At 34.9% G+C, this 57,671-nt stretch carries 64 protein-coding genes and 1 pseudogene (1 of these 65 running past the window's edge); 34 read left to right on the top strand and 31 right to left on the bottom strand.

Annotated features, from left to right (window positions below):
* Positions 1-495 precede the first annotated feature (495 nt).
* Together H2672_RS15645 and H2672_RS15650 are read left to right on the top strand one after the other, a co-directional pair.
* On the top strand, positions 496-1,230 hold the full coding sequence (locus H2672_RS15645) for a hypothetical protein (RefSeq protein ID WP_186672898.1): 735 nt from the start codon (positions 496-498) through the stop codon (positions 1,228-1,230).
* Between the two features lie 609 nt (positions 1,231-1,839).
* A complete protein-coding gene (locus H2672_RS15650) occupies positions 1,840-2,220 on the top strand; it encodes a hypothetical protein (protein ID WP_186672900.1) in 381 nt (126 codons plus the stop codon).
* A gap of 232 nt (positions 2,221-2,452) precedes the next feature.
* Here the strand turns inward: H2672_RS15650 and H2672_RS15655 are convergent, their stop codons facing one another.
* The 8 genes from H2672_RS15655 to H2672_RS15690 all read right to left on the bottom strand — a co-directional run bounded on the left by H2672_RS15655 (position 2,453) and on the right by H2672_RS15690 (position 9,980).
* Positions 2,453-2,653 (bottom strand): hypothetical protein, encoded by a 201-nt coding sequence (locus H2672_RS15655; protein WP_186672902.1) that lies wholly within the window; start codon positions 2,651-2,653, stop codon positions 2,453-2,455.
* A complete protein-coding gene (gene istB, locus H2672_RS15660; protein WP_186672904.1) occupies positions 2,650-3,405 on the bottom strand; it encodes an IS21-like element helper ATPase IstB in 756 nt (251 codons plus the stop codon). The genes H2672_RS15655 and istB (H2672_RS15660) overlap by 4 nt, the downstream gene beginning before the upstream one ends.
* Positions 3,402-4,952: an IS21 family transposase gene (gene istA, locus H2672_RS15665; protein WP_186672906.1), complete on the bottom strand. Its 1,551-nt coding sequence runs from the start codon at positions 4,950-4,952 to the stop codon at positions 3,402-3,404. The genes istB (H2672_RS15660) and istA (H2672_RS15665) overlap by 4 nt, the downstream gene beginning before the upstream one ends.
* A gap of 402 nt (positions 4,953-5,354) precedes the next feature.
* On the bottom strand, positions 5,355-6,638 hold the full coding sequence (murJ, locus tag H2672_RS15670) for a murein biosynthesis integral membrane protein MurJ (protein WP_186672908.1): 1,284 nt from the start codon (positions 6,636-6,638) through the stop codon (positions 5,355-5,357).
* 551 nt (positions 6,639-7,189) lie between these two features.
* Positions 7,190-7,669 (bottom strand): hypothetical protein, encoded by a 480-nt coding sequence (locus tag H2672_RS15675; protein ID WP_186672910.1) that lies wholly within the window; start codon positions 7,667-7,669, stop codon positions 7,190-7,192.
* Positions 7,670-7,860: 191 nt separating this feature from the next.
* Complete coding sequence (locus H2672_RS15680; protein ID WP_186672912.1) at positions 7,861-8,583, bottom strand: permease prefix domain 1-containing protein; 723 nt, start codon at positions 8,581-8,583, stop codon at positions 7,861-7,863.
* 223 nt (positions 8,584-8,806) lie between these two features.
* Positions 8,807-9,643: a permease prefix domain 1-containing protein gene (locus tag H2672_RS15685; protein WP_186672914.1), complete on the bottom strand. Its 837-nt coding sequence runs from the start codon at positions 9,641-9,643 to the stop codon at positions 8,807-8,809.
* The gene (locus H2672_RS15690) at positions 9,630-9,980 is read right to left on the bottom strand and encodes a PadR family transcriptional regulator (protein ID WP_186672916.1); all 351 of its coding nucleotides are present in this window, start codon (positions 9,978-9,980) and stop codon (positions 9,630-9,632) included. Before H2672_RS15690 ends, H2672_RS15685 begins: the two co-directional genes overlap by 14 nt.
* Before the next feature lie 572 nt (positions 9,981-10,552).
* Here H2672_RS15690 and H2672_RS15695 point away from each other — a divergent pair.
* From H2672_RS15695 to H2672_RS15755, 13 genes are all read left to right on the top strand, one after another.
* Entirely contained in the window at positions 10,553-11,158 is a 606-nt protein-coding gene (locus tag H2672_RS15695) for a recombinase family protein (protein WP_186672918.1), read from the top strand.
* 10 nt (positions 11,159-11,168) lie between these two features.
* Complete coding sequence (locus H2672_RS15700; protein WP_186672920.1) at positions 11,169-11,663, top strand: hypothetical protein; 495 nt, start codon at positions 11,169-11,171, stop codon at positions 11,661-11,663.
* A 3-nt stretch (positions 11,664-11,666) separates the two neighbouring features.
* Positions 11,667-13,844, top strand: a complete 2,178-nt coding sequence (gene topB, locus H2672_RS15705; RefSeq protein WP_186672923.1) for a DNA topoisomerase III — start codon at positions 11,667-11,669, stop codon at positions 13,842-13,844.
* 107 nt (positions 13,845-13,951) lie between these two features.
* The gene (locus H2672_RS15710) at positions 13,952-14,131 is read left to right on the top strand and encodes a hypothetical protein (RefSeq protein ID WP_186672924.1); all 180 of its coding nucleotides are present in this window, start codon (positions 13,952-13,954) and stop codon (positions 14,129-14,131) included.
* 118 nt (positions 14,132-14,249) lie between these two features.
* On the top strand, positions 14,250-14,447 hold the full coding sequence (locus H2672_RS15715) for a hypothetical protein (protein WP_186672926.1): 198 nt from the start codon (positions 14,250-14,252) through the stop codon (positions 14,445-14,447).
* A 15-nt stretch (positions 14,448-14,462) separates the two neighbouring features.
* Positions 14,463-14,891, top strand: coding sequence for a DUF2538 family protein (locus H2672_RS15720; protein WP_186672928.1), 429 nt, complete (start codon positions 14,463-14,465; stop codon positions 14,889-14,891).
* A 980-nt stretch (positions 14,892-15,871) separates the two neighbouring features.
* Positions 15,872-16,105 (top strand): hypothetical protein, encoded by a 234-nt coding sequence (locus tag H2672_RS15725; RefSeq protein ID WP_186672930.1) that lies wholly within the window; start codon positions 15,872-15,874, stop codon positions 16,103-16,105.
* Between the two features lie 20 nt (positions 16,106-16,125).
* Positions 16,126-16,398, top strand: coding sequence for a hypothetical protein (locus tag H2672_RS15730; protein WP_186672932.1), 273 nt, complete (start codon positions 16,126-16,128; stop codon positions 16,396-16,398).
* Positions 16,399-16,521: 123 nt separating this feature from the next.
* Entirely contained in the window at positions 16,522-16,884 is a 363-nt protein-coding gene (locus H2672_RS15735; protein ID WP_186672934.1) for a single-stranded DNA-binding protein, read from the top strand.
* A gap of 15 nt (positions 16,885-16,899) precedes the next feature.
* Positions 16,900-17,856 (top strand): toprim domain-containing protein, encoded by a 957-nt coding sequence (locus H2672_RS15740; RefSeq protein WP_186672937.1) that lies wholly within the window; start codon positions 16,900-16,902, stop codon positions 17,854-17,856.
* 8 nt (positions 17,857-17,864) lie between these two features.
* Positions 17,865-18,509 carry a ParA family protein gene (locus H2672_RS15745; protein WP_370569679.1) on the top strand — a complete coding sequence of 215 codons (645 nt, stop codon included), beginning with the start codon at positions 17,865-17,867 and terminating at the stop codon, positions 18,507-18,509.
* 172 nt (positions 18,510-18,681) lie between these two features.
* A complete protein-coding gene (locus tag H2672_RS15750) occupies positions 18,682-18,924 on the top strand; it encodes a hypothetical protein (protein ID WP_186672939.1) in 243 nt (80 codons plus the stop codon).
* Between the two features lie 130 nt (positions 18,925-19,054).
* On the top strand, positions 19,055-19,309 hold the full coding sequence (locus H2672_RS15755; protein ID WP_186672941.1) for a hypothetical protein: 255 nt from the start codon (positions 19,055-19,057) through the stop codon (positions 19,307-19,309).
* A 63-nt stretch (positions 19,310-19,372) separates the two neighbouring features.
* Here H2672_RS15755 and H2672_RS15760 read toward each other — a convergent pair whose 3' ends face one another.
* The 16 genes and pseudogenes from H2672_RS15760 to H2672_RS15835 form a co-directional block, all read right to left on the bottom strand.
* A complete protein-coding gene (locus H2672_RS15760; RefSeq protein ID WP_186672942.1) occupies positions 19,373-19,696 on the bottom strand; it encodes a coiled-coil domain-containing protein in 324 nt (107 codons plus the stop codon).
* 52 nt (positions 19,697-19,748) lie between these two features.
* Positions 19,749-20,495 (bottom strand): IS21-like element helper ATPase IstB, encoded by a 747-nt coding sequence (gene istB, locus H2672_RS15765; protein ID WP_186672944.1) that lies wholly within the window; start codon positions 20,493-20,495, stop codon positions 19,749-19,751.
* Entirely contained in the window at positions 20,492-22,057 is a 1,566-nt protein-coding gene (gene istA / locus H2672_RS15770) for an IS21 family transposase (RefSeq protein ID WP_370569680.1), read from the bottom strand. The genes istB (H2672_RS15765) and istA (H2672_RS15770) overlap by 4 nt, the downstream gene beginning before the upstream one ends.
* Before the next feature lie 485 nt (positions 22,058-22,542).
* Positions 22,543-24,285 (bottom strand): annotated as a pseudogene (locus tag H2672_RS15775) (VirD4-like conjugal transfer protein, CD1115 family); the annotation flags it as partial.
* A gap of 73 nt (positions 24,286-24,358) precedes the next feature.
* Positions 24,359-24,574 (bottom strand): Maff2 family mobile element protein, encoded by a 216-nt coding sequence (locus tag H2672_RS15780; RefSeq protein WP_186672948.1) that lies wholly within the window; start codon positions 24,572-24,574, stop codon positions 24,359-24,361.
* The gene (locus tag H2672_RS15785; RefSeq protein WP_186672949.1) at positions 24,574-24,732 is read right to left on the bottom strand and encodes a hypothetical protein; all 159 of its coding nucleotides are present in this window, start codon (positions 24,730-24,732) and stop codon (positions 24,574-24,576) included. Before H2672_RS15785 ends, H2672_RS15780 begins: the two co-directional genes overlap by 1 nt.
* Positions 24,725-26,299 (bottom strand): InlB B-repeat-containing protein, encoded by a 1,575-nt coding sequence (locus H2672_RS15790; protein ID WP_255485854.1) that lies wholly within the window; start codon positions 26,297-26,299, stop codon positions 24,725-24,727. Before H2672_RS15790 ends, H2672_RS15785 begins: the two co-directional genes overlap by 8 nt.
* 4 nt (positions 26,300-26,303) lie before the next feature.
* A complete protein-coding gene (locus H2672_RS15795; RefSeq protein ID WP_186672950.1) occupies positions 26,304-26,816 on the bottom strand; it encodes a hypothetical protein in 513 nt (170 codons plus the stop codon).
* Positions 26,816-27,511, bottom strand: coding sequence for a CD1107 family mobile element protein (locus H2672_RS15800; protein WP_186672951.1), 696 nt, complete (start codon positions 27,509-27,511; stop codon positions 26,816-26,818). Before H2672_RS15800 ends, H2672_RS15795 begins: the two co-directional genes overlap by 1 nt.
* Before the next feature lie 14 nt (positions 27,512-27,525).
* A complete protein-coding gene (locus tag H2672_RS15805; protein ID WP_186672952.1) occupies positions 27,526-27,786 on the bottom strand; it encodes a hypothetical protein in 261 nt (86 codons plus the stop codon).
* A gap of 5 nt (positions 27,787-27,791) precedes the next feature.
* Complete coding sequence (locus H2672_RS19995) at positions 27,792-30,548, bottom strand: lysozyme family protein (RefSeq protein WP_186672953.1); 2,757 nt, start codon at positions 30,546-30,548, stop codon at positions 27,792-27,794.
* Position 30,549: 1 nt separating this feature from the next.
* Positions 30,550-32,961 (bottom strand): VirB4-like conjugal transfer ATPase, CD1110 family, encoded by a 2,412-nt coding sequence (locus H2672_RS15815; RefSeq protein ID WP_186672955.1) that lies wholly within the window; start codon positions 32,959-32,961, stop codon positions 30,550-30,552.
* The gene (locus tag H2672_RS15820; RefSeq protein WP_186672957.1) at positions 32,906-33,304 is read right to left on the bottom strand and encodes a PrgI family protein; all 399 of its coding nucleotides are present in this window, start codon (positions 33,302-33,304) and stop codon (positions 32,906-32,908) included. Before H2672_RS15820 ends, H2672_RS15815 begins: the two co-directional genes overlap by 56 nt.
* Entirely contained in the window at positions 33,301-33,660 is a 360-nt protein-coding gene (locus tag H2672_RS15825) for a hypothetical protein (protein ID WP_186672960.1), read from the bottom strand. The genes H2672_RS15820 and H2672_RS15825 overlap by 4 nt, the downstream gene beginning before the upstream one ends.
* A gap of 1 nt (position 33,661) precedes the next feature.
* A complete protein-coding gene (locus H2672_RS15830; protein WP_186672962.1) occupies positions 33,662-34,534 on the bottom strand; it encodes a VirB6/TrbL-like conjugal transfer protein, CD1112 family in 873 nt (290 codons plus the stop codon).
* A 30-nt stretch (positions 34,535-34,564) separates the two neighbouring features.
* The gene (locus H2672_RS15835; RefSeq protein WP_255485855.1) at positions 34,565-35,209 is read right to left on the bottom strand and encodes a hypothetical protein; all 645 of its coding nucleotides are present in this window, start codon (positions 35,207-35,209) and stop codon (positions 34,565-34,567) included.
* Between the two features lie 235 nt (positions 35,210-35,444).
* On the opposite strand from H2672_RS15835, the gene H2672_RS15840 reads away from it, so the two are divergent.
* Positions 35,445-35,582 carry a hypothetical protein gene (locus tag H2672_RS15840; RefSeq protein WP_186672964.1) on the top strand — a complete coding sequence of 46 codons (138 nt, stop codon included), beginning with the start codon at positions 35,445-35,447 and terminating at the stop codon, positions 35,580-35,582.
* A gap of 239 nt (positions 35,583-35,821) precedes the next feature.
* Here H2672_RS15840 and H2672_RS15845 read toward each other — a convergent pair whose 3' ends face one another.
* A complete protein-coding gene (locus tag H2672_RS15845) occupies positions 35,822-36,832 on the bottom strand; it encodes a replication initiation protein (RefSeq protein WP_186672966.1) in 1,011 nt (336 codons plus the stop codon).
* Positions 36,833-37,680: 848 nt separating this feature from the next.
* Here H2672_RS15845 and H2672_RS15850 point away from each other — a divergent pair.
* Positions 37,681-38,307, top strand: a complete 627-nt coding sequence (locus tag H2672_RS15850; RefSeq protein ID WP_186672968.1) for a hypothetical protein — start codon at positions 37,681-37,683, stop codon at positions 38,305-38,307.
* A 588-nt stretch (positions 38,308-38,895) separates the two neighbouring features.
* A complete protein-coding gene (locus H2672_RS15855; protein ID WP_186672970.1) occupies positions 38,896-40,050 on the top strand; it encodes a replication initiation protein in 1,155 nt (384 codons plus the stop codon).
* 477 nt (positions 40,051-40,527) lie between these two features.
* On the opposite strand, the gene H2672_RS15860 is transcribed toward H2672_RS15855, so the two are convergent.
* Positions 40,528-41,091, bottom strand: a complete 564-nt coding sequence (locus tag H2672_RS15860) for a hypothetical protein (RefSeq protein WP_186672972.1) — start codon at positions 41,089-41,091, stop codon at positions 40,528-40,530.
* A gap of 77 nt (positions 41,092-41,168) precedes the next feature.
* Entirely contained in the window at positions 41,169-42,611 is a 1,443-nt protein-coding gene (locus H2672_RS15865) for a DUF3801 domain-containing protein (RefSeq protein ID WP_186672974.1), read from the bottom strand.
* Between the two features lie 269 nt (positions 42,612-42,880).
* On the opposite strand from H2672_RS15865, the gene H2672_RS15870 reads away from it, so the two are divergent.
* The 9 genes from H2672_RS15870 (at position 42,881) to H2672_RS15910 (ending at position 50,122) form a co-directional block, all read left to right on the top strand.
* A complete protein-coding gene (locus tag H2672_RS15870; RefSeq protein ID WP_186672977.1) occupies positions 42,881-43,588 on the top strand; it encodes a hypothetical protein in 708 nt (235 codons plus the stop codon).
* A 23-nt stretch (positions 43,589-43,611) separates the two neighbouring features.
* The gene (locus tag H2672_RS15875) at positions 43,612-44,940 is read left to right on the top strand and encodes a relaxase/mobilization nuclease domain-containing protein (protein ID WP_186672979.1); all 1,329 of its coding nucleotides are present in this window, start codon (positions 43,612-43,614) and stop codon (positions 44,938-44,940) included.
* A 64-nt stretch (positions 44,941-45,004) separates the two neighbouring features.
* Positions 45,005-45,292: a hypothetical protein gene (locus H2672_RS19430; RefSeq protein ID WP_222439428.1), complete on the top strand. Its 288-nt coding sequence runs from the start codon at positions 45,005-45,007 to the stop codon at positions 45,290-45,292.
* Between the two features lie 457 nt (positions 45,293-45,749).
* Entirely contained in the window at positions 45,750-46,952 is a 1,203-nt protein-coding gene (locus H2672_RS15885; RefSeq protein ID WP_186672981.1) for a ParM/StbA family protein, read from the top strand.
* 22 nt (positions 46,953-46,974) lie between these two features.
* A complete protein-coding gene (locus H2672_RS15890) occupies positions 46,975-47,421 on the top strand; it encodes a hypothetical protein (protein ID WP_186672983.1) in 447 nt (148 codons plus the stop codon).
* Positions 47,422-47,900: 479 nt separating this feature from the next.
* Positions 47,901-48,083: a hypothetical protein gene (locus tag H2672_RS15895; protein ID WP_186672985.1), complete on the top strand. Its 183-nt coding sequence runs from the start codon at positions 47,901-47,903 to the stop codon at positions 48,081-48,083.
* Between the two features lie 679 nt (positions 48,084-48,762).
* Positions 48,763-49,200: a RadC family protein gene (radC, locus tag H2672_RS15900; RefSeq protein ID WP_186672987.1), complete on the top strand. Its 438-nt coding sequence runs from the start codon at positions 48,763-48,765 to the stop codon at positions 49,198-49,200.
* 129 nt (positions 49,201-49,329) lie between these two features.
* Complete coding sequence (locus tag H2672_RS15905; protein WP_186672989.1) at positions 49,330-49,842, top strand: hypothetical protein; 513 nt, start codon at positions 49,330-49,332, stop codon at positions 49,840-49,842.
* 61 nt (positions 49,843-49,903) lie between these two features.
* Complete coding sequence (locus H2672_RS15910) at positions 49,904-50,122, top strand: hypothetical protein (protein ID WP_186672991.1); 219 nt, start codon at positions 49,904-49,906, stop codon at positions 50,120-50,122.
* A 134-nt stretch (positions 50,123-50,256) separates the two neighbouring features.
* Here the strand turns inward: H2672_RS15910 and H2672_RS15915 are convergent, their stop codons facing one another.
* Both H2672_RS15915 and H2672_RS15920 read right to left on the bottom strand, forming a co-directional pair.
* Positions 50,257-50,508 (bottom strand): hypothetical protein, encoded by a 252-nt coding sequence (locus H2672_RS15915; protein WP_186672993.1) that lies wholly within the window; start codon positions 50,506-50,508, stop codon positions 50,257-50,259.
* Entirely contained in the window at positions 50,505-51,359 is an 855-nt protein-coding gene (locus H2672_RS15920) for a ParM/StbA family protein (protein WP_186672994.1), read from the bottom strand. The genes H2672_RS15915 and H2672_RS15920 overlap by 4 nt, the downstream gene beginning before the upstream one ends.
* A 383-nt stretch (positions 51,360-51,742) precedes the next feature.
* On the opposite strand from H2672_RS15920, the gene H2672_RS15925 reads away from it, so the two are divergent.
* The 5 genes from H2672_RS15925 (at position 51,743) to H2672_RS15945 (ending at position 54,943) form a co-directional block, all read left to right on the top strand.
* Complete coding sequence (locus H2672_RS15925; protein WP_186672995.1) at positions 51,743-52,372, top strand: hypothetical protein; 630 nt, start codon at positions 51,743-51,745, stop codon at positions 52,370-52,372.
* A gap of 821 nt (positions 52,373-53,193) precedes the next feature.
* Positions 53,194-53,472 carry a hypothetical protein gene (locus tag H2672_RS15930; protein WP_186672996.1) on the top strand — a complete coding sequence of 93 codons (279 nt, stop codon included), beginning with the start codon at positions 53,194-53,196 and terminating at the stop codon, positions 53,470-53,472.
* 97 nt (positions 53,473-53,569) lie between these two features.
* Positions 53,570-53,833, top strand: a complete 264-nt coding sequence (locus H2672_RS15935; RefSeq protein WP_186672998.1) for a hypothetical protein — start codon at positions 53,570-53,572, stop codon at positions 53,831-53,833.
* 94 nt (positions 53,834-53,927) lie between these two features.
* Positions 53,928-54,752 carry an ArdC family protein gene (locus H2672_RS15940; RefSeq protein WP_186673000.1) on the top strand — a complete coding sequence of 275 codons (825 nt, stop codon included), beginning with the start codon at positions 53,928-53,930 and terminating at the stop codon, positions 54,750-54,752.
* 23 nt (positions 54,753-54,775) lie between these two features.
* Positions 54,776-54,943, top strand: a complete 168-nt coding sequence (locus H2672_RS15945; protein ID WP_186673002.1) for a hypothetical protein — start codon at positions 54,776-54,778, stop codon at positions 54,941-54,943.
* A gap of 213 nt (positions 54,944-55,156) precedes the next feature.
* Here H2672_RS15945 and H2672_RS15950 read toward each other — a convergent pair whose 3' ends face one another.
* On the bottom strand, positions 55,157-55,357 hold the full coding sequence (locus H2672_RS15950; protein ID WP_186673004.1) for a hypothetical protein: 201 nt from the start codon (positions 55,355-55,357) through the stop codon (positions 55,157-55,159).
* A gap of 218 nt (positions 55,358-55,575) precedes the next feature.
* Between H2672_RS15950 and H2672_RS15955 the strand changes: the two genes are divergently transcribed.
* A complete protein-coding gene (locus H2672_RS15955; RefSeq protein WP_186673006.1) occupies positions 55,576-56,169 on the top strand; it encodes a hypothetical protein in 594 nt (197 codons plus the stop codon).
* Between the two features lie 725 nt (positions 56,170-56,894).
* Positions 56,895-57,296 (top strand): hypothetical protein, encoded by a 402-nt coding sequence (locus H2672_RS15960; protein WP_186673008.1) that lies wholly within the window; start codon positions 56,895-56,897, stop codon positions 57,294-57,296.
* A 217-nt stretch (positions 57,297-57,513) separates the two neighbouring features.
* On the opposite strand, the gene H2672_RS15965 is transcribed toward H2672_RS15960, so the two are convergent.
* Positions 57,514-57,671 carry the 3' portion of a hypothetical protein gene (locus tag H2672_RS15965; protein WP_186673010.1) on the bottom strand. The gene runs 460 nt beyond the window's last position, so the window shows 158 of its 618 coding nt (coding positions 461-618); its start codon lies beyond the right edge, outside the window — the gene reads right to left on this strand; its stop codon occupies positions 57,514-57,516.

The following is a 57,671-nucleotide window of genomic DNA, read 5'->3' on the forward strand; positions in this document are numbered from 1 at the left end:
GAATAAGAAACGTCATATAAAGTTAACTGGTCTATAATTGGAATATGAGAGGGTGATTATAATAAATAAACGAAAGGAAGCTACGCCTAAATTCATAGTAGTGATATCCATTATTTTCGGCTTATTTGTAATTATTCAAAGCGTTCAAGTTATTTACACGCCCCATACATTTGTAAGAGTTGTGAACTTAATATCTACAATCTTTGTATCTGGAGCAATCGGGGCCTTTATTAGAGAAATATTTATTTTAAAGAAAAAATAAATATTAATTTCCTAAATATTAATTTATAGCTTCAACTAACGGGGCAATTTAGTGGAAGAAAAGGTCTTTGTAAAAATGATGTCGAATAGGTTAATATATGTAAATTTTCGAACGAAGAGAAGGTGTTTAAGGGGTACTTTACTTAAAGTTGGGATTTGTACTTTTTATTGAATTAACGGGTTATCCGAATGGATAATGAAAAATTATGAGTAGTTGAAACTGGGAGGGTATATATGAAATATTTATATACGATTATCATACTTTCAATATTGATCATGGGTGGATGTTCTAATAATGGGTCTGAGAATAATTTAAAACAAGAAAATGAACAGTTAAAGCAAGAAAATGCAAAGTTATCAGTAGTTAAAGAGGAATTAGAATTAGATTTGAAAATAGTTAGCTCTGAATCATCTAGGGAAAATGAACAATTAACTAGTGAAATAAGTTCATTACAAGTCGAAAGTGAAGCGCAAAAGGAAACAATTAATCGTTATCAGAAGGCTTTTGAATTTTTAACTACCAATACGAATACTATTGCCGATACTTTAAGTATCTTTTCAGCAGAAGAAGTTAAAAAAGGAAGCCATATTGCTGGATTAATCGTTTCTGATGCAGGAAAGGAGACGGCTAATGAGTCAACAAGTTATTATGTGAAATTTACAGGTGAATTTGAAGTCAGAGGCTCAATAATACACAATGTAATTGGAGGAAGTCAGTATTCTTTTTTAATTAAAGAAAATTTCGAGAGAATACCACACACGTTAGAACAGTTTGAAAGAGGTAGCGTTTATTTTGATATTGAAAATGATGAGGAACTAAAAAAAATATTGGGCGACAAATTAGAAGAATTACCCGAAGATGGTGAATTAGAAATAGAGGGCGTTTTTAAAAATTATTCTTTTAACTATGTTCCTGAAACGGATTTTCCAAGTTTTTCTGAATTTGTAGGATTGAAATCAGAGAACTAATTTTTGAATAGTGGATGGGTGTTTTCTTGTTAAGCTAACGTGGTGCTTTACTTCAATTTTGGGGTAAGCACCCTTTTCTTATTGCGTAATGGAGTTAACTACTTCCGCGAACTGGCGTTATGTCACCCTAAGGTGCATGCAGCATACACACTTAAAAAGGTCTATTTCTCTTACAACTCAGCTTTCGTACGTTAGAATTCTACTTACTCGATTTTGTAAAACCTATTTTTGAAAAATAGGTTTTCGGAAAAACAGCATCCATCATTTGTTCTTCTTTTAGGAGATGAAAGCGGGTCTCAGCAGTGGTTTGTCCTTTATATATTTTTAGTACCCCCAGCGATGGAAACGTTGTCTCATCCAACTTGTTGGTGATTAAAATGAAGGTGCTGAGGAGTTGTCGTTTCGTTTCCAACACGTCATGGGCAGGTTCGGATAAGTCTTGGTGAATGCGATACACGGTCTCTATTTCAATCTGCTCATCCTTTTTGAGATAGCCTCGTTTGAGGTTTTTTTAATAATAGACCCACGCACTTATGTCATGAAATAAACATCCTATTTTCAGAAAAGTTAATCATAATATGATATTATAGTATTAATTGGGGGGGTATTATGAAAAAAATACTTTTAATTCTATTTATTCCACTTTTTCTTATAAGTTTAGCTGCGTGTAACGAGAAGGGAAAAGTAATCACCTATCAAGGAGAAGGGGAAAATTGGAGAGCTAGTTATGTAATAACTGAGTCTAACCTTTCACATACTATCTTTTACATCGGTAATGAAAAAGTTCCTGAAACGATAGATTATACTATTTCCCATAACTACCGAGGTAGAAACTTAGCTGTGAAAAACTATCCCCTAAATAAAGATGGCTTAATTGAATCAACAAAGCCAGATTCTACCGAAGATTCATTACATCAAGTGGATGAAAGTATTGCCGTGAAGATAAGTTGGGAAGGTAAAGAAGAAGTACTTAATTTAAAGCGTAAATAGACTTACACAGAATTGAATGGGTTTACAGTATTTGTTCTTAAATCTATGACTGATTACAGCCACGTGAATGTACCACTGCTGCCATACTTTTTACCAGCGATTGCCACGTATTGTACCACTCATTGCCAACGAGTTTACCATTGAACGAAAAGGTGAGTATTGCGGACTGATCAAGCCAGTAAGTGCGGGGAAGAGAGCCATCGGAATGTTACCGTTCCAATGGCTCTCTATTTTATCTAAACCTTTTATTTTCTAATTGCTTGTCAATAATATCAATGGCCCAACGAACGAGTTCATCATGATCTATTGCCTCATCCTCAATCGATATGCAGGAAGGTAATAGTCTATCTTCTACCTTCATCATCACTTCATCAGGTAGATACATGTGTAAAAAGTACCTAGCTATACGATTTTCAATTTCTGATGGAATCATTTAGACTCCCCCAATCCGTGACGCTCCCGCATGGAAACTTCTCCGTCTATCAATATTTGATAGGAATCATGGATAATTCTATCTAGGATAGCTTCCGCAATTGTTTCATTACCCAATTTTAAATGCCATCCACTAGGATCAATTTGTGAACAGTAAATAGTTGAAGCCGCTTTATGGCGGGATTCAGTAATCTCCAGCAGAGTTGTTGCTTCCTCCGTTGATAAATCTGTCAATAGCCATTCATCAAGAATCAAGAGATCAACCTTTGTATACTTTTTGATGCATTTACGATAGCTTCCATCTGCTGCTAGTTTTGCGAGTAGCAGTTCATCAAGTAATTCTGGTAAGCGAATATATTTCACTTGATAAGATTGTCGACAAGCAGAAATGCCGAGTGCCGTAGCTAAAAATGATTTTCCTGAACCAGTAGGTCCCTTCAATATAATGTTGTGACTGTCTTGGATATAGAGGCCGCTAGCTAGTGTCAAAATCATTTTTTTGTCTAGTCGACGGTCCTCATAGTACTCGATATCCTCAATACAAGCCTTTGAATTTAGAAAAGTAGCTGCTTTGATTAACCGTTGAAGCTTATTGCTCTTGCGACGAGAATATTCCAAATCAACGAGTAAAGAAAAACGATCTTCAAAACTCATCTTTTGGAATTCTTTATTTGATGCTTGTTCCTTGTAAGCTTCCGACATACCAATCAATTTTAGCTCGTGTAATTTTGTTAATGTTTGTTCATTCATCATTTTTCTACACCTCCATAATAGGATGCGCCCCGCGTGAAGGCATGGTTATCCTTGCCGATTTCTGTTTCACGTATTATTTCTTGCTCGGCATCATCCTTTTTATTGGTCTTTAAAATCGTTTGAATATTTTTAACCGTAGGTCTTTTTGTAATAGAAAACACATTTTTACAAGCGCGCTCAATTTCATATTTTGTGTAACGATGCTCTGATTTTTTTAGTGAAAAGATAGATTGTAGCGCCTGTTTCTCAGTCTGATAAGTATCTAGAATATAACGAATGACTTTCAAGGTTGATGGACCGATAGCTCCAGCCCACTCTATTGCCGCTTCTGACGTTTGGTCTACGTATAATTTATGATTGTCTGGCATATGGTCACGAACCGTGGATAGTTGACCGAACCTACCATACAACCGTTTATGAGAAGCCACTCTCATGTGATTGAAAAGGATCTCAACGAAATCATCTGACAGTTTAATTTCGACTTGCTGATTGATATACTCGTATGGAACAGAGTAAAACATGCTTTCAACAGAGATGTGATAATCTGGTCGTACTTTCGCTGTTTTCCATTCAGACATTTTGTAAGGTGTTAATGGAAGAGGGGAAAGCGCAAATTTCTCCTCTTCTTCAAACGCCGACAAACGACACCCCTCTTTACGGGTAAAAGGTCGCTGATTGAATTCATCCAACTTCACCCAAACTTCTTTATTCAATTCATCAAGGCTGAAGCAGTGTGAATTTCTTAATGCCGCAATAATCCATGTAGAAATCACACCTACTGCACCTTCTACGCTGGCCTTATCTTTCGGTGTCCGAACACGTGCAGGCATGACAATCGTGCCGTAGTGGTCTGCCATTTCCTTGTAAGTAGGATTCAAGACTAATTCGCGCGATGTATGCTTTGTCACGCCTGTTTTAAGATTGTCTGGGACTACAATCTGTGTAACGCCTCCAAAATACTTATACGCATGATTATGAGCTGTAATCCATGAATGTAAGTCCATAGATAAGGTAGCTTCTGCATATGCAAACTGACTGCACGGCAGTGTCGCAACGTAAACATATGCCTTTATCTTTTCACCGGTATCCCTATCAATGATAAAAGATGTGGACCCTGCCCAATCGACTTCCATAATCTCGCCTGGTTTTCTACGTATACGCAGGGTAGCTTTGTACTTATCTGCATACTTACTGTAATGCCGCACAAAACTGCGATACGAGTAGGGAATCTTATGATTCGTTCGGCACTCAACCTCATATTCGTGATGGAGAAGCGATAGTGTTACATTCGGCTTCGCTAATTCCTTATGAATATAGTCAAATTTCAGTGGCTGTCGACCCGAAGACTCTAACGTTTTTTCTGGAAATAGAAACTCTTCGATCCATTGGCTCGTCATTACCTCCTCTAAAGGACAGACTAATCCTTTCATTTCAGCGAGATTGATGACCTCTGTTACTTTTTGACGAGAGTGTCCTGTACTTGCGGTAATGCCCCTCAAACTGATCCCTTCAGCGTGTAGTTCCAATATCTTTCGATAATGAATCATACAAAAAAACCTCCTGTATAAGCAATGTCACACCAGTAGGTGTGCTCATTAATTATACAAAAGGTATGATGTGGTAAAGGCTTTGTCACTCACTGGTACAATCCCTGTCACTTGGTGGTAAAAAACATGTCACGAGTGGTACATTTCATTGGCTGTAATCATATGACACCAGAAAATAGAAAAGCCTCGCACTATTTTCTGGATTTTTTATGCATAACTTTAAAATCGAAAGTGACCAATCTAACACAATGGAAATATGTAAGATTTGCGAAAAGTCCCTCTTTCATTTAGAAAGGGAGACTTTTTTCTATTGCATGTGTCATAACTTATTGAGTAATGAAGTTAACTACTTCCATGAACTTTTGATTTATCTATTAAAAAGCATAAAAGAATTAGCTACATTTAAAATTTCCATTTCACCCTCGCATAAATAACAAGCATCATGAAGTTCGCCACGGCACTAATAACCGTCCCGTAAGCAATCGCCGAAGCACCAAATGAGCCCATCATCAAATAAATAACCGCTACATTAATGCCTAAGACGCTAATCACACTAAATATTACCGGCACCATTGAATTGGCTTTTGCATAGTAGAATCGAGTGATATAAGTATTCGCAGCGAGGAAAAACATTGATAACGAAAATGCGCGAAATATCGGTATCGTTAGCAAGACCGATTCCCTTGTAAATTCCCCACGTTCGAAAACAAGACTGATAAGCGGTTCTGCAAAAAAGTAAGCGACAGCCATCGTTGGAACGAGTAGTACGACTAGATAGAGCAATCCCTTTTTATAGAGCGCACGGATAGTCTCCATGTCGCCCTCTCCCTCTTTTCTACTGAGGAGAGGATAAATGACGGTCGTCACTGCGGTCATCAAGATTGCCTGCGGAAGGCCAGTCGATTTCGAGGCAATGTTAACCGCAGTAACCACCCCTTCTCCAAACCGCTCAGATACAATCCTATGAATGAGAATATAGAACTGTAACGAAGCTCCACCGAACAATATCGGCAAAGCGATAACCCATAACCTCTTAACATCTTCAGACGTGCCAAAAGATAGTTTCAACGAATAGAGTTTCGATTTCCGAAGTCCTGAATAAAGAAATCCACCCATTAACAGTGCACCAAACAATGCACCAATCCCATATGATTCAGGTCCGAAATAACTGGTTAACAAGACAGCTATTCCGACAAAGGCTGCATTATATAGAAGAACCGCAATACTAGACAGGTTGTATTTACCGTTTACATTAAGCACTCCGCTCATCCATGTCGATAGGACAAGAATGATTGAAGATGGCATCATCCAAAGGTATAGATTACGTACCAATGCATACTCTTCAGCACTCTGATTCTTGAAGAATAGTCTCAAAGTTGGATCTGTAAAGATGATTAACGTAACTGTTATGGAAACTGCAGTGACAAGAACAGTCGTAAGCGACTTTCGAACGTACAAAACCTTATCTAATTTCGTCGAATGATAGACGGATATAAATGCTGTCGTTAATCCACCACCAACAACGAGGTAAATAAAATTCGGAATTGTATACGCTTTTGCAATTGCATCAGCTGTAGTCGACATACCATACTGATTCGTTATCGCTATTTCCCTAATAAAACCAAGTAACCTGGCCAGTATATTAATGATCGCAACTGCCCCAACAATTTTCATCATTTTATTCATTAATACAACCTGACCTTTCTCGGCAGAACGTTAAATCAACGACAAGTTCCCTAAAGTATTGTCATACCAATACTTAGTAATTTCCATTTGCTTAGCTGTTTCATCAATTCTATCAGAACTATCATTCAAGCACACTTACCCCAAGCATTTCACTGAAACCTGAGGATAAAAGGAAACTTGAATACTATGTCTTATCTATCAAGTCGTTTACATCGATCATGATAGTTTAAAGAAAGATCCAGATGTATTTTAGTTCACTCGAAAAAATACGAATCTAATACAATGCAACTATGTTAAATTCAGAAAGGGAGACTTTTATATATATTGTAAGTGTCATAACCTTTGAGTTTTGACACCTTAACTTAAAAGTTGTTAGAGTAGGTGTCACTTTTGGAGTTAATTTGCACCTATTTCAAGTGCTATTTTGCACCAAAAATAAATAATAAAGCCTAATTTCCCTTTTAAATGATAGGGAAATTAGGCTTTTGATGTTCAACAAACGCACCCGAATGTTGAATACCATTCCAATCTTCGAATGATTATCATAACAATTATTCTTTTACACAGATTAAATTTAAGGGCGTGCTGTTGCTGGAAGTTTTATCTGTTTTAAATTCGGTGTCTTCTCTTTTAATCTGAAAGGAACCATATAACTTTTCATTTTCACTTGATGAAACACTACCAAACCAATAAATATAGTTTTGAATACTTTCTCCTTTACAAAATAGAATAAGCACACGATCTTCTCGATATGCTACTGAAAAGTCGCTGATTCGATTTGCATCAATTCCATATTTCTTCTTTATTTCAGCTTTGTCCGTGTACGGAGTAACTAGTATTATATTGTCCCAATCACCATCTACTATTTCGCTAAAATCAACATACTCGTTCTGTTGAACTTCTGATTTAATATTTGAAAGAATTGTATCACTTTCGTTTATTTTGTAAGTATTATACAATACGACTGTTAATATAGTTAAAACCAAAAAAAACATTACATAAGTCAAGAGATTCCGAGACTTTAAATTCATTTTTTCAGCTCCTTTACTTCAATTGGATTAATCTATTCCTTTACTTTATTACGTTTAAAGGCAATATAAGTTCCAATTAAATTGAAAGTAAAGTTTTTCGTTATCCAAGATAATGGCCCGTTAGTTGAATAAGGAACATTTCCTTAAAAACTAATTTTCATCTAACTCATTCACTACTTCCATGTTAAATACTAACCAAAAGCTTTTAAGCGATTCCGATTGTAAAAACGAACTGCACCCCAAAGAATAAATAAAACACCTGAAATAGCAAAGAAAATATAATAGAGAAACTCATATTTCAGATAACTATAGGTTTTATATTGCCATTCCGCACGCCATTCAGTTCCGACATTACCGTTGTAATCTACTCTCATCATACCTGATTCACCCGTATTTTCTTGCCCGTGAGTAAATACCTTTTCAACCGTACTTTTACCATCAACCTCTGAAACCTTTAAGAGTGCAAAGTAACTAATGTTTTCAAACCATTTTGAATTCCGTTCAATCATTTCTTCTAAGGCAAGTTTAGCTTCGGAAGTGAATTCAACCTTCGTTTGAAATGATTGTGTCACATTATCCATCATATCTAGGGTTTCACTGTATTTTTTATCCCCCATAAATAACGTAACTGAAACAACTAAACCTACCAATAAAAATATCATTGCTGAACGTAATAGCCTTTTTGCAAACTTTTTTTGAGATTGAAACATTGTTAATAACCCTATTGCAATTTGTTTTTCATCTCCAAATCTATCTAAAGCAATAGAAACTGCTTCTTGCTCTGATTTTCCTTCTGCTTTTAACTCTTCAACAGTTTCTAATAAATGTGAACGCATTTCTTGTTTCAACTCTTTTGCTTCTTTCCCACTTAAATGGGCATATATCGAGTTGACAAATTGATCAATTTGTTTCAATACCGTTCTCCTCCCTCTGAAAAACAAATCAATAATCTTCTTAACAAATCTCCATTCCTTACGTTTTTTTTAAATCCTTCTTCATCAAGTCTTGTAAGTTTATAAAATTTCCTCCTGGCCCTTGTTCATCACCCCAACAAGATTCGATCCATTTATTCTTTTCTAATCGCTTAGGGACAAAATAGAAAAGCACTATTGTTGTTACAATAAAGCACACGTTTGTTTAATAAGGAAGTCTACTATTTGTCTTTGATAATTGTCTATTTCCAACCAATCGGTAATAAAAATAACCTAAAATATTTAATGTAGCAAATACAATAATCCATCCAACATTTAATCGTCTATGATGATAAGCGTTAATAGTTGCCCATATAGTAAACAATGTCCAATAAACACCGATACCTACTAAAAGAAAAATAATAGCCGCTCCTTCATAACTTTCTGATTCAATATTGACATGCCAGGTATTGTTACTTTCGCTATATCCATTGATAATTGGGAACCCCGTACTATTCCAAACGTTGAGTAAGAATTCTTCTCGATAACTATATATTGGTTCAACGTATGCATTAGTAGAAATTAGTTTTTCATGATCATATATGCTAATTCCAATAATTCTTCCACTACTTTGTACAATTTCCTGAATATCAGTTTCAAGTTTTGATGGTATTCGTTCATTATCGCCTAATTTCTTAAGAATTTGAGAAGCTATCTGATTACTTTGATCCAATTTACTTTTTTCGATAGGCTTTACAATACTAAAAATGAGAATGGAAATTAAAAGACTTGCAATCGCTGTATAAAGCACCCATTTCGCAAATGTTTTTTGTGCTTTAGATAATTGTCCTACAACCGAACGCATTTCTTTTTCTCCGCCAAATCTTCCAATTGCAATTTCGATTGCTTCTTGTTCAGACTTTCCTTCTTTTTTCAATTCGTGAACTGCCTCTAGTAAATGGCTTTTCATTTCTGCTTTTAATTCATTTAATTCTTGTATTTCTTTTTTATTTCCTCCGACATTTTGATAAACCGAATCAACAAATGCTTCAATTTGCTTCATTTTTTTTTCCACCCTCCAAAAACGAATCCATCAATTTTTTTACAAATTCCCACTCCTTACGTTTTTCTTCAAATGCTTCTTCACCAAGTGGTGTGAGTTTATAATATTTTCTTCTTCCTCCTGGTCCTTGTTCATCACCCCAGTAGGATTCAATCCATTCATTTTTCTCTAATCTCTTTAAAGATAAATACAGGGTACCTTCTTTTAGTTCAAACTTTTCATTGCTTCTTTCTCGCACTAATTTAGCTAGCTCATAGCCATACATATCTCTTGTATGTACAAGAGATAGAATTAACGTATCAATATGACCTTTTAAAACTTCTTTATTCACTTCCAAATTTGACCACCTCCTAAATTAGTTATAATACAGATTACTATATAATGCAAGGTATTCATTCAAAAAAATAAGTTCTTGTTCAACTAAATGGCCCGTTTGCTGAACAATCAAAAAAAATCTTCGTCAACTTTATTATAGCTTAATCTAATAGAAGTTGTCGTTTGTTCCAAAACTCGTCCTTTTCTGAACACGCACAGATTCCCGTTGAAATGAATGCTTTTTATGGCTATAGACGTTACAAAACCCTGTTCATTATTCTACGTTCAATAACCTAATAAAATCTATCTTATGTTGCAATGCAGAAACCCAGCTAATCTTCTCATGTGAAGGTGGCCGGGTTTTTAAAGTTTGAAGTGCAAAATAACACTTAAAGCAAGCGCAAATTGAATTCCAAAGTGACAGTTTATAGCCGCTGCTTATAATGACAACAGAGTATACTCTGTTGTCATTATGGTAAATCGTGGTATGATAGGGATATAAAAGTGACAACAGAGTTGCGCACTAAAGGAGGCAATTTGTGATAAATACTACTGAACAAAAAATAAATAGATTTTTAGGAAGTGCATAAAGATATGGCAAAAGTAGGTTATGCGAGAGTAAGCACCAAAGACCAAAATTTAGACCGTCAATTGGAATCTTTAAAAGACGTTTCAAAAATATTTGCCGATAAATTAAGTGGACAATCAACCGAACGACCACAATTAAAAGCCATGCTTGAATATATCCGTGAGGGTGACATTGTTGTCGTTACAGAGCTTGACCGTTTAGGGCGAATCAACATAGATATAACTGATATTATGAACGCCATTCAAGAGAAGGGAGCGACACTAGAAGTCCTTAATCTTCCTTCTTTGAAGGGTATCCAGGACGTTAATTTAAGGCGATTAATCAATACTCTAATGATTGAGATATATAAATATCAGGCCGAGAGTGACCGACAGCGTATTAAAGAACTACAAGCCCAGGGCATTGCTATCGCTAAAAAGAAGGGCAAGTTTAAAGGTGGGAAACTGAAATATAAAGAAAATGATCCTAAGCTGCTGTACGCTTTCAAGTTATATCTTGAAGGAGAAACCGAAAAGGATATTGAACGAATTACTGGTATTAACCGAAGAACTTTCAGAAGGTACAGAGAAAAATATGAAATATATACAGATGAAGATAAAAATAAAAAGTGAGGTTGAAACTATGCAAGAAAACTTACATGTTGAATTAACTCATGTTGATCCAATTAATTTTAACAACGTACCACACATGCACAATTTCATGAATTATTTATTTAGAACGGGTCAGAATCAAAAATGGACGAACGAATTAACCAAAAATAACTTGTTATTCAAATACGAAAACGATGTATTAGTTTCATTTGAATTTGATGAAGACTTCACAGCTAGAGAAAATCTAAAAAATGAAGTGTATTCAGTTCTCATGCCTTTAGTGAGAAATAATTCTGAACGTGAATTATTAAATGACATTGTTTATTTAAATGCTATTAATTTAGAATCAAAAAAAGAAATCAATGGAGAACTATCTCAAAAAGATTTGAAGGAAATATTAAAAGAAATCGTTATTGTTTCTAACAAACAAAAAGATGAAGTTTTTTTCGTTGCACATTTAGATCAGGTAGATAGTTATTTTCATATTCATTCTGTATTTCTAGAAAAAGAAAAAGGTGGATGGTAATATATGGAAACGGTTGTCCTGGCAGAGAAGCCATCACAAGCCCTAGCCTACGCTAGGGCATTCCAAAAAATGGAGAAGAAAGATGGATATTTTATAGTGAAAGATAGTATTTTACCCAATGGAGAAGCTTACATTACTTACGGTTTTGGACACTTAGTTGAACTAGCCCCACCAGGTCACTACGATAAAAAGTGGGAGAAATGGAGCTTGGAAAACCTACCGATTTCCCCTACAAAATTCGACTATTTAATTTCAGATGATAGAAAAAAGCAATTTAATATAGTTGAAGGATTACTGAATAAATGCCAAAAAACAGGTTCTAAAAAGTGTAAAAAACTGGTAATTATCGGGACGGATATTGACAGAGAAGGAGAAAATATTGCTTGGAGCATTATTAATAAAGCGAATGCCCACACAGAAGATAAGACTTTTAAAAGGCTATGGATTAACAGCCTGGAAAAAGAAGCAATTCGAGAAGGTTTTCAGAATTTAAGAAACGGTGAGGATTATCTACCTTTTTATTATGAAGCGAAAGCAAGACAAATCAGCGATTGGTTGATAGGTATGAACGGATCAGTCCTGTTTTCACTGCATTTAGAGAGGTTAGGAATTACTGGAAACGGTGCCTACTCCATCGGACGTGTTCAGACACCAAGTTTATACATGATTTATAAGCGCCAAAATGAAATTGAGAACTTTAAAAAAGAACCTTACTTTGAATTAGAAGCCAATATAAAAGCAGAAAAAGGATCATTTAAAGCCACGTTAAGCCCATCACAACGCTTCAATACTAAAGATGAAGTAAAAGCCTTTTCACAAGAGAAAAACGCAACAGAAGGTACACAAAGCAGTATTATTGCAAACGTTGAGAAGAAAGAGAAAAAAACAAGCAGCCCTTTACTTTATTCTCTAAGCAACTTACAAAGTAAAATAAATCAGCAGTTTAAGGCGAGTGCCACCGACACACTAAAAGCAGTGCAAGGATTGTACGAAGCTAAGTTATTAACTTACCCTCGAACTGATACAACGCATATTACTGAAGCTGAATTTAATTACCTTAAAAATAATTTGGATTCTTATAAATCATTTTTAGGAATTGAAATTGAATCAACACAATTAGAACCAAGAAAACGATTTGTTGACAATAAAAAAGTTGTTGAACACCACGCAATTGTACTTACAAGACAAGTACCGAGCAAAGCCAATTTTGACAAATTGCCTGACTTACAACAAAAAATCTATTTATTAGTTGCAAAAACAACTGTAGCCATGTTCCTTCCTGATTATAAATTTGAAGAAACGATAATCGAAACTCAAACGGGGGATCTTCTTTTCCAAACAAAAGGACAAGTGCCGTTGGAAATCGGCTGGAAACAATTGTTTTCTAAAAGTGAAGAAAAAGAGGAAAAAGATACGGTTTTACCAAGTGTAAACAAAGGCGAAGTAGTAGAAGCTACTATTTCTTTAGCAGAAAAAGAAACGCAACCACCCAAGCCATATACCGAGGGTACGCTCATTACAGCCATGAAAACAGCTGGTAAAACAGTAGACGATGAACAGGCCCAGGAATTATTGAAAGAGATTGAGGGCATAGGTACTGAAGCCACAAGAGCCAATGTAATCGAAACGCTTAAAAATAGAAAATATATGATTACGGATAAAAACAACTTAGTGGTAACTGAAAAAGGAAAGATTCTATGTAAAGCCGTTGAAGGTGAGCCACTTCTAACAAGTGCCGAAATGACAGCAAAGTGGGAAACCTATTTAAAGAAAATAGGGAGAAAAGAAGGTAGCGCTGAAAAGTTCTTGGAAAATATTCAAAAGTTTATTCTTCATTTAATTGAAAAAGCGCCCGTTCACATTGCTGGATTAGATACCAGCAGCTATGAAAAACAAAAAGTAAAAGAAGAAGAAAAAGATATTGTCGGTAAATGCCCGAAGTGTGAAGGTAACATTACGGCAAAGAAATCATTTTACGGTTGCACTAATTATCCTAACTGTAAATTTACACTGTCGGATAATTTCAGGAAGAAAAAATTAACCAAAACAAATGTAAAAGACTTACTTCAGAGAAAAGAAACATTAGTAAAAAACATTAAAAAAGCAGATAAAACCACCTATAACGCAAATATCAAAGTAAATGAAAAAGGATATATTGATCTTGTTTCATTTGCCAAATGAATAATCAAGAATCCAAGTATACTTGCAAGTATACTTGCAAGTGCGTTATGTTATAATTAGAGTATGAGGAAACATTCAACGAAATAAAAACTAAGGGGTCGATAGAAATGGAAGATTATAAAAAATTAGAGGGTAAAACTATTTCGAAGATAGAGGTCAAAAAAGATCGAACTATTGACATTCATTTTACAGATGGAAGCGCAGTGTATTTAGACGTTGAATTAGAAGGTGGCGCAATACTCACTGACGGATATTTTCCTGCTATTAAAAAATTGTCAATAAAATAATGGTTTTAAAGGACAATGTATAAAGGGGGTAGAAGTATGGTATTAAGAAATAGTGAAAAAGGAGTCTTCTACGGTTTTCGAAGCTTCCCACAATGCAGAAATCGAAAGGAGAACAGATATGAAGTTGACCGATATTGAATTAGCTTCACTTATTGACGCTTTACTTTATGTAGAAGGTGAAAGGGGTTCAACAAGTAGTGAAGTTGATTTAGTGAGTAGGTTTTGTGATGAATTGCGTGAACGTGGATATTCTTGGAACTCTAATGACAGGGGTCTTATGCTAAATGTAGTTATTGACCAACTACATAAACCGTGAAGGAGCGAATAGATAATGACAGAAATATATTTTATAAACAAACAGCATGAAATTAACTTTAAACGGGTGCTAATGAAATGGAATTTAGCGAAGGTTAGTACTGAATATAGTTCAGCTTGCTATATCCTTTCTGTGCCGATGATTTTCGAAAAAGTTGAAAACCACATCGCAGAATTTGAAAACCCCATTTCATGGATTTATCTATATGAATGGCAGCACACTTTATCAAAAATGGCAGAATACCAGGACGACAAAGAAGATGAATTGGAAGAAGTCCAATATGATTTAACTCACTCAATGATTCAACTTGGACGATTCTCATTAAACATGTGGAACGGCTACGAGCATTTTAACCTACTAGACTGTATAGCTAGGTTAGATGAACAATACTACAATGTATTAAAATGCGCTATGGATGTACGGATGGGCAAAGTTGCTTACTAATGCACTGTTCGAACTTAAAGCGATAAAAGGAAATGGTGGGGTCTTCTATGATAATTAGGTTTGAAGATTCATATGAAAAATGCGCTGATTGCGGTTTTTTTGAAGATGGTGGAAACTTTAAGAATGGTAAATATTATTGTCATGATTGCATTGATAAACCAAATAATAAAGTAGATAAAACCGATCAGGAGTAGTATTATTCTGTCGGTTTTTTCTTTTTGCTTCAAGATGGTTTTTCTCTTGTTTTTTGTTGAAAATCAACTCTGTACGGGCTGTTTTAAGGTTCTTATAAACTAGTTCAGGCACAATCCCCCGTTAATCTTCTTTTTATCCCCTTTAAGGATCTAAGTTCCAGTAACTTTTAAAAATTTAAGGTCAACTTCAGACGCTGGGGTTGCCAAAGGTCTACTAAGAGGTTGTAAGTGAGAAAAGCGCTCACTAACAATCTCTAAGTATCTCGCTTGTATCTAAAAAGCCCGATAACAACAAGTCGTAAAAGATGGCCACTTTCAAAGTACGTGAAAGTAGCCATCTTATAACGATTTGTAAGTTCCTGTCCTTTTCTTAACGCTCCAACGACAACGAAGATCAAGAGAATAAATTCAAGTGCCTAAATTCCAGACCTATTCCCCCTCGTCTACTGGTAGCCCCCTTTTGTTATGGTTCATTTTTAGTGTACTAAGCCGTTTGCTTAAATGTGATTATAGCCTGGCTTCGTAAAAATAAAAGGGTAAATGCTTACTCCTTACAGTCGCCCTTTCATTTTTACGAAGCCAGGCTAAGCCCTAATCACAGCAAACGACTAAGTACACTGAAAAAAATGAACCATAAACAACAAAAGGTGAGGATCAGTATGCCGAGTGTGAATATGGAATTTAGTAAACCTTCCAGCACCACCTAAGTTCCTAAAAAAAATGAGTTGGAAAAGATAAAACCGAAAAAAGAAAATAATTGATTTCAAAAAGAAGGGGAAGATAAAAATGAAAAAATATCTTTATACATTACTAGAGGAAAAAGAAATAGAGCTAGATGATACTTTCGACATTACAGCAAAAGGGAACCTTCATATTTTCGAGTATGGGGCAATCATTGAAGCAATTTTATCTACCACAGAAGAAGAACAGCAAGCCATAAGAAAGATGTTAGTCCAAATAGATTTTGCAAACGGAAGCATAAAAAAATACTTGCAACATTTAGCCCAGGCACTCATTTAAAAAAGAAGGGAAAGATAAAAATGACTATATTAAAAAGCAGCGAACACATAAATGTTAACCAGGAGAACGAAAAAATTAATTTAGATAGGTATAATTTTGTTACTAGCTCACCATTAGTAACTAAAGAGATTTCAGTTGTTGTAGACTTCTTAACAGACGAAATTACAGGTGATACAATCGCATATGGCTCATGGTACGACATTGAAGCGGACGAGTGTATAGAACTATTAGAGAAGCTTGAACCCTGGGAAATCAAGCGAGACTTCACAAGTATCCTCGAAAAATACAAGTAACAATTTAATAAAAAACATAAACACACTTGCAAGTGCACTTGTAAGTGTGTTATAATTATATATAAGATGTAACAAGGAAGATTATCCATTAAAAATATCGCACAATATAAAGGAGTTGTTCGCATGTTTTTACAATCTGATAACTTATTTACAGCAAGAGGAAGACTTGCAAAAAATCCTGTAATCAATATATCGGATTCAGGAAACGTTGTAACTACTATCACGCTGGCACAGAAAACGCCTTTTAAAACTGAAAAAAACGAATATAAAACAGTCTTTATCGAGTATGTTGCAGTGGACACAAAAAATAGCAGCACCGCAACACGATTAGCCGAGTTTAATACAAAGGGATCGCTGGTGACGTTAGAGGGTTATCACGATAGCTTCAGCAAAAAAGGCGAATATGTTCAGGTTAACCGCATATCCGCATTTAGAAATGAAGAAGGTAAAGAAAAAACGGAGCAAAGACGTAACGAACAAAAATAGAAGGAGTGTTGCTAAATGACTAAAAAAAGTAATATTGACTTCTATAATGTTCCGATTACGGACTATTTAATTTCCATTGGCGAACCTATCGTATCAGTCGGGCGCAATTATTATCAGCATAAAGATCATGACAGCTTAAAAATAAATGTACAGCGCAATTATTTTGTTTGGAATAGTCGCAGTGGTGAAAAAAATGCTAGTGGTGGGGTTGTTCAATACCTTCAGATTATGCACAACTTAACGCTCGCTGAAGCCTTGCGGAAAGTTGAGAGCGACTTAACAGGGAATGAGTTAAAGCCCGTTGAAAATAAGGAGAGAGCCTATCCAAAGGTTTTTAATTATAGAGTCAGTGAAGTTTTCGTGCCGATTGAGGCCCAGCGTTATTTAGTCGCAGAACGTAAAATACCGAATAGAATTGTACGTCATTTCTTTTCAATTGATTTAATTAGTCAAAATGAAAATAAAGAAATTGTTTTCAAGTGGTATAAAGGTGATGAAGTCGTAGGTTTCACGAAACAAGGCACACAACCATTAACTGAAGAACAAAAGGAAAAACACCACACGAAAAGAGATTATTTCAAGTACGTTGCGCCAACTACAGAAAAAGATACATATTGGGGTTTCAATTATTTAATCGGACAACCGAAAAACCTTTTCTTCTTTGAAGCTTCAATAGATTTAGTCAGTTATTATACTTTGCATGAAAAAGAACTTTTAGAAAAAGGTGACTTTTGGTTAATTGCAATAGATGGCGTTGCTATTGAAAAAGTACTTGCTTTTCTTGGTTATGGACTTAAATATTTACGGTTAAAAAGTTGTTTGGAATCATTAAATGTCTGCTTTGATAATGACAATGCAGGTTTATTAGCACTAGGTAAGCTACAAGAAACACAATGGAATGGTGTATCATTCACTGATAGAACACCGAGGGATTTTGAAGACTGGAATGAAGTTTTAAAAAAAAGGGGGTAAGTTAAAAAGTGAAAATCATAACCGTAAACGTTAATAAAGGTGGTACAGGTAAATCAACAGTTTCCTACACATTAGCTAAATGGTTGACGATTGTACAAAACAAAAAAGTGTTGTTAATTGACGGGGACAGGTCTTGTAATTTAAGCTATTCTTTCTCTAATGTTGGTACGTCTTCGATTTTAGATATATTCAACGGAAAAGAGCCAGTGGAAATTTATAACGTTGGGGAAAACCTCGATTTTATAAAAGGATCGGAGCAGCTAGAAGATAACGAACTTGATTTAAAATCAAAACAAAATAATTGTATGTTATTATTCATGTGGATTGCCGATAATTTTCAAAAAGTACAAGAATACGATTATGTCATTATTGATACTCATAACGATACAAGTTTAGTTACTTCAAATTTTTTAGCAGTTGCCGATATTGTTTTGGGTGTTTCCGAACCTTCACGAAACGGGTTCAGGGCATGGTTAGAGCTTGAAGAAACACTTAATTACTTAAAGTCCCAATTAGTTGATGTTGTTTCACGCAAAACTTATGTTACAGCTACACCTTATTTAATCGCCAATAAAGTAGACCACATTGGTAGCAGCAGTAAGCAATTTTTAGAAATGGTTGAATTACAGCGCAACTACCTGGGAATGATTTAAAAGAAAGAATTGCTTGCAAAAACCCTGCTTGAAGATACCAGTATTTTTGAAATGCAGAAGACAATGAGCGACAGCGAAAAAGCAAGACATGAAAAATTTTATGCTAGTATAAATGAACTTTTTGAAAAAGTTATTACTTTAGCAAATCAAACAAAGTAAGGGAGTAATAAAAATGCCTGACAAATATAACGCCTATAAAAAAGCACAAGAAGAAGTATCAAAACCTAATCCCCCAGCTACTGTTACTAATACCATTACAGGTGATATTATCCCGAATAAGAAGAGGGAAACGAAGCAACAAATGTCCATCATGCTTACACCAACACATAAAAAAAAACTACGGAAATTGGCTGACAGCCTAGATATGAGCGCAAGTGAGTTAATCGGTTATTGGATAGACCAACACGAAGATTAATCACAAAAAAGCACACGCACACACAAGTATACTTGCAAGTGTAAGTATACTTTTTTCACACTTAAAGTTTCCCCTACAGGTACACTTTTCGATATTGTAGGGAAAACTTTATATATGGGAAGGTGATGCTATGACGGGTTATTTAACCAGGAAGAAAAGTAAAGGGAACACCTACATTTATTTACGTAAATCGAAGCGAGTAGAAGGGGAAATAAAACATGATTACATCTATTCGTTCGGAAAAATGCCAGCTGCTTTAAATCATATGTACTCAATTGTTAATGACGAGATACCTTTCCCTAGTAAATTAGATGGCTATGATATAAAGCAAATTTTCGATTGGATATGGTGTAAGCGTCAAGTAGAATTGAACACTTTTTGCTAATTAACTTTGAACACTTTCGTTTATATTCTCCTGCCCCCAAATCGAAGGCAGGAAAATTAATGATTAAAATGGTCCTATTCCTAGTCTCTGTTCTAACGAGGAGTTTTCAGTTTTAAGCTTTGATATTTCTTCTTTTAATTCTTTTACTTCCAGTAATAATCGTTCGATTTTCTCCGTGTCATCAATGCCTCTTTCATATATGGTACCTTCCCATAGTAAGTCATAAATGAAGCTATCAATATCCTGCTCCGCAACGAGATAGTTGTCTCCGTCTTTAATACATTTCAATGCCCCATCCTGCAACCATTTCTCAACCATTTTACAGTCACAAGATAGCCCGGTGTCTAAAATATATTCTCGCAATTCCTGTACAGTCATTTTCCACATCAGCCACTAACCTCCGGTTCTTATACGTAGAATACCTTTATATATATCAAAATTAAAACATGGTTTGCCGATGTTTCATTCGATAGCTATCTTCATTCATTTGAATAATTTCTACACGATGGAGTAAACGGTCTAAAATGGCTGTTGTAATCCCGTCATCGCCTAATAATTCTCCCCATTGATCTGGACTCTTATTAGAGGTTAAAATCAAAGAACATCGCTCATAAAGATGGTTGATAAGATGGAAAAACAAGTTGGCTTCCCGCTGATCCATTGCCATGTACATTAAGTCATCGATAATAACTAAATCCGATGCTTCTATTCGATTCAATTGCACTTGTGATTTACGTGTATATTCACGTGTTTTTAAAAGCGTAATTAATTCGCCCATTGGCACGAACACCACCTGGAAACCTTTTTGAATGGCTTCTATGCCGAGGGCAATGGCTAAATGTGTTTTCCCGACGCCAGGGGGGCCTAGTAAAATTAAATTGTATTGTTGTTCAAGCCAACTCATTTCCTCTAGCTGGTTCAACTGCCGCTGGCTAAGGGATGTTTGATCAGATAGATCGAATTCATTCACTGTTTTCAAATAGGGAAATTTCGCCCATTTCATACGTTTTTCCCGACTTTTTTCTTCACGCTTTAGTAACTCGAATTGAACAATTTCCTGCACGAATTCTCTATAGGTCCAAGAAGCTTGTTCAGCTTTGCGTAAAAGCTTGGGTAGCTCGCTTGCGGCCTCCGCTAATCGTAGCTGTTTAAAATATTCTTGTAGGTTTTCTATGCTTTCGCTCATGAAACGACACCTCCTAAAATGTCGGTGTATGTACTGATTGAACGTGTTCCAACCTGTATATTATATGACCTAGATTTAACTGATTTGGAACCCTGAATTAGCTGTTCTTCATTAGTCATTGTGCTCAAATACTTAGCGACATCGGTAAAGTCATTGGCACTCATCAAATGTTCATCCACGCACTTTTGTAAAGCACGGTCGATGAAAGCTACGTAATCAACCGTAGCTTTATGAAAAATACCAAGCTGATCCCTTTTGTATCGCGGATAACTTTCCAATACTTTATCCAGATAGGTAGTTGCTAACTCTGCGTTTTTAAATTGTCGAATGACGGTTTCCTTATACGCTTGTATCCCTTTGGAGCGATCTCGACTATGATTACGATTCTTTATTAATTTCCCTTTGGTTAATTCTATAAGATGCTTGGCTAAAACCTCGCCCTCTGGATATCTTGTAATCACGAGGTGTTGGCGGTTATCTTCGTCTTTATGAATATCTATAGATACCTTGTTAAGACCCTTGGGTCTATATGTGCCGAGTGGAACAGAATATCGATTGGATTTATAGTGTAAAGTATTGTCCTTGTTGACCGTTCTTGTTATACTTGATTCATTCGTATCTTCAAATAAGGTCAGATGAGAGACTGGTTTTAAGTGTTGCTTTTCGAGGAGAAACACTTCTGCTGGTCTTTTTTTTGTACCACTATGAACCTTAAAATTCCCCGTCCGTTTCAGCCATTCTAGGCATCGTTCATTCCAATTATCAATTGTTGTGAATATGCGACTGTCCGCGAAATTACCTTTCACATATTTCACTACATTTTCAATCATCCCTTTAGATTCCGGGTCAGCTTTTCGACATAAATACATCCTGAATTTTCTTTGTCCTTTATAAGCTTGAAATTCCCCGGTCAAAATAATATCTCCGCTGTTTTCACTAACTGTTATCAAATGATCCTGGTCATACACGATTTCTTCTGGCATCCCCCCAAAGTATTGAAGGGCATTTTCGTGGCTTCTAATCGTGTCGCGTGTGGTAAATGGCCGGTCTTGCCATTCTATGTATTTATAACGGGAGTGGGACAAGACAAAGCAGATACAATACAATTTAACCTCTCGCTTGTCTTTTGTTTTTTGACGGGTTTCTCCCCAATCAACCTGCATTTGTTTTCCCTTAGGTTGCTCTTCAATCGCTTCATAAATTCTTTCCCTTGGTCTTTTTTCAATCTGATATTCCTCACGTAGTTGGCTAACATACAATCGCATTGTACTTTCTGCAACTATAAAATTAGGGAATCTTTCAAGTAACCAATCTTGCATTTGCGCAGCTGATAAATGTGGGTACTCTTGCAGCCATGCAAGGAGCCATTCTTTATGTTGATCCAGTTTTTTCTTTCTAGAACTTAGAGAGCTGCTCCATTTAAATGACTCATCTGGTGTCATTTCCAAGTACTTGTAAACTGTTGTTCGAGATATCTTCAACTGTTTTGCAATTTGTGAGATAGAAAAGTTTTGTTCTGTCATTTGTTGGATTGTTAAATATAACATCAGTTTCTTTTTCACCTTTCGTCCTCCTACCAGTTAGCTACTTTAGTAGTATAACGGGTGAGGGGTATTTGTTGGTGAAAGTGTTCAATCTTATTTAGCGGTAACTGTCCATTTTAGTATAGCGTTTACATATGGACAATTGAAACTGGAAAAACAAAAAAAGGTAGAGATTTCAAATTGTGAAAATATGATAAATAAAAAAACGACCAAGATTAATTTTTCTTAGTCGTTTTTCTATGAAAAGATACGCTGTAAGGGCGATTTTAAAGGCTTCTTAAATCACTTTACGGGTAACCCCCCGCAATTATTGCATATAGAGCATCTTAAAAATCACTTTTTCAAGAAATAAGAGTTTGGATTTCTTCCCCTGAATCATTTAAAGACGTAAACGACATTGTAAATCCTCGTTCTGATGGCGCTACTTGGTTTGTAGGTTCTTCTTTCGTTACTGGTTCTTCCTGTTTAACAGGAGCTGCTGGCACTGTTGCAATAACTTTACTTTCCCTTTCAGTTCTTTGTCTTTCAAGTGTTGCTAAATACTCGTCTACATCAAACCAATATTTTTTCCCTTTTCCGTTTGAATGATATTTATATCTTGGGTGTTTAGTTAAATCATATTTATTATCCTTAAATGGATGTTTACCAATAACTTGAACTATACAATGGTTACGATCCATTGTTAGCAGCTCATCCCTCGTCATTAGTTCTCTTCCAAGTTTTGAATAGTTTTGACCGTAACTGTCGCTGTTAGAACGTGTTTTTGATTCGTTATAATCATCAATTGTCTCTTTTCCTAATTCCTCGCTTAATGATTTAACCGTTTCGGATTCTTTTCCTCCCAGGAATATTGTAGTATCACAGTTCCCAATTATTGTGTCGGCACTTTCTTTATAAATCGTTTTAAGTTGGGACATAGCTTGCAATATAATAGTTGCTGAAATATTCCTGGAACGGATAGTAGCAATCAATTTATCGAAGTTTGGAATCAATCCAATATTAGCGAATTCATCTAATAAAAATCGAACGTGGGTAGGTAAAGATCCACCATATTTTTCATCCGCAACCGTACATAACGTATTAAACAATTGCGAATACATAATAGCTACAATAAAGTTGAAAGTTGAGTCAGTATCAGGGACGATAACAAATAGCGCTGTTTTGCGTCCTTTATCCCCGAGCGTACTTAGATCAAGTTCATCTTTTGACACTAGCTCACGTACAGCTGGGATGTTTAAAGGCGCTAAACGTGTAGCACATGAGATTAGTATACTTTTCGCTGTCTTTCCTGCTGCTAATTTATAAGATTTATATTGTTTTACAGCGAAGTGGTTACTATCTTCTTCTTCCAGCGCTTCAAACAGATAGTCTATAGGGTTTTTGTAATCTTCATCATCTTCTTTTACTGTAGAATAAGAGATTAAATCAATTAACGTCCCTAAATGTTGTTCTTCTTTAGAGAATTTAGAGGTAATTAAACTTAAATATGCTTGGTAAAGTAACTTTTCGGCTTTAACCCAAAAATCTTGACCACCACTAGACCCTTCACCCGTTGTATTCGCTATGATTGTTTCTACTAATTTCAATATATCTTGCTCGTTTTCAACATAAGCCAAAGGGTTGTACTTCATACTTTTAGAAAAGTTGACTGTATTAAATATTTTTATTTTATATTTACCGACATTTTTTAGCGCCATACCAAGTTCATTTACAATTGTTCCTTTTGGATCAGTTACCACAAAACTGGCGTTCATTTGTAATAAGTTTGGTTTAACAAAAAATCGAGTTTTACCACTCCCCGAACCACCGATAGCAGCCACATTTTTATTACGTCTAAACTCAAATCCTGCTTTACTATCATCAAGCATAATTTTGGTATTTTGAGAAAACAAAATATTATTGTTTTGATTTTCTTCGTCATACATATTTTTCAAGTCTTTTTTAACGTCACCCCATCTTGCAGAACCATGTTCAATACCCTTTTTGTACTTCTTCTTGTTATTTTTCTTATCTACAATAACAAGGCCTGCAAAGGCGATTAGAAATAACGGTACAAGCAAATCAATAATGTTAAAGGATAAAGGAAAAGCGTACAAAAGATATTTCGGCTCGGAGAATAAATAATTAAAACCACCTAGTGTATCAGTTGCAAATGTCACTCTGAAATAATAAAAAAGGTAATTCAGCAAAACATATAGAATTGCACCTAGAATAAGATACACTTTATTTTCTTTTATTTTTTCCATTCTACTAATCACTCCTAAATATTAATAAAAGGGCGAGTGAATTCACTCGCCCTCTCGCTTTCAGTTCATATTTTTATACAAATAGAGTTTTTAATTGTGGAATAAGTAGTGTCGCAATCAATACGATACCTGCGCCAGCCATGAACTGTTTCATACCCTGCGACTTCGCACCTGGGTTATCGTTACCGTAACCTTCCAATAAGTTGACTATGCCCCACACACCAAGACCTGCTCCAATAAGTATTACCAATTTCTGCATTACGTCTACACCTGATGTGAAAAATGCCATTATAATTTCCCCTTTTCTTTGTTGGTTTTTTGTTTTTTCATATTTATAAAAATAGATAATATTTTATCTATGTTATAAGCTTTAGCGACATTTACAATGCCAATGACTATAAAAACTGCACCTATTATTATTAAAATCGCTTGAAGGACATCAAACATTTAGCACATGTTCTTCCTGTGATTTTCTTCTTTTTGACCGGAATAAGTAAATGCCGAACCCGACAATTATTACTACAAACAATACAACCAAGCTACTTGCAATAGTCATTTTCTTTTTGAATGCTTGATCTTTCACTTCCATTTCTTGTGCGCGTTTCTCATATGCAATCTGACTATTATCTACAGCGATTTTTACTTCAGGAAAAACTTCAGTAATTTGCGTGGAGTTTACTCTCACTTCACGAGTATCAAAACCAAGTAAAACCGATTCTGAATTTATATATTTTTGTGTGTTTATTGTAATCGTTGTATCTTGCCTAATTGAATATTCATCATGCATTTTACCGTTTTCGTCATACGTTTTTAATGTTTTACCGTAAGGCAATGTAAGACTAAACAGAAATCCTTCATCTTCATCAAAGAATTTCACCATGAACATTTGGCCTATATTTTCATTTTTGAAAACGTATACCTTTTCTTTAAATCCAGTGCCTATATTCCCTTCGACGGGAGGTTGTGAGGGTTGTTTGGGTTGCACAATCAGCCCTGTATCGTTACCCGAACCACTTACATTGCTAGGTTTTTGATTAGCATTAAACTCATTTAAGCGTTCATTTAAGATTTTTTCGACTTGATCCGAAATATCTTTATCTGTGATTGGATTTTTTTTAGCATCGGCAATCACTTTGTCGGCTTTTTCCCATTTCACATATAGAGTAAGAGACTCCGTGAGAACATCATTCTTATATTCATTTTGAAACTTTTCATCCGTGTACCAACCTATAAAAACAGAATTTTTATTTTTAAGTATTGGCAATTCAATTGGATCCCCGACATTTGTTTTAACGTCTTTAAATCTATCTTTAGAGTTTGTCACGAATTTAACAGTTATTTCTTCTGTGGAATCATCAATGTCATTGTCGTTAAAATCTGGATAGAATTTAGCGTAATATACCCCTTTTGAATCCGTAATCTTTATATCATCAATATTTTTTAATTTTTCTTCACCTTTCTCATTTACAGCTTTGAACCATCCTGATAATTTATAATGCTTTTTGGGATTAACTTCGGGTAAAACATCCTTCAAATTCGTTCCTTTATTTACACTTTTGACAATTTCTTTAATTTGTGCGTTATTTTCTAATAACTGACCACCATCGGTTGTATAGAATCTCACCGATAATTCCTTTTCTTCTAGCAAATAAGGTTTGATTATTATTTTGTCTTTTTGGTGCTCGATTTGCCAATAACTTAACATTCTTCCTTTCCCGATTTTCGGTGCGTCAAGTTCCATTTCGGTATCACTTGATAAAACTTCACTTTGAAGTACTTCACCACCAGCAGTAAGCACTTGAATAATCGTTTTCGTTGGTACTTGTTCATGATACAAAACTTTATTTTCAAACTTTACTTTTAGATAGTTTTGAGTGATATTTGCTGTTGCTGTATAACTTGTTTCGTCTGCTGCTAATGCAACAAAGTTCGTTGCACTATATGTCAGTGAAAAAGCAAGCGCACTACTTAAAAGAACTAGCTTTGACTTTTTCCACATTTTATTACTACTCATACCATTACTCCCTTCCATCAATTTCTTTTTGCGCTCCACGTAGCCAACCGACACTAAAACGAACGTTTTCAAGATGTGAACTTTCTTCTTTTACCTTTTCAACTTCTGTTTCTTTTTCAGGTTCAACCGCTTCGATTTGTGGTTTATCTAAAGTTGGATTTAAGTAATTGCTAACTTCTTTTTCAATCGCTTCAAATGTTAACGCTTTTAAATCGCTTTTGATTTCCTTTTCTAATTTTCCGATTATGACATTATTACTATAATGCTCTTGTTTCTCAATCTCTTTTTCATTGTGATTTAAAACTAGCAAAAGAAAGTTGAGAAGAAATATGTTGGTATGTTGCTTCTCAATCAAAATATTTCCGTTATCATCTTCTATTTTAGTAAGAGGATATAACTTATAAATACTTGATTTATCCACTTCTTTTTTAAGTTTTTCCTGAACTTGATTGTGCAATTCGCTATCTTTCATAGGAAGATGAAACATGTACTTTTTAATATAAACTTTTACAAGCATTATTTATCGTCCCTGTTGTCCTGATCCTTTACTTCTTCATTACCATCACTAATTATCATGTCGTCTTCATATTTTTCTTCCATCATATCTTCATCGTCTTCATCGTCTTCATTATTTCCTTTCCCTTGTTTCTTTTTAATTACAAGGAAGTAATAAGCCGTTACACCGACTGCTGCAACAAGTAGTACCAATAACAAGAAACCATTTCCACTTTCCTTTGGTTCTGCTGCTATTGCAGATTCCAATTCTTGTCCAGGTGCCGGAATAGGTGGAGCATTTTCTTTACCAGCTGGCACACCTTCCAATTTTGACTTGCTTATATCAGATAAGAAATACACGTTATTTTCTGTTTTATCCATATCAATTATCAAATAAAATACTTGTTGTTCACTATCAACAATTGTATAGAAAGCTTTAGAACCACTCGTTGTAAAATCGACTACAGTTCCGTTCCCTTCCATTTTCTCACCTGTTACACTTGCTGGCGTTTCAATGTCTAATTCTACTATTTCTTTATCTGTTTCCTTTTTAGGTTCTTTTACTTCAGGTGCTTTTACTTCAGGTATATCTACTTTAATTTGTTCCTCTATAGCCTTTTCTTCTTCTGGTGTGGGACTCCCCGAAGCTAAAACAGGACTTACCGCGAAGAGTGAAGTGAACAGACTAAATAATAAAAAAACTTTCAGTGATTTCATTGTGAATCGCTCCTTTAGTTTTGCTTGAATGAGTTTTCACTACTCTCTTTTTGTTCTTCATCTTCTGCGACAACGTCATTTACCATTTGCATAATGTCCTGTGGATCAACTTTATTTTTGACAAGTGCTTTTATTACGTCTTCATATTTTATATGAGTAAGAATTTCCTCATCTTTTTTCAGTAAGTTTTTTTCCTCTTTCAACTTCTCTTGATATTTATTGATTCGTTCCTTTCTTTTTGAAATTCTTTCCTCTATTTTTTGTATTTTAGTCATTTAATTTATCCTCCTAAAAGATGCTGAAAATATGGGTATGGATCAATTTGATTAGTGAATGATGCATCAGGCGCAACTTCAAAGTGTAAGTGAGGCCCAGTCGAAGTACCTGTATTCCCACACACTCCTATTTGTTGGCCCGTTCTAACTGTGTCTCCTGCTTTCACATTCAATGAACTCATATGTCCATAAGTTGTATAGAAGTTATCGTTATGTTTTATAACTAGAGCATTACCTAGCCCTCCGATAATTCCACTTCTGTGAACTGTTCCTTCTAGTACAGTCAAAATAGGTGTAACGAATTCGCTACAAGCAAAATCTATTCCTCTGTGATCTGTTGAACCGACTCCTCCAGGGCTATCACGACCTCCGAAATGTGAAGTAACCCATAAAGGTTGCGCAGGAGGTGCTAATTCCCCTTCAGCGTATGGATTTATGTATTGGGCGACTAAATCACCATACATAAAGTTGCCCCCGTTCCGATACAGATAGGGTTTCCCTAGATTGTTCGACACTGCATTTACGTAACTGTAAGTAATTCCTGTATAGTTTCCTAAAGATGGGGCAACTACATTTTTGGAATATTGTTCAGCTATATCTAGTGAATATTCGCCACCTTGCCTACCCACATAACCAGCGAAAGCTGAACCGAAATTATAAGCTTGGGCTAATAATTTACTGTTACTTTCAAATCCAGCCCCAAACCCTTCAAGTATATTTACAATGCTTTTTAAATGCTTTACACCCTGTCGCACTGATAATTCTTCGGTTTGCCAATAATTTCTTGGATGCCCTGCTGATTCTGAAGACTGCATAATATCCCTTGTGCCTACACCACCAGTTTCAACCTGGATAATTGCTAAAAGTAAACTTACGTAAGCTGACATTCCTTGTGCTGCTGCTTCTCTTTCTACTAATTCACGCCATTGCTCGACTCCAGGCGATAGACTATGAACACCACCTATTTGAGGTTGTGATTCTTGATCTGCCCCTCCTCCTAGTATTGCAACTAACAGTATTAAAACTACTGCTGCACCAAGAATATACGGCAATATAGAAATCAATCCTGCGCCAGCCCAAAGACCGACCTTTGCACCAATAGCATTTTTGATCGAATTAAGATTAATTTTTCCTAGCCCTTTAATAAGTCCTTTTATACGATTAGACATACTCGACATTGCGCTTGCAGCTACTCTTGATTTAGCTCTTTGTGGTGCATACATTTTCTTTCTAATCGCTTTTTTCTTCAAAGCATCCTTAGTTTTCACCTTTAAAGAGTTACTTTTATTAAAATTCCTTTGCGTAAGTTTACTGTTTTTTCTTCCTAACTTACCTGAACCACTGCTGATTTTGCTGATACTTTTTTTCAATTTATTTGAAGCCCTTGCTACTTGGGTAGCACCTTGACTAGCTAACTTGACACCTTCGTCACCTTGTTCAAGTTGACCTCTATACTTTTCTGTGCCACCCACCATGCCTTTTTTCAGAGCAACCGCAGGTGATGTAGCTATTTTTTTCAAACTACTTACATTTTTCTCCTTGGATAAAGGATTTTCTTTTGCTTTTACAAAATTTTTGTTTTTAAGCTTTTTTTCTCTTAGTTTTTGTCTACCTTTTCTTGATAGTTTCCCAACTACCCTAGCCCCTTGACTAACTACCTCTACGCCATCATCATCACGTTCCAATTGTTCCTGGTAACTACTTGCACCTTTTTTTAGTGTGTCGGTTGTAGCTACTAAAGTTCCGTTCCCAACACTTTTTGCTACTAACTTAAACCTTTGTCTAGCAACACCGCTTTTAGATTTCTGAATTTTACTATTTGTACCATTATTTTCAGAAGTGACTTTTGCAGTTTGTGAAGATTGTCGCTTTTCGGCTGTAGTTAAGGGCTTATCAAGCTTCTTCGTTGTACTTTCTTGCTGTCTGAAACTTTCATTCTCTTTAACAGCAACCCGTTTTCGTAGATTGCCTTGATTTCTTTTCGCTTGATTATTTTGTGGAGCATTATTATTTGTTGAATGCTGATTTTGAAGTTTACTTGCACCACTTCCTGAATTTCCGACCACGCTTGTTGATTGAGTAAATTGTTGTTGTTCGGCTGTCGTTAAAGGTTTATTAAGCTTGCTCGTTGTACTCTCTTGCTGTCGGAAATCATCGGTCGCTTTATTGGAAAACTGTTTCCGTAGATTTCCTTGATTTCTTTTCGCTTGATTATTTTGTGGAGCATTATCATTTGGTAAGTGCTGATTTTGAAGTTTTCTTTCACTATTTCCTGAATTCCCAACCACGTTTGTTGATTGGGATAACTGTTGCTGTTCGGCTGTTTCTATTGGTCTATTAAGCTTGCTCGTTGTACTTTCATGCTGTCGGAAATCATCGGTTGCTTCATTGGAAAACTGTTTCCGTAGATTTCCTTGATTATTTTGTGGAGCATTATCATTTGGTGAGTGCTGATTTTGGAGCTTGCTTTCACCGTTCCCACTTGTCGATTGGGAAAACTGTTGTTCAGTTGTCCCTATCGGTCTATTAAGCTTACTACCTGTATTTTCTTGCTGTTGAGATCCATTTACAGGTTGATTAGTCTGATTAGGGAAATGTTTTTGCCCCTGACTTTTTGGTTGTTTGTCATTATCAATTACACTAGCAGTTTGTGCGGTTTGCCTTTGCCCAGCTGTTTCGTGGTCTTTATTTAATTTCCTAGTAGTACTATCTTGTTGGCGAAAATTATCATTAGACTGATCTGTCGGTTTTTTTGTAACCACTTTATTCAGCAGCCCCTCTCATTCTTACAATTTCTTCGGGCTTAGTTGTCATAACAGGATACAAAGAATTGTTATGTGGGAACTTATCTTTGAAAGGTAAGATTATTCCCGAATAAACAATTAAACCTTCACCTTCGCCGGAATGAGTAATGTAATTCGCTTGATAATCACTGATTTCAAATTTCTGTTGTAGAATATTTCGGTCACTGGTTGCTTGATTTAGCAAGTAAACAAAATCTGTGTTATCAATGATTGTTTCAATCTTAGGACTTGATAATAAGTCTTTAACGTTTTGCGTGATTCCTGTTGGGATTCCTCCCCACTTCCTGAATCTCTTCCAAAACTCAACCGAGTAAGTTGCTGTTTGTTCTTCTGCTAATAATTTGTGAAACTCATCCATGTAATACCATGTTTTCTTATCCCGATTACGGTTTTTTGTAACTTTATTCCAAACATGGTCTTGTAGTATTAACATTCCAAGCTCTCTTAGGTTCGAACCTAGTTCTTGGATATTGAAACAAATCAAACGATTGTCAACATTAATTGTTGTACGGTGATTAAATACATTCAAAGAACCTGAAACGTATAATTCTAAAGCATCTGCTAATTCACGACCTTCAACACTTTCAGCTTTCACAAAAGCATTGTACAGGTCTTCAAGAATCGGAATATTTTCAGGTACAGGATCTTCAATGAATGGGCGATAAATAATTCTAACGCATCTATCGACAATCGTTTTTTGTCGTGCTGTCAGTCCTGCTTTTCCACCTGCTATAAGTTCCATTAAGTTAAGAATAAAATCACTCTTGAAGGAAATAGGGTTTTCACCTTCACCGTATTCTAGCGAAATATCCAAAGGGTTAACATAATCTTTAGAGTTAAGGGATATTTTAATTTCTTCGCCACCCAAGCGTTTAACAAACGGGTAATACTCACCCTCGGGATCGCAAATAAGAATATCGTCAGTTGTTGTCAAAAAAGTATCAATTATTTCACGTTTGGCCGCGAATGACTTTCCTGAACCTGGTGTACCTAAAATCAATCCATTAGGATTTTTAAGTGCTTTTCGACTTACTTTAATCATGTTGTTACTTAAAGCGTTTAAGCCGTAATAGTTGGGTTCTTTTTCTTCCTGGTACAACTCCTGTGTAGTAAATGGTACAAAGATAGCTGTTGATGAAGTTGTCAGTCCTCGCTCTAAATCAGTTTCATTTAGATTTTCACCCAATGGCAATGCGCTTATTAATGCTTTTTCTTGCTGATATTTCATTTTTATCAATGAACAGTTTTGCTTTTGAGCAATAGAACTTAATCTAAATATTGCATTATCCAATTCTTTTCGGTTTTTCTCGAAAACTGTAACCGTAAAAGTGAGATAAAAATACTTTTCGTTCTCTCTCTGTAAATCTGAAAGGATTTTCCGACTTTCTTCAACGTGCATATTTAAATCGGTTGGTAAAATGTCCATATCATAACCACTTCGTAATGCCTTTTTCTGTTCCTCAATTTTAATACTATCAAGATCGGACGCTTTCGATTTAACCATTTTCACAGCTTGTTGTTGGCCCAGCGCCCGTATGTGCATACTTACAAGCATTTCAAGGTCAAGGTCAAGGAAGTCAGCCAGCACCCTGTCGGATAACTCTGTAGCTTCAACGCTAAGGTGTAAAGTAGCACCGAATTTTTGATTGATTTTAAACTCGTCATTATGATTCCCAAATTGAATATTTTTAGCTGCTATTAAATCTTTCGTTGTGCCACTGCGTAATTGTTCGGCAGTTAAATCTTCTAATTCCAAATAATGATTACTATTACCGTTCAATAAGTAGTTAATGACAGATAAACGTTCGATACCATTTAATTCTTCTGTCGCTACTCCCATAGGTTTAAAGTGATCGCTGATATTATTTTCGATACTACCAAGACGTCTGACCGCATTTTCATACGAATCATCTGTAATTGTAAAAATTAAATACTTATTTCGCACGATACCGTTGTTACCTTTTTGTTTCTGCTCTTCTAAGAATGAAAAATATTCATCACGTAATAATTCAAAGTCTTCAATATAGCTATTCTGCTTGCTATACTCCATCACGTCTTTTTCATTTTCTTCGCTACTCATTCTATAGTTGATAAAACAAAATTGAATTTTAATAGAACTGTCAAATGAGTTTAACAACGTACTATATTGAGCGAAAATCTTTTGCTTCGTTTCATCCTGGGATAGTTGATAAGATATATCCGAAAAGCGAATCATTTTGTTGTATGTTTTACCACCAACGTGGCACACGCCATTCGGGTACATTTTATTGTAATTTAATGTTTCTTGTGTAGATCTCTTGTTTGACCTCTTAGAATTAACTAGTTTTTGAAGAACTTGAAACAGATTTAGTTTTTCTAGCTTTTTTGACATGTACCATATTCCTTTCTAATGCTAGCTTCCTGTTCTTTTTTGATACTTTAAAGTATCTTGTTTTCGGGTTTAGATACTTATATTCTAAAATTATCTTCACCCAGGTTTCCGCTGGCATTCCATCTTTGGTGAAAATCGTTCCAAAAATAGTTGGTAATGCTGTAAGGAAAAGACCATACATTGCAAGGTCAGTGCTGTATACTTTAAGCATAAAAAATACAGGAAGTGCAAGTGCGATAGCAAGACCAAAACCTATCAACTGTCTTTTGGTTAAACCAAAAAATAGTTTTGATTTAATAGTTTTTAACTCTTTCGGAATAGAAACAACAAAGTTATTATTCACTTTTTGTCTATCTCCCTTCTAACACGAGAAGGCATATCCATTAAAAAATTTAAATCATTTGCAAAAAAAGCATTTTTTACTGTGCCTGAACTCGGAAAAATAACTTTCCATAATATCAACAATAGAAGCAACATCCAAAAACCCATTAGAACTAAATCAAATAACCCTAGTAAAGCAACATTTTTCAAACCATCTGAAATAATGCCTGTTGTTGCATAATGATCTAAATCTTCAAGGTTAGATAAAATAAATTTAACTTCAATTAAGGTTGTTATAAATGTTATTACTGAAGTAACACAAAATGTTATCAATAAAATTTTATTTTCAACGAGCCATTTCCTAATGTAATTTTTCATTTTAAACGACCCCCATTACTGACTTAGCCAGTGAGTGCGTTCTTGTTAGAGAAATCACTAGAATTGCCATTGAAACGAGCATTAATACTAACCCATAAAAACCTGTACCCTGGGTAATCATTAATTCACTTGATTTTTCTAACAAACCTCCATATATAATCAAACAAATTATCATGAAATAACCTTGTAACATTAAAGCCATAAGATTCTTCACGTAAGTTTGACCAACAGAGCCAATCCAATCATTATTCATAAATGTAGCGAATGGAATTGGAGCAACTGAAATATAAAGCATTATTGTAACCATTCGACTCCATGCTACGAGATAAATAATCATTGACATAAAGAACGTGACAATCATAACGATTACAGATATCGTCCACATGCCTAGCGCCTGACCTATATCACCTTCTGGAATACTTTCAAGTATATTTTCCCTAATACTATCGGGCAGAACCATAGCTGTTTGCGGTATTTGATTTGTTATCCACTGACCTAAATCAAAAAACGCTAATGTTATATCGAAACTGTGTGTTAAAAGTAATATCATTCCAGCGGTTTTAAAAATCAAAAACATTAACTGGCCTGTTTCAAAATCGTTACCTCTGTTTTTCTCAACTACTAATTGGTACAATTCGTAACAAAAGATATACGTTAAAAGCAAACCACCGATAGGCAATATAGCTGTTGTAGATATTGCCCTAAGAGTTTCGACAATTGTTGCTGAAAATTCAGTAGGTGTTTCCGAAACATTTTCTCGAATCGTAACCATACTTTTTCCGAACATATCATGCGACATATCGAGAAACCAAGATATACTTCCCAACAACGTTTCAAAAATCCATTCCTTTACATCATCGAACCAACCAAACATAAATCCACCTCTTTTTAATTACAGCCAAGTTTAGTTTTGGAGATCAACGTAAATATTTTTATTTACATTGTCCAATTTTTGCAAAACTTTTAACTGTAAATTCTTGCTATCAGCGAATTCACTTGGAATTGCTAGAAATATATCACCCGTTTCATCTATTGTTTTACCAACTCGATAATCGGTTGCGATAAATTCTTGCTGATAACTTAGAAATTCATTTGAAAGTCCTAATTCATCATCCCCTATCACTAGCCCTGATCCAGCATTTAACATGAACGCTTCTCGATCAGCTTCCTTCTTCTCCCCTTTTAATTCGTGTGACATAGTGATTACTAATAACTTGTAGGCTTCTTGTAAATTAATACCTTGTTTTCGTACATCATTACCATAGCGTTCTAAAAATTCGATTTCAGTTGATTCATCAAAATCTTTAATTTCTACGCTTGTAATGCTCCGACTAAAAGTATTTTCTGTACCTAACGATTTGGCGTATTCACTATTCACATAAATATTTACAGGTAAACTTACAGCTTCATGTTTCTTTACCTTTTTTTCAACTGGTCTTTGAATTTCACTTTCACCATCTACAGTTACATTTCCTGGACTACAAGCAGATACAATAGAAGCAAACAGCAATAAAGCCAAAAAACTTTTCGTTGCTTTTTCTTTTATCATAAAATGAGAACTCCTTTCTTATCCCACCCTCATCTCCTCCAAGTTGATCTACAAAAGAAATACTTGAATCCACAAACCTGTTATTTAATAGAAACACATCATTTTTCAACAACGTTGATTTCACTCTCGAAAAGAGTATATACTTACGATATACTATTCAGACGGTATATGTCAAGTATATACTTAGCATATACCGGAAAATGATATTGCATCTATAAATTAAGGAAGTGAAGTAATGGGGCGTGTAGCGAAACTAATTAAATTTCCTGCTGATTTAGTAAAAAAGATCGAAGATTATCAAGAAGAAAACCATCTTTCGAGCTTTTCCGCAGCAGTATATGAGCTTATCAGAAAAGGACTGAAAAATGGTTGAATTTGGTCAGATAAAAAAAGATACTCCAAACAGCATGGAGTACCTTCTATAAAATAACAGTTCAGAAGCATTATGGAACAGTGCAGAAGTATTATGCACTGTTCTTTTTCTTGGATTTTCCTTAAAAACAGTGTAGAAAGTATTAGGCTTTTGCTCTTTTATTTATTCACGGCAACAGGATACTTTTCAATATATATAGTAGAGTAAAACTGAAAATATATAGTGGAGAAAAACTGAAATTAATCTCTTTCTTCGAGCCAATTGTAGAAGGGTACTCTTTTAACTTTTCTCTCTGTGCTTTCATTATTCAATTCCAATAATTTTTCCAATCTTTTTATATATGCATTAGCATCGGCTAGGTAAGTTTTTGCGCGTTCTTTAGTAATCTTCCCCTCTTTAATTCCCACTTGCATTTCCATAGATTTTCTTACTAATTCTGTCGCTTCTTTTCTGTGGTCATTATTATTTAAATCAATATAAATCCACATATCTTTTTCAATCGCATTTAAAACCCTTTCTAATGCTTCCATTTGGGAAGTAGATGCAGCGGCCACCTTTTGACCTGAAGACCAATGTAACTCAAAGCCGACAATTGAGCGCCCTTCTTTTTTCTCAACATACCAAACCTCTAGCTCCGTATATTTATTAAGTTCTTCAATTGCAGCGTCTAATACTGATATTTTAAATCGTGCTGTGTTTTGCTGATATGTTTTTTTATCTTCAACACTAAATAATTTCATGAGTGCGTCTTTAGATAAGTTTTTATGCCAGTAACCATAATGAGATTTTAAGTAATCGTATAACACCCAAGAAAAACCACTTTTGAATTTCGCAGTAATAGACAAATCAGTTGTAATATAGTGTTCTTGAAGTTCTAAAATATGTGGGATCATGTCTTCGGTCCACTTGAATTTAAATAAACCTTTACTATATTTGATTGACTGGAAAACATTATTAAACTCGAATGAATCATTTTCTAAATCTACATTGCTAAACTTCAAATCAAATACTGTTTCAGCATCTCGTTTTGCGTTTACAGTTTGATATTTTTCAATTTCAAATTTGCGTTCAAAATCCGCTTTATTAAATTCTGTTTTTCCGTCTGTCTGTGTTGAATATATAGCAAATGCGAATAATTGCATTTGATTTAAAGAAAGACCTTTATTTAACTTCGCCATAGATAGACTATTGCTTTTTTGGATACTATTTTCAAAATCAACAACTTGTTCTTTACTATTACTTCTACCCAAGATGATTTCACTCCTATACTTAATATATCCTTTTTAATGTACTTTATAAAAAACGAAAGTTCATTACTATGAATCTACTGTACTTTATATTTTACCAAAGTACAAATAAAAGGATACATAAAGTACGATAAAGGGATACATAAAGTACAATAGTGGGATACATAAAGTATGATAGAGGGATACATAAAGTACAATAAAAGCTTCAATCCCTTGTGGCTCTAGGCGTTGTAGAGTTGACAAATAGTACTAATCTTTAGGAACTTTAAGAACTTAAAAGGTTAATATATATAAGCATATTAAAAATGATATATTTCAAGTTTTCGAGCAATAACGTTTCGCTATCTAATTTGATATATATTAAGTTACAAAAAGAATAGAAAAAGAATAGAGATAGAATGGGACTAGCATAGACTTTAAAAGCCACACGAGCCGTTTTGAGGAACTTCAACCACATTTAGGTATAAACCTTCATGTATACCTAAGGAATCTCTTAAAAGGAATTTTAAGCATTGACTTAGCGCTACGAATCTTAATAATTGATTAACAGATTGAGGACTGCACTAATCGGGTGCAGTCCTTTTTTCTATTTGGATTTACTTTTATTAGTCTTTTTCTGCATCGGAATATTGAACTTTTTTCCATGGTTTATCATTTCGCGGGCGACCTCGGCAGCTAACTCTTTTTTGTCCTTACTCATTGTAAACCTCCCTTGGATTCTTCGGTATTAGCAGTCTCTCCAAGAGGTTATTTTTCTATGCATAACCACTCCCCTCTCGACCATAGGATGGGGAATAAACCTGTGACGCAGCTAAACTGTCACAGGGCTAATTGTGAGATGGAGGATGGGTATGCAAGCAGAGAAGGGTACTAGAAAAGTTCGTTCCGATAAAAAACGAGAGGTTCAACCGACCATTTCAATTGAATTAAAAGAAGCAATTTATAGATTATCTTACATTACAAATACCCCTGTTAAAGATGTGGCTGAAAGGATTTGTGAAGACGGTATTTTATCCCGTAAAGTCATAGAAGGTTTATCGCAATATTTCCGGCGATCTGTCAGGCTGAAAAACACAATGTACATGGGTGACTTGGAACGTCCGACCATTCAACGAAAATTCCCCGCTGGACATACGGAAAGAATTGGCATTCGTTTCAAGCAACATACTTTTGAAAATATTTCAGCATTAGCCTATGCGTTGGATTGTACTCCGTCACGGGCAACCTCTCTCCTACTGGAAGCAAGTCTCCATGATTCTGACTTTATAAATAAATATTTCCACGATCATTTAAAACAGGTACTTGATGAACGTCGCATGGCCGAGTTAAAAAAAGTGCTCAAGTATATAAACACTAATAACCCGTATGATGAAAAACTATCGTGGGGATTGTTGCTATCGTATCTTTACGAAGAGATTAAAGATGGGGCAGGAACAGTGTCGGAGTCAATTACAACGTTCATTAACAAGTGGAGATAGTTGCCATTCTAAAAGCAAAAGAGATCCAGCAGCTTAATAATAGATTTATATAGACGTTAATTTTATCAGTTTATGACGAAACGCCTTTAAATGACGTTGTAGGCGTTCTATTGGTAGTTTGACAGTTATACTCATGAAATCTGTTGAATCGCTTTGTGGACGCTCTGGTGTAGTTTAAAAGGTACTTTGAAAGGATGCGACTTGTCTCATTGTTAGGAACGGTTTAAAAAAAGAATTTGAATCAATAGATTTATAGCCACCACCACCACGCTCTTGTTTGTTGTTGTTTTAATATTACTTGTTTTAAGTGATTACTAGTGATTACAGCACCTCTCAAACGCTTGGTATGACTGGCTTTGTAAGGTCAAACTATCACACTTTTGGTCTTAAACATCACACTTTTGGTCTTAACTATCACACTTTTGGTCTCCCAAACATCACACTTTTGGTCTTAACTATCACACTTCTGGTCTTAACTATCACAACTTACATAACCGAGGATATTAGTTGACCTTAAAGGGTTTGTGGTTCATAATGGGTAATATAGAGGTCACAAACCGATTATTTGTGATACATGGGAGGGTTTTTATGAATAAAAAATTTATAGTGGCACAATCAAATGAACTTATTACAGCAAGGCATAACAATCCATTGACAAGTAGAGAACAAAAATTAATTCTTGCTATGGTCAGTGAAATTCAACCTGACGATGAAGATTTCAAAGAGTACCGAATTTCATTGAAAAACTTTAATGAGCTTTTAGGATTGAAAGGAAGCACTAAATACACTCAAATGAGAGAAATTATGGAAAATCTAATGAAAAAAACAATACAAATTCCACGGAAAGATAAAGGTTGGTTACTTGTGCATTGGGTTTCCAGTGCTGAATATGTAGATGGTTCGGGGGTTATTGAGTTGACATTCTCCCCGAAATTAAAGCCTTATTTGTTGCAGCTTCAACAATATACTTCGTATAAATTAAGTAATATATTATCTCTTAATAGCACATACTCGATTCGTTTGTATGAAATCATAAAAAGATATAGCTACTTGGGGACTTGGGATTGTCCACTTGAAAATTTAAGAGAAATGATAGGCGTACAGGAAGATATGTATAAACAATACGGTCATTTTAAATCTCGTGTTTTAAAAAGAGCAGTTGATGAAGTCAATGAAAAAACCGATGTTAAAGTTGTTTTTGAAGAAATTAAAAAAGGTCGAAGCGTTGATAAAATTAAATTTACAATCCGTAAATCTTCAGCTCCTGAAATCGAGCCAGTAGAGGAAACGGAACAACCGAAAATTCCGGAAAAAGCGCCTGAAAATGCAGATGTACGCACTCGTTTGAATGGTTTAGCAGACAAAAAACTTTACCAGTTCACTCAAAATTATTTTTCTCAATTGTATCAAGGGGCATTATTCATATGGGGAGAAAAAGCCGAAAATGAATTAGTAATGCTTATTGAGTATGTCAATGTAGAAAAATCTGTACAGAATCCACTTGGATTTATTAAGTCGCAAATTCAATTAGCCTGGGAAGCTTATGAGCGTGGAGAACATACAACGTTTGCTGACCTTCAACCAACAAAAGAAAGAACAACTGGACGGGAAGAAATTATTCCTGATTGGTTCAAAAAAAACAGTAAAGATAATGAACCAAAAAAGGAAAAAGACAAGGCTAATATTGATGAAGAACGGGAAGCTTTACTGAAAGAATTAGGTATCCAAAAAGATCACATATGAGTTGTAATCACGATAAAGTGAGTTGTGATAATTAAGACCAAAAATGTGATAGTTTGAATTCAAGCATGTTGATTACTATGAAAGTCGATTGCTCTTACTAAATGGAGCAGTCGGCTTTTTTAAATCTATGCTTAAAAAGATGCACAAGGCATTTTAAGGGCCTGTAACGAATTTTAGGTATGTAGGTTTTTAAAATACTAAAAAACCATCTACCAACATGATAGACGGCTTTTAATTTATCCTCTTTAATTCATTAAACATTTAAAAATTTCCCCTATCTATTTGTTTTCAGTAGAAAATATCAATATCTTGAAGTTGAAGAAGCGAACATACCTAAAGTTAAAAGTATAAGTAACATACTTAAAGTAAATTTAAACAATGCAAACGCAACAGTAACAGTAAACGTTAATAATTTAAATGCAGCTCTGACGGTAAAACTTAAAAATCTCATATCAAACCACTCCTTTATTTTTATAATTATAAATCTAAATCATCTTTTTGTTTTTCTTTCTTCTTATCGTGATCCCTGCTTGTATCCTTGCTGGTTGTATTATTTAAAATATTTAAATCAGCAACGGTTTGAACACTACTTCTAGTATCGTCTATATCAATCCGGTCAGGTACTCCATCATTATCTAAATCCACTTCTTTTATACTTTCTGCATATCTCAACCTTAAATCTCTATCTCTTTTCGTTGCTTGATCTAATGTACCTTGACCTAATTTTTTTTCTAGCTCATTAGGTTTTATAGCAGCAACGGATTTAAGGAATTTATTTTTATACTTAGCTTCAAATAATTTTTCATAGGAAGGAAATTCTACGGTTGAATGCTCTAAATCTTTTAAATCATTTTCTGTCAAATTATCTAATTCTGCAAGTCGTACTGGATCAATTGAGTAAATAACAGAACCCTTTGAATCTACGGAAATACTTTCGCAGTAGTTTTTTTCAAACTGGCAAAGATTCTGATAAGCTAATTCTTTTTCTGTACCTATTCCTCTTTCAATATGCGCATTTTTTTCAAATGCTAATTCAGGCATAAATAAAACACTCCCTTATCAAATATTAAATTAAAACGATAGGCGTAAAATACGACTACCGTTTTTTAGGTTGCTTGTTAAAGAGATAATTCTTTGTCACGTTTTTTATCTTTATCATTATTTTTTTCTTTTTCCTTCAATAGCTTATCAATTTCTTTAATACCGTCAATTGAAAATGCCGAAGGTGATTTTGGCTTGTCGATTATTTTTTCTTTTTCTAAACCATTCCCAACAGTTTTAACATCTTTTATTTCTTTTGGAACTGCTTTATCCATTCCTTCAATATCATTGTTCTCCGATTGAGATTGTTTTTCTAATTGCTTATTCATTGTTAAATTTTCCGTTATTTTATCAATATCATTCATATGGATTTTTCCTTTAGGAGCTACATCTTTTGTGTCGTGAATATTTTCGTTATACAGACCATCAACTTTACTGATTTGTTCTTCTGAAAGTTTGTCTCTAGCTGCTGTATAGTTATCTAATTGTTTTTCTGAATCAGGGTTTAACATATATTCATTTGTTTCCAAAAATAAGTCTTTTTCTTCGGGAGATAACTGATTAAATATGTTATCTAATTGTTCTTCCTTACTTATAGAATTAATATTCACGATTTCAGAATGTAGATTTTGAACATTTTCAATTTGTTCTGTAGATAGATCATTTTTTAGTCCATCTAACTCATTCATTTTTTCAAACAAAACTTGTTCTTTAGGTGACAATTTATTTAACGAATCATTTAATTCATTTTCTTTCGTTTTTATTTTGATTTTGCCAGCATCTAATTCATTATCATTTTGAAGTAAACTACTTTGTACTTGTTCAAGTTCTGAAGAGAGAATTTTATCTTTTGGAAGTTCGCCATCACCAGTGAAAACATTTTCTTTATATAGATCATGAACATTCTTAACTTGTTCATCTGAAAGACCTTTTTGCAAATCAGTAAGTGCCATTTTTTGTTCCTGATTAGAAATTTCTACTTCATTTATTTTCATAAACAGAGCCTGTTCTTGTGGTGACAATTCATTTAAGGTATTTGCCAGTTGTTTTTCTTCTGGATTTAATTCAACTATATTTCGTATTTTGGGTTTTTCACCTAATTCATTTTCGTTTTTATTCTCTAATTCCAAGTTCTTTTTTTCAATAATATTTTTCAAAGACTTTTCAATTACGTTTGCATCCCTGGAAGCAAAGAAGAATGAGTAACTATCTTTATCGTTTTTAACAATGGAGAAATCAACCCCCATTTTTTTGAATTCATTTTGATAGTCTTTTACTTGTTCCTTAGTAATATTGTCGTCTAAAGCCATGACACCATCTTTATGTTTACTTACCAGGTCTTTAATCTTTTGTTTACCTTCTATCGTGTTATCTTTTATAACGAAATCTTGTTTCCCATTATCCTTTTCAAATAGATCATTTAAAGATTTAAGTATTTTTAGAATTAGTTCCTCTGTTAATTTAGCACCTTGTCCAGCAATTTCTATTACATTATTCGTGTGTTCATCTACTGATACCATATTGTTATTCACCTTTCCTTTCTTTACTCTCTTATTACCTTCTATTATACCATAATTATGAAATAATTGATATATTTAAGAAAGAGGAATATAGTAATTTGACGGAGGGCAAGCTACGGGTGTGTGATCACACACCCCAAAAACGCTGTTTTTGACTAGGTAGGATTCTCCTACAACCTATACAAATTTTTGATGCTAATTTTTTCAAAATTAGTATCAATATTTGTTGTCGCTACGCTCGAATTTATTAAAAAAAAGGTGGTATTATTATGGCTAGAATTAAAACATATATGAAAATATCCTTATCATTTGATGATAAGGAATTTATAAAAAATAAAGCAGAGGAATTAGGTTACAAAAGTGTTTCTGCATTCCTTTTAGAAAGCGCAAGAAATCATTTTCGTTTAGACATGGACATGAGTACTTATAGAAAATTAGCAAGCGAGGTAAACTACATTGGGAAAAATATTAATAGCTTAGTACGTAAAGTGAATTCAGCTGGTTTTTATTCCGATAATGACATAGATTTTTTAAAGACAAACCAAAAAATTATTATTGATTTAATGAAAAAAGAATATGATCGCTTACTCGATTTGAAAAGAAACTTTACAAGTGAAAATTTGAACCTAGAAGAGAAAGAAAATTTGATAAAAGCATTGGAAGATAATGAAATTCAAGTTCCTAAAAAGGTAGTTCTTGAAGCGATATATGAACAAATAAAAGACGACTTTATTTATATTGGTGAAGCAGTTGAAAGTTCCCCTGAACAAGATAAGGACGTTGCAGAATATTTTTGGCAATACTTATATGGGGAAACTCTATTTAATTTAGAAGAAAAACAATTAATTAAATTTGCTGATTCAATATTTTTATATGCTCAAAAGTTAAAAATGAAGTTGCTTAAGTTGGATAATATTTTTGATAATGATGATTGGTTTAGTTTGAAAGATATACTAGATGAATATGAAGTTTACTAAGTGGAAGAATGGGGTTGTTTGCATTGTCTATTGTGAAGATCCAAAAGGTTAAGGATTTGAAAGCGGTAGTAAATTATAGCCTTCAAGAACACAAAACTAATAGTGAATTAATAACTTCCTTTGAGTGCGATGTTCATATGATAAAAGAGGATTTTGAAATGCTACTATTGGAATACAATGACAAGAGTAAGACTGACAGGGATATAACGGCTAGAATGATTATTCAATCCTTCGACAGCGCAGATTATTTAACGCCCGAACAAGCGCATAAATACGGAATTGAGCTGGCTGATAATTATTTTAAAGGAAAGCACCAATACGCAGTAATTACTCATACTGATACGGATAATCTTCACAACCATATTATTTTTAACTCTATTAGTTTTGTTGACTTAAAAATGTTTGAAACAACAAGACAACATTCGCTTTATGATTTGAGAAGAGAAAATGATAAAGTATCAGAAGAACATGGATTAACAATTATCGAGAAAGAAGGTAAGAAAGATAAATATTTAACCTTTAATGAGTATGTTTCTAGGGCTAAAAAAACATCTTTTAAAGGGAAGCTTGAAGATGTTATTGACGAAAATATTAAGAGTGCCGATTCATTTGAAGATTTTTTAGAACGGATGAAACAACAAGGGCATGAAGCTAAACAAGGGAAACATTTATCCTTTAAAAATCCGAAATCGAACAAGTTTATGAGGACGAAAACTTTAGGTATGAATTACTTTGAATCCTCAATCAAATATAGAATACAAAATAAAGATTTTGTTCCAGTGAAACGAAACATGATTGATAAAAATTGGATTGATAAATCACAAGAAAAGTTTAAAAATAACAAGGGGCTTCAAAAGTGGGCTACTAAACAAAATATTAATTACTTAAACGAAATAAGTAACAAGCTATATAAAAAGGATATAACGCTAGAAGAGTTAAATGAAGTTGAAATTATAAATGAAAATTTGGTAGACAACTTTGAAAAGCAGCTAACTTTAATTGACGATGAATTGTTTAAATTAGATAAAATGAAAGACTGTTATCCCATTTATGAAAACAGTCATTCTTTAATCAAAGCTTATAAAGAATCTGATGATAAATCTAAATTCAAACAAGAAAATTATCATCAATTTAAGCAGTATGATACTGCTAAACGTAATATTAATTATTTAAAAAAACAGTATGAAATTAATGATGAACCGGGCCTTCATTATAAGATGTCGTTAATGTCAGATGAAAGAAACTTACTGTATGGAAGTCTTGGAAAAGAAAGCGTAAAAGAACAAGAATTGGACCGACAAGAACAGGCTAGAAGACAAAAGAAGAAAAAAGAACGCGAAAATGAATTGTAAAAGTAATGTGGAAGAGTGGTATGATATGGTATGTTTTTAATGACAGGGGGTGAGGTATATAGATGTGTGGAACCATATTATGACTGCTCATGAAGCAAGCATAATGTTGGGTAAAAATTCGAAGTATATTTATTTTCTTTGGAAAAGGGAGTCAGACATGCTGCTGGCAGGCAGTGTCCAACTGAAAGGGAATACACTCCTTATTACACGAGAAGGTTATGAGCATTTGAAACCGCTAACAAAAAAAGAGAGCGACCTCGCAATTAATCAAGCTAATCGCAAGGTCTATTATGAAGTGGTACAAGCACTTCGGAACTCTCCGATGTACATTATAACTAAAAAAGTAGGATAATATAAGAAGTAAAAAATGACAATCCCTTTTTAGTTCCCTGTATTTTTAAATACGCACTTATACTTGCAAGTGTATTTTTGTATGTAAGCGCACTTATAACGTAAAATAAAAAAGATCAGCTAGGAGATAATTTCACCTAGCTGATCTTTTTTGAAATGAAAAAGCAAAAAGCTTGCAATAAACTTGTGTAAAACCAACTCTACACCATTTTAGTATGCTGTATAGGTATGATTCTTTTTTGGAATTTAAATGCTTGCAAATTGCTTTATTCGAGACGTTTAAAAATGATGATAGCGCTTTTGAGTGTTGAATTGCTTGCAAATTGCTTTTTATAAGCGGGTAAAATAGACTCTTTTGCAATCGTTTATATAGTTACTTGCAAAATGCTTGCAAATTGCCTTACTACATGTTATGATTAGGTTAATAAAAAAAGCAAAAGAAAAGGGAGTTTTGAGAAATGACAAAAAACCAAGAGGTTTACACAACGATTTTAGCAAATGACATTGGCAATGACAAAATGAAGATTCGGGAAACAGAAAGCCCTGAACTCGGAGTTATTAAAATTGAATCAGCTTACCGTAAATTAACAATGGTTCCTGAAATCCAAGAATTAGACTTGAAAAAAAACGTTGTTAATTTACTAGATAATCTTGTCGTGAATATCACAAGTAGTTCTATTGAGCGAAGTGGTTTGTATTCCATTGGCAAGAAAGCTACTGACACAAGTAAAGCTAATCTTTACAATATGGATATTGAAACAGGGAAAAAGCATGAAGAGGATTTTATGTTAATAGGTACGCTTGGTTTTGTTGCAGCACGTACAATTCAGAAAGAGTTTGAATTAAGTGGAGAAGTAAGAGAATCGCTAACAACCTCTGTTTATATGAGTACAGCGATTCCAGCAAGTCAACATAATGCAATTAGTGCAAGAGCGTTAGAGGAACGATTTACAAAACCAACACATATTGTAATTGTTTTTTTAGGCGAGAAACAAATTACCATAAACATTTCATTCAAAAAAGTAAAGGTGATGAAAGAAGGTGTACCAGCTTTGTATGCCATCCTTGAAGGTGATGAAGAAATGTTTGAAGAGTTTAATGTAGAAAATAGTTCAGAGTGGAACGGGTCGGATTTTGCAGACAAGAAAATAATGCACGCTGATATTGGATCGGGTACAACCGAATATGTTTTCACAAATGGTGTGAATCCTGTTTCGGATCGTTGTACTGGGGAACGTCAAGGCATGGGACATGCAATTGCTGAAGCGATTAAATTGATGGAAAAGAAACGCGAGGGGTTAAGTATTAACAGGCAACAGTTCAGCAAGTACATTGAACGCCCCGATGAGTTCCCGAAGGACAGTGAGGTGGCAAAGAACCTTCTAAGCGATACTAGAGTAGAGCAAGCTGATAACATTTTTAAAAGTATTACTAACAAAAATAAAAATATTATGTCCAATGAAACAGAGGTTTTCGCAGTATATGGTGGTGGTAGTATCGAGTTTAAAGAAGAAATGTATGAGAAATTGAAAGAATACGCTAAAAAAGAAAATGCAAAAGTATTATGGATTCCTAAAGGAAATGCAGTAACAATGAATGCAGACGGTTTAAATAATTTAAATATAAACTTGTTCTATGCGGAAGAATTAAAAGCAATTTAAAAGAAAGTGAGCGTGATTACACATGGAAGAGAAAGATAAAAAAAAGGCGATAAACTGTCGCTTTTCACTTGATGAATCAGATGAATTTTTCGAGTGGTTAAACAATCAATCGAATATGACAATAGCAATTAGGAATCTTGTATATCACGCTATCGACCTTTACGGGACAAACGATTTTATTGCACCTGATACACAAAAGGAAGTCATGAGAAATACTTTCATGTTTGAAGCTACTAAAAATCAACAAGCAATGCCGATCAATCCATTTACAATAGAAAATAATGAACAGGCTTCTACTTTGGAATCAATTCCAGCACATGAAAATGCCGAACAACAAACACAATCAACTGCTGATTTAACAATAGAAATCCTTAAAACAAAGGAAGAACCAAAGGAAGAACCAAAGGAAGAACCGAAGAAAGAACCGAAGAAAGGGATTTATGCAGGAGTAGACGAAGGTAAATTGTAAGATGAAAAACTAATACCGGGTGACACCGCATTTATGAGGTATCGAACCTCATAAATGCGACCATAGAAATTACTAATTCTTAGTAATTTCTATGGTTTGTAATAAAATGCAAGCATTTCATTACAATAAGTCCTTATTTTTTTCGTGGATCGACCACTCAAAAAATATTATTGTCCTCTGGCCCAGTTTATTCTTCTTTGTGTCGCTTAATTGTACTAGCTCCGTTCGTAACTTAGTCAAGGGCTGCGGAAATCAAAAAAAATGGGCAAATCCAAGTAGGCTAAGGGGGAGTAAGAAAGCGCGAAAAAACGCTTCCTAACTCCCCCTAAGTCATTGGGATTTGCCCATTTTTAACGCCAACATCGAAAAGCCCCGATGTTGGCTATGATTTTCTTGCAAGTTGGCTAAAGGGCAGCCAACCCTTGACACGTTCTCACTTCGTAGTGTGTAGCTTTCACACAACGAAAGGAGGGTTCGATATGATAAAAGAAATTATAGTAACAATGATTTTAATTCTTGCTGGCGTAGTTCCAACTATCCAACTATATAAATTCACTAAAAGTGATTTCATGCAATCAATTATCATTGTTGGATATGGCGTTTTCTGTGTAGCAATGCTGTTGTATCTAATGGCTAACTTCATCATTTTAGAACTTAGTTAATAGTGAAAAGGGGAAGAGGTAGCTCTTTCCCTTTTTATATTCTAATTAAATGAATCCGGATTTATGAGGTATCGAACCTCATAAATCCGACCATAGAAATTACTAATTCTTAGTAATTCCTATGGTGATAAATAAAATGCACAGCATTTCATTTATCTAAACACTTATTTTTTTCGTGGTTCGACCACTCAAAAAATATATAAGACACCGCATTTATGAGGTATCGAACCTCATAAATGCGACCATAGAAATTCCTAATTCTTAGGAATTCTATGGTGATAAATAAAATGCACAGCATTTCATTTATCTAACCGCTTATTTTTTTCGTGGTTCGACCACTCAAAAAATACTGTGGGTATTATTCTTCTTTGTGTCGCTTAATTGTATCCGCTCCGTTCGCCACTTAGTCAAGGGCTGCGAAAATCAAAAAAAATGGGCAAATCCAAGTAGGCTAAGGGGGAGTAAGAAAGCGCGAAAAAACGCTTCCTAACTCCCCCTAAGTCATTGGGATTTGCCCATTTTTAACGCCAACATCGAATAGCCCCGATGTTGGCTATGATTTTCTTGCGAGTTGGCTAAAGACCAGCCAACCCTTGACACGTACTCACTTCGTGATTGGTTGCTCTCACACAAACGAAGAAATCTCTTCCTTGTGAAAAAAACATTGGAGGTTTTACCTATGGAAAAAGTATATGAAATCGTTAGTATCAAGCAAGTTGTGAGAGAGTGTGATTTTGCAATCACTACAGTAAGAAGCCCCGAGGATGCAGCTCATGCCATTCAGAAAGAGATCTCTGACGAGGACAGAGAGATATTCTTAGTATTATGCCTTAATACGAAAAACGAAGTAGTGGCAATCCACAGGGCTTCGGTCGGTTCAATCAATTCTGCGATAGTTCACCCGAGGGAGATTTTCAAAGCTGCGATTCTGAACAACTCAGCTTCCATAATTTGCGCGCATAACCATCCGAGCCAGAACCCAACGCCTAGTCCGGAAGACCTAGAGGTGACTAAGAGATTAGTATCAGCAGGCGAGATTCTAGGAATCGAGGTGCTGGATCACATCATAGTGGGAGGTATGAAACATGTCAGCTTGAAAGACAAAGGCTACATGTAAAACCTAAAAAGGGGGTAAAGAAATCCCCCTTTTATTTTTTCTGAAAATTCTTTTTGTACACGTGTTAACAAACTTAACATTGTGTGGTATGATGTTGTTAAGTTACTTAACAGAAGGGGGTTATATTAGATGAAAAATTCAACAAGAAAAGTTATCGAATCGTTGCCAGTATTGCAAAGTCACTTGATAAATGAGGGCAGTGTTAAATTTAAATCCGAAGAAATTGAAGGATTAAACCAGATTGAAAAAACCTTTCTGCAGTTAGTTAATTTTTTTGAAGAACCCGAGGAAAATAAATTTCAACTTCAAGAGCTTTACAAAAATTTAAGTGATGATTGGCTTGTATTAGCTTTAGATTCAATAAATGTATTTTTCGAGAAAGACACTTATTTAATACAAAATAAAAAGGCCCATTCATTAACCGGGGACGGTGAAAATTATTTAAATCAAAAACAATTTGTCGATTTTTTAAATGAAAAAGGACAAAATTACAGTGAAGCTAAATTGAGTGTTTACATCCAAAGAGACAAAATGCCTTTGCCCGACTTAGTTATATCAGATACTAAATACTGGTTAAAAGATACGTGCGAAAAATTTGCAGATAAACTAGAAACACCAAAACAAAAAGGGGGAGAAAGTTAATTAGGAAGGGAATATTCTATTGATGGTCTTCGTGCAAGAGTTAGAAGGGGGTAAATATTGAGTGGTAAAAGACAACTTCTATCGTTCGATGAGTGACAATCAATTGCAAGCTACTTACAGGCATATTTCATGGAACTTGGAGGAAGACCCTTCAGATGGTATGGAAAAAGAATTGGAACGGGTTCAGGGTGTTGCAGAAGAGCGTGGTGTGAAATTAGGAAACAATTTTGATTCTGTAAAAGGCTTTATTGAATTTGAATTAGAAAAAAATAATAAATAAAGCCGTAATAATGCTTCATGAATTGCCGATTTCAAAACGAACAACTTTAATGAATCAAAACTAAAACCACCAACTACCCTAAAATCAGGGAAGATTGGTGGTTTTTTTATATCTCGAAGACATTGGACCATTGTTTATATGAAACCTTTTGCGGCTTTCTTATTCTCATCCACATCTACAGGCTCTACATATTCAACTGCTTCTGCAAATCTCTCAACTACTATACTTTTCGATGTCTGGCGTTCTCGCTCCTGTACAATTAGCCGTTTGATAAACAGACTAGGAGCGCCATGCTCTGGCTTTGTTGCCCACTCCCATAAATCTTTCTCGAATTCATCCAACATGCTAAAACTCGACTGGATCACTTCACGTTTCTTTTCGATCATCCAAAATTCAACTTCGCAAGCTCGTAAAATCCAACCGCATTTGAATAAGTAGGGGCGACCACTTGAACCCCTTTTTCGTTTTGAAGTAGAGGTTGTATAGTTTTAGCATTGGGATAGTGTTCCCGAATGAAAGGTAGAATTTCGTTTGCCACTCCACCGCAAATTAGCACATTGTCTGTCCGTTGCCAATTCATGCGAGTAGTCTCCCGAATAATACCTCTTGCGACTGAATCTATTCCGCGATTAACTGTCTCCATCCCAAAATTGAAGGTATCGCTTGCTGTATTAACGGTTTTTTTTTGAATTATGGTAGCCGCATTTATTGTGCCACTTCCTATGTCTAATATCCTGAATTTACCATTCTGTGCTACGCTCCAAAATGCTCCACAACCCTCTGCGGCAACTCCTACGTCTTGAATATACACATATTGTTTCTTTCCATTGACGGTAAATTCATGCCCACCTTGTAGCATTCCAGATATCTTTAGTTTCTCTTTATCATTATGTGAGGTGATAGGTTGACCTGTCACTATAGAGACCTCCTCCGTACTAGGAGAGTGTTTGTTGATGTATCTATATAAAGCAAGGAGAACCCTTATCTTAGTGTCCTTGTGAGCCTTAGAATCTCCGTACATACCGGAACCACCGAATACATCCTCGTAGACTGCGATTGAACCTGCATAGCCTTTTCTGCTGTCGATCTCAAACTCCATATCATCTTCTCCAAACGATTCTACAAAGTCCCTCTGAAACCAATCGCATATAGCTGTGCGGTAAGAGTCCACCCCGAATGCCCCTGCAACCTTGGCCATGTAATTACCCGCATCAATTCCTAAAATCAGCTTGCTCAACTGTTCCCCTCCATTTTTGGTATTACGAGTGTATTACCATTCTGTTTTTCGACCATACTTGGTAATACAACGGAAATACATGATATGGGAGGAGGAGGGGATTCATGCATCAGATTACTTTTTCTTTTTGCTTCCTAACTTTTTGAATGGGAAATTATACTTTTTTCCACTGTCAATTATCCTTTTTGCAAGATCGGCAGCTTCTTCTTTGGTCATTTTCGTATCATTACTCATTTTACATCTTTCCTTTCGGGCTTTTCACTCACTATTAACCATTCTACAAACATCTATACATAGCACTCCCCCACCGTTACATATAGTGGGATAAAGCCACGCCAGTAAGTCAACGACGCGGGTCTAATCATCTAAATGGAGGGGTATATTTGAAAAGGGAAGAGGGAAGAAGGATGCGTTCGGATAAGAAATGGAGTGTCCAGCCGATGGTTTCCAAGGAATTGAAGGATTGCATCCACCGTCTCTCCTACATCACGGATGAGCCAATCAAAAATGTGATGGAAGAAATATGTGTATACGGGATTAGAAGTAAGAAAGTCAATAGCCACCTCTCAACAAATTTTATACGGTCAGTGCGAATTGATAACACGTTATATATTGGCGATAGTAACCGCACGCCAGTTAATAGGAGGACAGCTAGAGGTCAATCAAATAGAATTTCAACCAGAGTTAGCGGACAAATGCATGACACGCTCAAGGTGCTTGCTTATGCTTTAGATTGTTCAACCGCCAAGGCTTGTGCCCTCCTGCTTCACGCGACTATTCAAGATACGGAATTCATGGAGGAATTCGTGTGGGGCTATTTGAAACGACATGTCACGGATGACCGTATGAATGAATTGAAAAAGGTATTGAAATACATCAATGAAAACAATCCGTATATCGAAGAAATATCATGGGGATCATTCCTGGCTTTTCTAATAGATGAAATAAAAGATAGCACCGAAAAAATAAGCGAAACCGTTGAAACGTTCGTCGTGAATCATTGGAGGAAATGAGAACCTTTAGACTGCATTATCTGCACAACTCCCTTTATGGGGTAATTTATAGTTTTGAATCTGAGTAAAAAACCGACCAGGAGTACTAGTCGGTTTTTTTTGCTGTTTTAAGTTGGAAATCGTGCCTGTAGGGGCTTTTTTAAGGCTCTTTCAAACTCTTTTAGGTACAATCCCCCGTTAATTCTTTTAATCTCCTTTAAGGATCTAAGTTCCAGTAATTTTTAAAGATTTAAGGTCAACTTCTGTTGCTGGGGTTGCCAAAGGTCTACTAAGAGGTTGTAAGTGAGAAAGGCCCTCACTAACAACCTCTAAGTATCTCGCTTGTATCTAAAAAGCCCGATAACAACAACTCGTAAAAGATGGCCACTTTCAAAGTGCGTGAAAGTAGCCATCTTATAACGGTTTGTAAGTTCCTGTCCTTTTCTTAACGATCCAACGACAACAAAGATCAAGTGACTAAGTTCAAGTGCCTAAATTCCAGACCTATTCCCACTTGTCTACTGGTAGCCCCCTTTTGTTATGGTTCATTTTTAGTGTACTAAGCCGTTTGCTTAAATGTGATTATAGACTGGCTGCTCAAAAATAAAAGGGTAAAATGCTACTCCTTACAGTCGCCCTTTCATTTTTGAACAGCCAGTCTAAGCCCGAATCACAGCAAACGACTAAGTACACTGAAAAAAATGAACCATAAACAACAAAAGGTGAGAACCAGTATGCCGAGTGTGAATATGGAATTTAGTAAACCTTTCCAGCACCACCTAAGTTCCTAAAAAAAATGAGTTGGAAAACAAAAAAACAAGAAAAAAAGGAGATAAAAAACAATGAAAAACCAAAAAGATTATAGAGCATGTTCATCTTGTAATAAATTCATGGTGATAGGATATACAAATGAAAATTTAGGCACTTATTATTGCACGAAAAAATGTTTAGACAGTTCCGTTTCAAAGAAAGAACAGAATGAAGAATTTGAAAATGAAAGTTTATATCATACCGATTGGGTAGACGACACCACTGTTTTTTCATATTCGATAATCAATATATATCTTTGGAAGATGCTGAGTTTATTCAAAAAGAGTTTGGAAATCCAAGTAATAAAATAAAAGTTCTAGATTACGATTTTTCAAGACCTGTCTTTACAATTGAAAATAATCAACAGATTGAATTAGAAATTTAACTAAAAAAAGGGGAGTGGAAAAAATGAAATTATATTCAGAAGAAGAAAGAAACGAAATGGTTCTTTTAGTAAAGTGCGAAGGTAATTGGTCGAAATATACGCAACCGAAATACGAAACTTATACTTACGCATTTGCGAATGAGGGTTCTGGGGCGAGTGATTCAACGTTTGGGAGTGCGAGTTATTTCAGAAGATGGTTAAAAAATGAGTTGGAAAAAAATCCGGCAATTGAAAAAGGCATTACAGCTGAAGGATATAAAATTTTAAACGATACAAAAATAAAATAAGCCGACTGCTACTGACATAGCAACCGACTAGGGCAAAGATTTGAGAGCCTTTGCCCCTCAATTCTAACATACATAATCGAGAGGATGAGGGAAAATGAGCAAAAATATTTATGAAATGGTAACGGAAAGAATAATAGAAAACCTTGAAAATGGTGTGATACCGTGGAGAATGCCTTTTCATCAGGGAATGGCAGTGAACTGGAATACAGGTAAACCATACAGAGGGATAAACGCAATACTCCTTGAATCAGGAGAGTACGCCACATTCAAACAAATCAAAGATGCAGGTGGGAAAGTAAAAAAAGGTGAAAAATCTCAAATGGTCGCCTTTTGGAAGATGCTGGAAATCAAAGACGGTGAATCCGAAAAAGATAAAACAATTCCCTTGATGCGCTTTTACAATGTCTTTGAAATAAATAAACAAGTCGAGGGCTTGGAATCGAAACGCGAAATAATTTCAGAGCAGCACGACCCAATAGAAGAATGCGAAAAAATTATTGAAGATTATATATTGAAGCCCGAAGTTAAATATAAATCAGGAAGAGCTTTCTACAGTCCTTCAATGGACTATGTGAGCGTGCCACCTCTTAAAGACTATAAAAGTGCGGAAGAATACTACGGAGTGCTCTTTCACGAGATACTACATTCTACCGGGCATGTAAGTCGCTTGAGGCGAGAAGGTGTACAGATTGGAAATGTATCATTTGGCAGTGAAACATATTCAAAAGAGGAATTAATAGCGGAAATTGGAAGCGCCATGCTTTGTACAATTACAAAAATTGACCATGTCACTATAGACAATAGCGCAAGTTATATTGATGGATGGTTGCGGAAGTTGAAAAGTGATAAAAAATTCATTATCCAAGCTTCAGCAAATGCTCAAAAAGCAGTTGACTATATCCAAGGCACAACATTGTAAACATACAAAGGAGATGTTATAAAATGCCAGTATTCAATTTTAAAGTAAAAGACGATTTTTTCCCACAAGTATTTGAAGGCGAAATTGAAGCAGACACAAAAGAAAAAGCATTAGATGAAATTTCAGATTGGTACGCTATGGAATTAGGAACAGTAAGTGAAGCATTAGATATAAAAATAGAAACAGAATAAAATATTATCCAAGCTTCAGCAAATGCACAAAAAACAAGATCCAGCGCCCCCCGAAGGGGGGCGTAAATAAAAGTACTTCAATAAATTTCATATACAAGTATACTTGCAAGTTCTAATGTTAATAAAATCATAGAGTCTGGCACCATTTTTGATGATATATCTGCCTATGATGAAAATGGTGAGATTTTATACCCCTAAGAAATCTATGTATTATCATTTCACAGTTGATCCTCGTTCATATAAGTAAGTTAATGAGATTCCTTTTTTAGTAGCTACTTGTTTAATTAGATTTATTTCGTGATACATAGCATTAGACAAAATTCCGTCCTCTATGTTTTTGTTTATATGGTAATAAAACCCTGCCATTATTTCTATTGGTAATCTATCATACATAGAAACTCCTTTATCCTCCATTACAATACCTACCCTTTTAAAAGAAGTATACAGTCTATTCGGACTATTACAAGGTGTAATAATTCTAGAAGTTATAACTTATGTACAGACATGGAAAAACTATTCGGTTTTGAAACATAAGACGTAGGATAGGAGCACCATCAAAAACTACGCATTTTTATTAAGATGTTTAGAGAACATTCACCTTCTTTGATGTATTATGTCAGAGGGGTGATTTTTTGAAGGGTTTTAAACAAGATGTTGATAAAGCGATGCCATACATTATGCTAATATCGGTTTTATTGATGAATATTTTACTCATTGCAGGACTAGTGAAAATGTTTTTTGGTTGGGATTCGACGATACTTGCAGGAGTGATTGCTTTTTGGGGTGCTGTATTAGGTGGAACGATTACGTTGATGGGTGTAAATAAAACTATCAATGAAAATAGAAAAGGTGAAAGAGTAAAAGAAATTAAAACCGATTTGAAGTCAGTCGACGATTTGAACGACAAACTGTACAGGCTTTTCAGCAGTCTTTATCCGGATAAATTGATACCCGAACAGGAACTGAATAACTTGAAACTTTTAAGAAACAAAGTAAGTTCATTAGCTAATTCGCCAGAAGTATTTGTTTTAGGGGATAATGTTAATAAAAAAATATTCGACTTAGGCAAGCTGATTACCGAATATGAATTGGCAGTAATGGTCATGAGAGATATTGAAGAAAACCCCATTGATGAGATTAGATTCGAAATCGTCAGTTGTTTTAGCGTTATTGAAAAAAGAAGAGAGGAATTACGAGAAGAGTATAAACAACTACAAGCACTTTAAACGGTGCTTTTTGCGCTTATTTTAAGCGTTATTTTGCACAACCAAATTTAAAACCCAACTCACAGCTTGGATAAGCGCTTTTATTGTTTAGAAAAGGCTTACTTTGAAGTGCAATTTACCGATTAAAGTGGCAGCATCCTGTATCCGGTGTTTGTCAACCCCTGTGTCACTCATATTTTCATTGTCACCCTTACACTGAATAATCGTAAAGTTATACTTTAGTAGAGGAACTGAGATATTTTATAAATGGGTTTTAAGAGATATGAATTGGTTAAGACAATACGGGAATGTCCTAACTTATAAAAAAGGATTCACATGCTAATTATGGATAAATTCGAATGAACCCCCCATGACTTTTCGGGAGGGTTTTTCATCTACTCACCGTTGAGGTCAATCTGCATAACTATTCAGTTAGATATGCCAGACGTTTACCAGAAAGCCCGTTGATTCTACAATGTATATTTCGTGCATAAAGAAAGTGAAGGGCCATAGGAAGGTAACTGAGGTGTTGGAAGGGGGTGCCTGTCTGGATCAACTGCCGAGAATCGGTGTTATGTTAACCTCGTGTGCATGCCGTATGCAAGGTCGTTCAGCGATCGAATCGAGTTTCTTGTTCAACTAACGGGACAGGTTAGTTCAAAAAGAATTATATAAAAAATATTGAAAATTGAAACTTTGTATTTGTTGACCCGTATAAAAGGAAACAGATATAAGGAGGTATTTAGATGAAACGTTTTATGTATTATTTTGTTTGGGTTTTTTTTATTGGTTTCATCTGTTATTTAGGTAGCCTATATTATATGAGTTTAAAATCCATTGCCCAAACAACGTTTGATAACAAATTATTCTTAATTTACAGTCTCGTTTTTCCAGTCATTATTGGGATGCTATTAAAGCTACCTGTATTGGTCAAGGACATTCAGCAACAGAAAAAATGGACATTCGATTGGGTGAAATTGTTAGCAATTGGTGCCCCAACTTTTTTTATCGTAACTTCTCCCATTTGGATTTATACCTCATTTGGTGAACATTTTTCGGATTATTTAAGAATAACAATTAGTACTCCATTCGCGACAGCAGCAGGAATAGTACTTGGATACTGCTTGTTAGATATTCTGAAAAAGTAAAACACTAATAATAACCAGTCAGGACTGTGTTGATGAAGCGGGTTGCATTGGAGACTCTTCTTCTTCAACTAACGGGTAGCTTTAGTTAAAAATCGGCTGCCTTTACAGGGCAGCTTTTTCTTATTGAGTAATGGAGTTAACTACTTCCGTGAACTGGCGTTATGTTAACCTGGTGTGTATAGAGGATGCAAGCTCGTCCAGCGATCGAATCGATGTTTTAGGGATTGGATGTAAAGATATTTTCCAATTCTCTAACCTTGTTCCCGTCCATCAAATGTGACACGCCAAAAGTTTCCCCTTCGCCATTCTTGTTGATGGCAACGTCAAGGTCATTCAATAGTTGCTTCATATATTCAAATGATTTTTCAGTATTTT

This window comes from Sporosarcina sp. BP05 (genome assembly GCF_014282005.1).
Lineage (GTDB): Bacteria > Bacillota > Bacilli > Bacillales_A > Planococcaceae > Sporosarcina.

What these genes read in the sequence shown, in the direction of transcription:
- H2672_RS15800 (WP_186672951.1), bottom strand. Translation starts at nt 27,511, where the DNA reads ATGAAATCACTGAAAGTTTTTTTATTATTTAGTCTGTTCACTTCACTC.
- H2672_RS15685 (WP_186672914.1), bottom strand. Translation starts at nt 9,643, where the DNA reads ATGAAGCAAATTGAAGCATTTGTTGATTCGGTTTATCAAAATGTCGGA.
- H2672_RS15950 (WP_186673004.1), bottom strand. Translation starts at nt 55,357, where the DNA reads ATGGAGGATAAAGGAGTTTCTATGTATGATAGATTACCAATAGAAATA.
- topB (WP_186672923.1), top strand. Translation starts at nt 11,667, where the DNA reads ATGGAAACGGTTGTCCTGGCAGAGAAGCCATCACAAGCCCTAGCCTAC.
- H2672_RS15855 (WP_186672970.1), top strand. Translation starts at nt 38,896, where the DNA reads ATGAATAAAAAATTTATAGTGGCACAATCAAATGAACTTATTACAGCA.
- H2672_RS15740 (WP_186672937.1), top strand. Translation starts at nt 16,900, where the DNA reads ATGACTAAAAAAAGTAATATTGACTTCTATAATGTTCCGATTACGGAC.
- H2672_RS15815 (WP_186672955.1), bottom strand. Translation starts at nt 32,961, where the DNA reads ATGTCAAAAAAGCTAGAAAAACTAAATCTGTTTCAAGTTCTTCAAAAA.
- H2672_RS15650 (WP_186672900.1), top strand. Translation starts at nt 1,840, where the DNA reads ATGAAAAAAATACTTTTAATTCTATTTATTCCACTTTTTCTTATAAGT.
- H2672_RS15865 (WP_186672974.1), bottom strand. Translation starts at nt 42,611, where the DNA reads ATGGTATCAGTAGATGAACACACGAATAATGTAATAGAAATTGCTGGA.
- H2672_RS15905 (WP_186672989.1), top strand. Translation starts at nt 49,330, where the DNA reads ATGAAAAATTCAACAAGAAAAGTTATCGAATCGTTGCCAGTATTGCAA.
- H2672_RS15795 (WP_186672950.1), bottom strand. Translation starts at nt 26,816, where the DNA reads ATGCTTGTAAAAGTTTATATTAAAAAGTACATGTTTCATCTTCCTATG.
- H2672_RS15935 (WP_186672998.1), top strand. Translation starts at nt 53,570, where the DNA reads ATGAAATTATATTCAGAAGAAGAAAGAAACGAAATGGTTCTTTTAGTA.
- H2672_RS15895 (WP_186672985.1), top strand. Translation starts at nt 47,901, where the DNA reads ATGATAAAAGAAATTATAGTAACAATGATTTTAATTCTTGCTGGCGTA.
- H2672_RS15645 (WP_186672898.1), top strand. Translation starts at nt 496, where the DNA reads ATGAAATATTTATATACGATTATCATACTTTCAATATTGATCATGGGT.
- H2672_RS15860 (WP_186672972.1), bottom strand. Translation starts at nt 41,091, where the DNA reads ATGCCTGAATTAGCATTTGAAAAAAATGCGCATATTGAAAGAGGAATA.
- radC (WP_186672987.1), top strand. Translation starts at nt 48,763, where the DNA reads ATGGAAAAAGTATATGAAATCGTTAGTATCAAGCAAGTTGTGAGAGAG.
- H2672_RS15790 (WP_255485854.1), bottom strand. Translation starts at nt 26,299, where the DNA reads ATGAGTAGTAATAAAATGTGGAAAAAGTCAAAGCTAGTTCTTTTAAGT.
- H2672_RS15700 (WP_186672920.1), top strand. Translation starts at nt 11,169, where the DNA reads ATGCAAGAAAACTTACATGTTGAATTAACTCATGTTGATCCAATTAAT.
- H2672_RS15755 (WP_186672941.1), top strand. Translation starts at nt 19,055, where the DNA reads ATGACGGGTTATTTAACCAGGAAGAAAAGTAAAGGGAACACCTACATT.
- H2672_RS15915 (WP_186672993.1), bottom strand. Translation starts at nt 50,508, where the DNA reads ATGATCGAAAAGAAACGTGAAGTGATCCAGTCGAGTTTTAGCATGTTG.
- H2672_RS15760 (WP_186672942.1), bottom strand. Translation starts at nt 19,696, where the DNA reads ATGTGGAAAATGACTGTACAGGAATTGCGAGAATATATTTTAGACACC.
- H2672_RS15825 (WP_186672960.1), bottom strand. Translation starts at nt 33,660, where the DNA reads ATGAAAAATTACATTAGGAAATGGCTCGTTGAAAATAAAATTTTATTG.
- H2672_RS15930 (WP_186672996.1), top strand. Translation starts at nt 53,194, where the DNA reads ATGAAAAACCAAAAAGATTATAGAGCATGTTCATCTTGTAATAAATTC.
- H2672_RS15715 (WP_186672926.1), top strand. Translation starts at nt 14,250, where the DNA reads ATGAAGTTGACCGATATTGAATTAGCTTCACTTATTGACGCTTTACTT.
- H2672_RS15940 (WP_186673000.1), top strand. Translation starts at nt 53,928, where the DNA reads ATGAGCAAAAATATTTATGAAATGGTAACGGAAAGAATAATAGAAAAC.
- H2672_RS15735 (WP_186672934.1), top strand. Translation starts at nt 16,522, where the DNA reads ATGTTTTTACAATCTGATAACTTATTTACAGCAAGAGGAAGACTTGCA.
- H2672_RS15720 (WP_186672928.1), top strand. Translation starts at nt 14,463, where the DNA reads ATGACAGAAATATATTTTATAAACAAACAGCATGAAATTAACTTTAAA.
- H2672_RS15850 (WP_186672968.1), top strand. Translation starts at nt 37,681, where the DNA reads ATGCAAGCAGAGAAGGGTACTAGAAAAGTTCGTTCCGATAAAAAACGA.
- H2672_RS15870 (WP_186672977.1), top strand. Translation starts at nt 42,881, where the DNA reads ATGGCTAGAATTAAAACATATATGAAAATATCCTTATCATTTGATGAT.
- istB (WP_186672944.1), bottom strand. Translation starts at nt 20,495, where the DNA reads ATGAGCGAAAGCATAGAAAACCTACAAGAATATTTTAAACAGCTACGA.
- istA (WP_186672906.1), bottom strand. Translation starts at nt 4,952, where the DNA reads ATGATTCATTATCGAAAGATATTGGAACTACACGCTGAAGGGATCAGT.
- H2672_RS15785 (WP_186672949.1), bottom strand. Translation starts at nt 24,732, where the DNA reads ATGTTTGATGTCCTTCAAGCGATTTTAATAATAATAGGTGCAGTTTTT.
- H2672_RS15730 (WP_186672932.1), top strand. Translation starts at nt 16,126, where the DNA reads ATGACTATATTAAAAAGCAGCGAACACATAAATGTTAACCAGGAGAAC.
- H2672_RS15695 (WP_186672918.1), top strand. Translation starts at nt 10,553, where the DNA reads ATGGCAAAAGTAGGTTATGCGAGAGTAAGCACCAAAGACCAAAATTTA.
- H2672_RS15750 (WP_186672939.1), top strand. Translation starts at nt 18,682, where the DNA reads ATGCCTGACAAATATAACGCCTATAAAAAAGCACAAGAAGAAGTATCA.
- H2672_RS15710 (WP_186672924.1), top strand. Translation starts at nt 13,952, where the DNA reads ATGGAAGATTATAAAAAATTAGAGGGTAAAACTATTTCGAAGATAGAG.
- murJ (WP_186672908.1), bottom strand. Translation starts at nt 6,638, where the DNA reads ATGAATAAAATGATGAAAATTGTTGGGGCAGTTGCGATCATTAATATA.
- H2672_RS15675 (WP_186672910.1), bottom strand. Translation starts at nt 7,669, where the DNA reads ATGAATTTAAAGTCTCGGAATCTCTTGACTTATGTAATGTTTTTTTTG.
- H2672_RS15830 (WP_186672962.1), bottom strand. Translation starts at nt 34,534, where the DNA reads ATGTTTGGTTGGTTCGATGATGTAAAGGAATGGATTTTTGAAACGTTG.
- H2672_RS15945 (WP_186673002.1), top strand. Translation starts at nt 54,776, where the DNA reads ATGCCAGTATTCAATTTTAAAGTAAAAGACGATTTTTTCCCACAAGTA.
- H2672_RS15960 (WP_186673008.1), top strand. Translation starts at nt 56,895, where the DNA reads ATGAAACGTTTTATGTATTATTTTGTTTGGGTTTTTTTTATTGGTTTC.
- H2672_RS15805 (WP_186672952.1), bottom strand. Translation starts at nt 27,786, where the DNA reads ATGACTAAAATACAAAAAATAGAGGAAAGAATTTCAAAAAGAAAGGAA.
- H2672_RS15780 (WP_186672948.1), bottom strand. Translation starts at nt 24,574, where the DNA reads ATGGCATTTTTCACATCAGGTGTAGACGTAATGCAGAAATTGGTAATA.
- H2672_RS15835 (WP_255485855.1), bottom strand. Translation starts at nt 35,209, where the DNA reads ATGATAAAAGAAAAAGCAACGAAAAGTTTTTTGGCTTTATTGCTGTTT.
- H2672_RS15890 (WP_186672983.1), top strand. Translation starts at nt 46,975, where the DNA reads ATGGAAGAGAAAGATAAAAAAAAGGCGATAAACTGTCGCTTTTCACTT.
- H2672_RS15655 (WP_186672902.1), bottom strand. Translation starts at nt 2,653, where the DNA reads ATGATTCCATCAGAAATTGAAAATCGTATAGCTAGGTACTTTTTACAC.
- H2672_RS15725 (WP_186672930.1), top strand. Translation starts at nt 15,872, where the DNA reads ATGAAAAAATATCTTTATACATTACTAGAGGAAAAAGAAATAGAGCTA.
- istB (WP_186672904.1), bottom strand. Translation starts at nt 3,405, where the DNA reads ATGATGAATGAACAAACATTAACAAAATTACACGAGCTAAAATTGATT.
- H2672_RS15840 (WP_186672964.1), top strand. Translation starts at nt 35,445, where the DNA reads ATGGGGCGTGTAGCGAAACTAATTAAATTTCCTGCTGATTTAGTAAAA.
- H2672_RS15885 (WP_186672981.1), top strand. Translation starts at nt 45,750, where the DNA reads ATGACAAAAAACCAAGAGGTTTACACAACGATTTTAGCAAATGACATT.